The following is a 56,602-nucleotide window of genomic DNA, read 5'->3' as shown; positions in this document are numbered from 1 at the left end:
AATCGCTGGGGTAGTTAAGGAAGTTTTCCGTGTCGATAGTGGCGGCGAGTTCTTTTGCCCACGCCCGGTCTTCAAGCTCGATCGCACTGGCCATGGCAAGCAGTCGCTGCTGCTCGAGAGCTTGGCCTTTCGCGGATTTTAGCAAGTCGTCCTGGAGTATTGTTCTGGCGGCGGTATGATTGTCTTTCGATTGATAATTGCTCGCGATACGAAGCAGATAGCGTTGGGCGCGTTGGGTGTCATTTTCATCCGCTGCTATGGCTAGTGCTTGTTCTGGTGTGTCAGCAACATGCGTATCCAGGTTGATGGAGGCGCAGCCACTGAATAGGGTCATCAGTACGGCCAGTAGCGTAAACATGGGTAAAGAGTTGCTGTGTGTCATCATGGCAGGCTCGGTATCTCCGGATCATTGGGCTTGTGATGCCGCTCATTAGCTGGCAAGTTTACCAGCTCCCGGCCTATTTCACATGACGTGCCTGTCATGGGCAGGCTATAAGGCAGTGTTATCCATTCTCCGGAGTCATTTTATGCCCAGTTCTGAGCGAACGCCCGTTAGTGTCGGTGGACAGCTGTACGTTGTCGCAACGCCGATCGGAAACCTCGAAGATTTAACGGAGCGGGCTCGGCAAGTGTTGGCCAAAGCCGACTTAGTAGCGGCTGAGGACACCCGTCATAGTGGCAGGCTGCTGAATCATCTGGGGCTTAACAAGCAAATGTTGGCGCTTCATGATCACAATGAAAGGGCTCGGGTCAATCAGATCCTTGAGGCCTTGTCGCAAGGGCAAAGCGTGGCCTTGGTATCTGATGCCGGTACGCCTTTGATTTCTGATCCGGGGTATATTCTGGTTAGAGAGGCGCGCGCGGCGGGGTACCAGGTTTCTCCAGTTCCAGGCGCTTGTGCTTTGGTGGCCGCGCTTTCGGCAGCCGGTTTGCCAACCGACCAGTTTCTGTTCGCAGGATTTTTGCCGGCAAAGCGAGCTGGGCGGAAAGCTGCGCTGGAAAGTTTTAAGCGGCAGCCGGCTACCTTGGTATTTTATGAGTCCCCGCACCGAATCTGTGATTTTATGGAGGACCTCATCGAGGTTCTGGGCCCCGAACGAGAGTGTGTGCTGGGAAGAGAGCTGACGAAAACGTTCGAAACCTTCTATGCGGGAACGGCAGCTAAAGTGTTCGCCGATCTGCAGGCAGATCCGCACGGTTCAAAAGGTGAGTTTGTTGTGATGGTTCGTGGCTCCGACGAGGCACCGGGCGCAGAGGCCGCTGTTGACGCCGATAAATTGCTGGCGATGCTGGTCAAAGAGTTGCCGGTTAAGAAGGCGGCCAGGATTGTTTCGGATGTCTGTGGCTTGGGGAAGAATGAATTGTACCAGCGGGCGCTGGTGTTAAAGGGCGGTTAAAAGCACTTGCGCGCAGGCAGCGGCACGGGTATTGTCAGCCCCGAGCTCGCCAGACAGTCGCCGCCGGTTTTACCGGGGGAGGAAAGTCCGGGCTCCATAGGGCAAGGTGCCAGGTAACGCCTGGGCGGCGCAAGTCGACGGAAAGTGCAACAGAAAATACACCGCCTACGTGCCTTCGGGCGCCGGTAAGGTTGAAATGGTGCGGTAAGAGCGCACCGCGTGACTGGCAACAGTTCACGGCATGGTAAACCCCACCTGGAGCAAGACCAAATAGGAATCCGTTGGCGTGGCCCGCGCTGGATTCGGGTAGGTTGCTTGAGGTCTGTGGCGACGCAGGCTCTAGATGAATGACTGTCCACGACAGAACCCGGCTTATCGGCGAGCTCTCTTTTCCTATCAATATTTAATGTGCGTACTTCTCACAAGCCTGCGGTTATAGCCAAAAAATCTTATGCTTTAGATTAGGCTTTCAGAACGCCTTGCAGGTTCTTGTTTTTTCAATACTTCTCGTGCTCAGTTCAGTCTCTCCATAAATTTCCGTTTCGTAACCTCTTGTCATTAAAGGAAGTTTTGGCCTCGTGGCGGCCAAAGCGGCGCTTGCATTGTCTTTTGCGTGTTTCTATAGTGTGCGGAAGTGGGAAAAAGTGGTTTCTAGTGGTTTTTTGTGGAAATAGCACCCTTGGATACGGCGTAAATGAGCAACTTCCTTGGCAGTCATGCCATCAATATGGACGCGAAGGGTCGCTTAGCGATTCCGACAAAGCTGCGCGAAGAACTCGCGCAGCTTTGTGGTGGCCGTATTGTTCTGACTGCCAGCGCCAATACCGATGAGGAACGTTGCGTGCTGTTGTACCCGGAACCTGAATGGGAAATCCTGCGCCCCAAGATAGAAGCCCTTCCGAACATTAAGAAGCCGGTTCGGCGACTTCAGCGATTGATGCTGGGTAATGCAGCGCCGATGGAGTTGGACTCGGCGGGGCGTATTTTGGTGCCGCCTACGCTCAGAAGTTACGCCTATTTGGAAAAGAAATTGATGTTGATCGGTCAGGGTAATAAATGGGAGCTCTGGAGCGAAGAGCGTTGGATGGCCTGGCTGGATGAGTCTTCTGACGATGACGACGTGCCGCCTGAAATGGAGGCGCTGTCGCTATGACCAAGCCGGACTCTGATTCCGTTGACGGTTTCAAACATCGCTCTGTGTTGCTCGATGAAGCGGTCGATTACCTGGTTAACGACAGTGCAGGTTGTTATGTCGATGGTACATTCGGGCGCGGCGGCCACAGTCGGCTGATTTTGAGCCAACTTAACGAGCAGGGGGGCTTACTGGGCATTGATAAAGACCCTGAAGCGATCCGAGTGGCTGAAGCGTTGGCGGCCAGCGATCAACGCTTTGATTGGTTTCACGGATCTTTTTCGGAGCTCGATGAAGCACTGCGTGCCCGGCAGTGGTCGACGGTCAACGGTGTGTTGATGGATTTAGGCGTGTCTTCGCCGCAGCTGGATGATGCTGAGCGAGGTTTTTCCTTCATGAAGGATGGCCCGTTAGACATGCGGATGAATCCGCAGCAGGCGCCAAGTGCGGCGCAATGGTTGGCCAGTGCAGATGAAAAAGACATAGCAGATGTGATTTTCCGGTACGGCGAAGAGCGTTTCTCTCGCCGTATTGCGCGTTTGGTGGTTGAGCGACGTGCGGAAGAGCCGTTGGAAACAACCCGGCAGTTGGCCGAGTTAGTGGCCGAGGCTGTACCTAAAAAAGAGAAGCATAAACACCCGGCTACGCGGACCTTTCAGGCGATCCGAATTTTTATCAATCGGGAGCTGGAAGATCTGGAAATCGGGTTGAAGGTTGCTGCGGAGCGTCTGGCGCCCGGTGGCCGGTTGGTGGTGATCAGTTTTCACTCTCTGGAAGACCGGCTGGTAAAGCGGTTTATGAGAGATCTGGCCCAAGGGCCGAAGATTCCAAAAGGTGTGCCAGTGACGGCGGAGCAGATGCAGTCTTCTTACCGTCTGGTCGGTAAGGCCAATAAGGCCAGCGATCATGAAATAGACGAGAACGTTCGGGCTCGCAGTGCTGTCATGCGGGTGCTGGAGCGAACAACTCACTGAAGCGAATTCGCAAGGGAGCGAGACGCCATGGGCGCCGTAGCCATAGAGCAACCAACGAAAGCCGCAAAACTGAATAAAGAAAAAGTCAGAGAGGGTGTTGTCTCGGCTGTTCGGGTATCCCGAGAGGTTTTTGAAACGGCATGCAAAAAACAGGTGCTGGTATCTTTGATGCTGATACTGGCGCTTACCGTCTCGGCGATCGGGGTTGTGGTAAGTGCCCATGAAAACCGGGAGCTGTTCAATACATTGTCGACGCTGCAACAGCAGCGCGATGCACATGAGCGTGAATGGAGTCAGCTGTTGTTGGAACAAAGTGCGCTGAGCGCTCATGGTCGTGTTGAAAAGTTGGCAGCAGAACGTTTTGGCATGAAGGTTCCGGGGCGACAGGATATCGTTCTGGTGCCGTTGATGACGCCGATTGCGGCTAAATAAAACGATAACAGCAGCAAGGTGGCCAATTTGTCCGCTCAAAGCGAACAGACAAACAGCAGGGTGCAGCGACTGGTGGCAGGCTTGAAGGCCTGGCGCTTTTATTCTGTGCTGGGCGTTTTTCTGTTGGTGATGCTGGGCATTGGCTGGCGACTGACTGATCTGCTGGTTGTTGATAATGACTTTCTACGCCAGCAGGGTGATGTCCGCACCATTCGGACAGAATCCATTGACGCTCACCGTGGCGTGGTCACCGATCGCCACGGCGAGCCGCTGGCAGTGAGTACACCGGTTCAGACGGTTTGGGCAAACCCGTCAGAGATTGACCCCGAACATCCGAAACTGGCCGTGCTTGCTCGGGTGTTGGAATTGTCCGAAGGTGAGCTGCGCCAGCGCCTGCGTAGTTACGCCAGCCGTGAATTTATTTATTTGCGCCGCAAGGTTCAGCCCGCGATGGCTAAAGAGGCGTTAGCTTTGGGGCTCGGCGGCATTTATGCCCGCCAGGAATATCGCCGTTACTATCCTGCCGGTGAGGTGACCGCACACGTTGTCGGTTTTACCAACATAGACGAAGACGGCCAGGAAGGGATTGAACTGGCCTACAACCAGTGGCTGGAAGGCGAGCCCGGGGCAAAGCGCGTTCTTAAAGATCGTCGCGGTCACATCATCAAAGATTTGATGCTGGTGCGTGATGCCCGCCCCGGTAAAGGTCTTGAGTTGAGTATAGATCTCCGGCTCCAGTATCTCGCCTACCGTGAGCTGAAAGCCGTGGTTGGCGCCCACAACGCGCGTGGCGGCACGCTGGTCATGCTCGATGTCAGCACCGGTGAGGTGTTGGCAATGGTTAATCAGGGCTCGTATAACCCGAACGACCGCTCTCAGTTAGCGGTCGAGAATCTGCGAAACAAGGCGATCACTGATTTGTTCGAGCCTGGTTCCACCATCAAGCCGCTGACGATCGCAGCGGCTCTGGAGTCGGGCAAGTACAACGCCAATAGCACCATCGACACCTCGCCCGGCTATCGGCGCTTCGGGCGTTTCACCATTCGGGATCATCGCAATTACGGTGTGATGGATCTGACCAAAATCATCGTTAAATCCAGCAACGTTGGTGTGAGTAAGATCGCTAATGATCTGGGTGGCGATGTTCTGAGCAATCTGTTTTCGCGAATGGGGCTGGGGCAGGCAACCGGTGTTGGCTTTCCCGGAGAGGCCGTGGGTGTCTTACCTGCCCGCCCGAAATGGCGGCCGGTTGAAGAAGCAACTCTTTCCTACGGCTATGGCCTCAGCGTGAACGCACTGCAACTGGCTCAAGCTTATATGGTCTTGGCCAACGGCGGCATTCGGTATCCGGTTAGTCTGCTGAAACAAGAGCAGCCGCCGCAAGGACAGCGGGTTCTCAGCGAAAAAGTGACCTACGAAGTCCGGCAGATGCTGAAAGACGCCGTAGCGAAAGGCACGGGCGGCCGAGCCCAGCCCGGTCTGTACGCGGCTGGCGGTAAAACAGGTACGGTGCATCTGGTTGGTGCACATGGCTACGAAGACAGCATGTATAAGGCGATTTTCGCGGGTATGGCACCCATTGATGATCCGAAGATCGTAACAGTAGTGGCCGTAGATGCGCCTCAGTCAGGAGAGTATTACGGCGGTGAAGTGGCCGCGCCGGTGTTTGCCCGGGTTATGGGAGACGCGTTGCGTTTGCTGAACGTGAAACCCGAACTCGAAGTTTCCGGTGTGGCACCAGTGGCTGTCTCGTCAGGAGATAAGGGGTAGCTATGTGCATCACGTCGATCAGTAATCTGCTGCAAGGCATTGTGGATGTGCCTTCTGTCTTTGATGTCACGATTCATGGCCTGCAAACGGACAGCCGAAAGGTTACGTCCGGTGACGCATTCATTGCCTTGTCTGGCGCAACCACTCCGGCAGATGCCTACTTGGATCAGGCGATCTCGGCCGGCGCCACTGCGGTTTTGTTGGAAGCAAAAATTCCGCAAGAATGCCATGAGCGCCAGGGCGCACTGATTGTTCCGATTGTTGGTTTACGAAACCAAATGGGCCGCATCGCCACGCGCTTTTTTGAGCATCCCTCACGGCATTTACGGGTGGTGGGTGTAACGGGCACCAACGGGAAAACGTCGGTCACTCAATATATTTCGGCGCTGCTACAAGAGGCGGGTACGCCCTGCGGCGTGCTTGGGACTCTTGGGTACGGCATGCCCGGCCGTTTGCAGCCGGCAAGCCACACCACGCCGGATGTTGTTCAGGTAAATCGGGTACTGCACCAGATTCGTGGTGACGGTGGTCGCGCCGCGGTTATGGAAGTGTCTTCCCATGCGTTGGCGCAAGGGCGTATTGATAAAGTTGCCATGACCGGGGCGGTCTTTACCAACCTGACCCGGGATCACTTGGATTATCACGGCACCATGGAAGCCTATGGCGAGGCTAAAGCGCGCTTGTTCCGCCGCGAAGAGTTGCACTTCTCTGTGATTAATTTCGACGACCCGTTCGGGCGCCAGTTATACGAACAGACAGAAGGGTTGTGTGATCGGGTGCGTTACAGCCTGCATGAAGCCCAGACAGAGCTTTGGCTGAAAGAATTTACTCCGACTGCTTCGGGCTTTCGCGCCACGGTCGATGGCCTATGGGGCGAGTTTATATTGGAAGTGCCGTTGTTGGGGAGTTTCAACGCGAGCAATGTTCTGGCAGCCATGGCTACGGTGTTAACGCTGGGGGTTCCGGTGGATCGTGCCGTAGATGCCTGCTCCAGATTGGTACCGCCGGCGGGCCGGCTGGAAAAGTATACGGGGGCAGATGGCCGTTGTGTGGTGGTTGATTACGCACACACGCCAGATGCGCTGGCGAACGCGTTGGCGGCTCTGCGTCCCCACGCGGAAGGAAAACTGATCTGCGTATTCGGTTGCGGCGGCGATCGCGATCCGGGCAAGCGTCCCGAAATGGCGGCTGAAGCGCAAAAACGAGCGGATGTGATCATCGTAACGGATGACAACCCGAGGTCAGAGAGCCCGGGGCAAATCGCCAAAGACATCGAGAAAGGTTTCTCCGAAGGCACCGAATATCAGGTCATTCATGACCGGGCGGCAGCTATTGCTGAAGCTGTGGCCATTGCGGGGCCGAAAGACTTGGTATTGGTTGCCGGCAAAGGGCACGAAACCTGGCAGGAAGTGGCGGGCAAAAAGAATCCGTTCAGTGATGCCGAGCAGGTGCAGAAACAGTTGCGCCTTAATGGAGGTGTGGCATGATGCGCGCCTTTTCGCTGGCGGAAGCCCAGTCCTGGCTAGGTGCATCGCTTGCGGGTAAGCCGGTTGATGCAGGAACGCTGCAGTTTAACGGCGTGTCAACCGATACCCGTTCGGTTGGTGGCGGGCAGCTGTTCGTGGCTCTGCGCGGCGAACGCTTTGATGGCCATAAGTTCCTGGAACAGGCCCGTTCGCAAGGGGCCGTTGCAGCCGTGGTCGATACCGCCGACGAGTCGGTTCCGTTCCCACAGCTGGTGGTCGATGACACGGTTAATGCGCTTGCGGTGTTGGCAGCGGGTAATCGCAATGAAAGCAAGGCGCGCTTGGTGGCCATTACCGGCAGTAGTGGCAAGACAACCGTGCGCCAGCTAACCGCAGCCATCCTCGAACAGGTGGGCGAAGTGCTGGCGACTGAAGGTAACCTGAACAACCACATCGGTGTGCCATTAACGATGTTCCGGTTGGCGCCGGAACATCAGTACGGAGCGGTTGAACTGGGTGCCAGCGGCTTGGGAGAAATCGCCCATACGGTGGCCATTGTGCGCCCGCACGTAGTGATTCTGACCAATGCCGGTCAGGCGCACCTCGAAGGTTTTGGCAGTTATCAGAACATTATCAAAGCGAAAGGCGAGATCATTGATGGTGTCGCTGAGCAGGGTTTAGTTGTGCTCAACCGGGATGACCCTGCATATGATCAGTGGTTGGAGCGGGCCGGCGCGCGCCGGGTCGTGAGTGTGTCGCGGATGAGACACCCGCAAGCCGATTATCGGGCAGAAGCTCAGGTCGCGTCCGATCAAACCATGGTTGTTAAAGCGGAAGGTCCTGATGGTTGGGGCTGTGAATTCACCCTGCCGTTGGTGGGTGAACACAATGTCAGTAACGCCTTGTGCGCCATTGTCGCGTGTCGCGAATTGGGCGCAACCGATGAACAGCTTGTGCAAGGGCTAAGCGGCGTTCAAGCCGTCAAGGGGCGCTTGCTGGTGTTTGAGCCTGCGCCGGGTTTCACCATCATTGATGACAGTTACAACGCGAATCCGGCTTCCATGAAAGCTGCGATTGATGTGCTTGCTGGTTATCCGGGGCAGCGAGTAGCTGTATTGGGCGCGATGGCCGAACTGGGTGGGCAGGGCGATGACCTGCATGCCGAGATCGGGGCTCACGCCAAAGAAAAAGGTATTGAACGTTTGCTGCTGGTGGGGCCGGGTTGTGACGGCTACGCCAAAGGCTACGGGCAAGGTGCTGAACAATTCCAGACCCATGAGCAAGCTGTGAATGCCATCGTTGATGGCCGTCAGGGTGCCATGGTGGTGCTGGCTAAAGGTTCTCGAAGTTCCGCCATGGATCGTGTGGTGGAGGGAATGCAGACAAAGGTGAAAAACGCATGCTGCTCTGGTTAACAGAGGTTTTATCTCAATATTTTTCTGCGCTGACGGTGTTTCAGTACCTGACCGTGCGCGCTATTTTCGGAGTGCTGACGGCGCTCCTGATTTCCCTGATGATCGGCCCGCTGATGATCCGCAAACTCAGCCAGTATCAGATTGGGCAGGCGGTTCGGGATGACGGCCCTCAGACCCATCTGAGCAAGGCTGGTACGCCCACCATGGGTGGTGCCCTGATTCTTGTGGCTATCGCCATTTCAACGTTGTTGTGGGCAGACCTGAGTAACCGCTATGTCTGGACCGTGTTACTGGTTACCATTTTGTTCGGTGCAATCGGCTGGGTCGATGACTATCGCAAAGTGGTTGAGCGCAATCCCCGTGGTTTGCCCGGGCGCTGGAAGTACTTCTGGCAGTCGGTCATCGGCGCGGCTGCTGCGGTGGTTTTGTATGCAACCTCGACCCTGCCGCAGGAAACCTCCCTGTACCTGCCGTTTCTGAAAAACGTGTCCCTGACGTTGGGGCCTGTTCTGTTCATTCTGCTCACTTACTTTGTGATTGTCGGCAGCAGCAACGCTGTGAACCTGACCGATGGTCTGGATGGGCTGGCGATCATGCCCACGGTGATGGTTGCCGGTGCGCTTGCCATCTTCGCTTACGTGTCCGGGCACGCTGAATTCGCCAATTATCTGTTGATTCCACACCTCCCGGGTACCGGTGAACTCATCGTGTTCTGTTGCGCCCTGGTAGGCGCGGGCCTCGGGTTCTTGTGGTTTAACACCTATCCCGCCCAGGTGTTTATGGGGGACGTGGGCGCGCTGGCTCTGGGCGCGGCTTTGGGCGTGGTTGCCGTTATCGTCCGCCAGGAAATTGTTCTGTTCATTATGGGCGGTGTGTTCGTGATGGAAACCGTTTCGGTCATCCTGCAGGTGGCTTCGTTCCGCCTGACCGGACGCCGGATCTTCCGCATGGCACCGTTGCATCACCATTTTGAACTGAAAGGTTGGCCAGAGCCGCGAGTTATCGTGCGGTTCTGGGTGATTACTGTGGTTCTTGTACTGGTTGGCCTGGCCAGCCTGAAACTTCGATAGGAAATCTACGTCGCTATGAGTGTCATTGTTTCGGATCGTCGCACACTGATCGTAGGTCTCGGGAAAACCGGGCTCTCGTGTGTGCGTTATTTATCCGAGCAAGGCCGGTCGGTGACCGTGGCTGATAGTCGCGCTAACCCGCCTGGGCTGAACGAGCTGAAAGAGGGCTGGCCTGAAGTGACTGTGCACCTTGGAGCGTTCGACCCCGATCTGTTTGCTCAGTTCAGCGAGCTTGTCGTCAGCCCTGGTATCAGCATCACTGATCCGGCCATTGACGCGGCTGCCAAGAACGGCGCACTGGTTCGCGGTGATATTGATCTGTTTGCCGAGGCCGCTGATGCGCCTGTCGTTGCCATTACGGGATCTAACGGGAAAACCACCGTAACTACCTTACTGGGCGAAATGGCGAAAGCGGCCGGGCGAAACGTGCAAGTGGGTGGCAATATCGGCACCCCTGCTTTGGATTTGCTGGGGCAGGGTGCGGATCTGTATATCCTTGAGGTTTCGAGTTTCCAACTGGAAACCACGGACACTCTCAATGCTGTGGCGGCGACGGTGCTGAACGTCAGTGACGACCACATGGACCGTTACCCGGACAAAATGGCGTATTTTCAGGCCAAACAACGGGTGTATCGGGGCTGCAAGAACGCCATTGTTAATCTTGATGATGCGCTGAGCACGCCAATGGCGCGAGATAACCTGCGCTTTCTGTGCTTTGGCTTCAATCGGGTTAACCCCGATACCTTCAGTACGCGGGACGACGACCAAGGCACCTGGATTACCTTTGGCTTTGATAACGTGCTGCTCGCCAGCGAATTGAAGCTGATGGGGCGCCATAACATCAGCAATGTGATGGCTGCGTTGGCGCTTGGTCACGCTGCCGGACTGCCGATGCCGGTCATGCTGGATGTGGCTCGGGAGTTTCGTGGCTTGCCGCATCGCTGCGAGTTTGTCCGGAATCTGGACGGCGTTGATTACATCAACGACTCCAAAGGCACCAACGTGGGCGCAACCGTCGCTGCCATTGAAAGTTTGGCACCGGATCACGGCAAACTGGTTTTGATCGTCGGCGGTGAGGGGAAAGGTGCTGATTTTGCAACTTTGGCAGCCCCGGTTCAGCGCTTGTGTCGGGCGGTTGTGTTGATTGGCCGAGACGCAAACACCATTTCCGAAGTGCTTGGCCAAAGCGTTGAAAAGATTCCTGCAGAGTCGTTCAAGCAAGCGATTGCCAAAGCCCGGGACGTGGCTTGTGCGGGCGACCGGGTATTGTTGTCCCCGGCGTGTGCCAGTTTCGACATGTTCAAAGATTATAATGACCGTGGCGATCAGTTCCGCACGCTTGTGGAGGAGCTGTGATGCAAGTAGCAGCCCGCGTTCCGCAGCTCCAGACCAAGGCAATTGAGGTTCAGCCGCTGGCCGTTTTAGTGCTGACCTCTGTGGCTTTGCTGGTTATCGGCATGGTGATGATTTCATCCGCCTCGATGGACGTGGCGGCAGCCACAATGGGGAACAGCTACCACTACGTGGTACGACAAGTGATTTTCGCCATGCTGGGCTGCCTGGCTGCTTTGGTGGCCGTGAATATCCCGGTTTCCTGGTGGGAGCGCAGTGGCTGGCTGTTGTTGGGTATCGGTTTGTTGGTTCTGGTTCTGGTGCTGACCCCGCTGGGTCGCACCGTTAACGGGTCTACCCGCTGGATACCGGTGTTTTTCTTTAACGTGCAAGTGTCCGAAGTGGCCAAGCTGTGCTTGATCGCCTACCTCTCGGGTTACGTGGTGCGTCGCCGGGAAGCCTTGTTGAACGACTGGTCGGGCTTCTTCCGGCCATTGATTGTTTTGGGGCTGGCGGTTGGCCTGTTGATGATTGAGCCGGATTTTGGCGCCTCGGTGGTATTGAGCGCCGCCGCAGCCGGCGTGATCTTTCTCAGCGGCGTTCGGCTCACACGGTTCTTGCCGTTGATCGGGTTGATGGTGGTGGCAGGAACCATTCTGGTTGTTAGTGCCCCTTACCGCTTGAAGCGGGTGGTCAGCTATCTGGACCCGTGGAAAGACCAATTCGATAGTGGCTATCAGCTGACCCAGTCTTTGATTGCCTTCGGGCGTGGCGAGTGGACGGGCGTGGGGTTAGGTAACTCGGTTCAGAAACTGTTCTTTCTGCCGGAAGCCCACACCGATTTCATCTTCGCCATCATCGCTGAAGAGTTCGGGCTGATTGGGGCGCTGATTGTGGTGGCCCTGTTTACAGCTTTGGTGGTGAGCGGTTTCGTGATCGGCCGACGGGCCGAGCGAAGCGGTATGCCGTTTGGTGCTTGTTTCAGCTATGGCATTTCATTGCTGGTTGGTTTGCAGGCGGCCATCAACATGTGTGTAACAACCGGCCTTCTGCCAACCAAAGGGCTGACACTGCCCCTGGTCAGCTACGGTGGTTCCAGTTTGTTGGTGACTTGCGTGGGGCTGGGCATTATCGCCCGGGTCGAAATGGAACGTCTGGATAAAGAGAAAATGGCGGCAGACAAACCTGCCCGGAAAGTTAAAGGAGGCGCGGTTTATGACTAGTCCTCGTCGCTTCCTGATGATGGCCGGTGGCACCGGCGGCCACGTATTCCCGGCACTGGCCACGGCTCGGGCGTTGCAGGAGCAAGGCCATGAAGTGCATTGGCTGGGTGCCAAAGGTGGCATGGAAGAGCGATTGATTGGCGAAACCGAAATACCGTTGTCGTTGATTCGCATTAAGGGCCTGAGGGGTAAGGGCAAGCTGGCGTTAGTGCTGGCTCCGTTCCGCTTGATGCGAGCGCTTGGGGAAGCCTACACCCTGCTACGCAAAATCAACCCTGACTGCGTTGTCGGAATGGGTGGGTTTGTGACCGGGCCGGGTGGGGTAGCTGCCTGGTTGTTGCGCAAACCGCTGATTATCCACGAGCAGAATGCGATTGCTGGCATGACCAACCGCCTGTTAACGCGCTTCGCCAGCACCGTTTTGGAAGCCTTCCCCGGCAGTTTCGGTGATAAGACGGTAACGCGCTGTACCGGTAACCCGGTGCGTAAAGATCTGGTGACGCTGCCGGAACCGGCGCAAAGATTTGAAGGTCGAACCACGCCAACCCGAATTCTCGTGGTTGGCGGCAGCTTGGGCGCACAGGTGTTTAACCAGCAATTGCCGAAGGCGCTGGCAACCTTGCCTGAAAGCGAACGGCCGGAAGTGCGCCATCAGTGTGGTGAAAAAAATGCAGAGGCCGCGCGCGAAGCATACGCAGAGGCAGGTGTTAATGCCAGTGTTGAGCCGTTTATTCGCGACATGGCGGAAGCTTATGAGTGGGCAGATCTTGTCATCTGCCGAGCGGGCGCGCTGACCGTTTCTGAGTTGTGCGCAGCGGGTGTCGGCGCGTTACTGGTGCCTTTTCCGCACGCTGTTGATGATCATCAAACCCGCAATGGCCAACACATGGTGACGGCCGGTGCCGCCATACTGGTGCCACAGTCTCAACTGACGCCGGAAGTCTTGGCTGACACCCTGAAGGATTTGGCGGGTAACCGCGAACGTATTCTTAATATGGCACAGGCCGCCCGTTCGCTGGCGCGTCCTGATGCAACGGAGAGAGTTGTGAATTACTGTCTGGAGGCCGCCAATGGCTGATTCGAACAATACGCCTTTGGTGTATCAGGTTCCCGAAATGCGCCGTATTCGCGGTATCCACTTTATCGGAGTGGGCGGTGCAGGCATGAGCGGCATTGCCGAGGTTCTGAAGAACCAGGGCTATGAGGTATCCGGCTCGGACATCAAAGAGAGCCTGGTCACTGATCGCCTCCGTGTTATGGGCATTCAGGTCTACATTGGCCACCGTGAAGAAAACAGTGCGAACGCTGATGTTGTAGTGGTGTCGTCTGCCGTGTCCTCGGACAACCCGGAAGTGGTGTCAGCACGCAGCCGCAGAGTGCCGATCGTGCCTCGTGCCGAGATGCTGGCCGAGATTATGCGCTATCGCCACGGAATTGCGGTTGCCGGTACCCACGGCAAAACTACCACGACCAGCCTGATCGCGTCGGTCTTTGGTGAAGCGGGTTTGGATCCCACCTTCGTGATTGGCGGCAAGCTCAACAGTGCCGGTACCAACGCCAAGTTGGGCGGTTCCCGCTATCTGGTGGCGGAAGCCGATGAAAGTGATGCGTCTTTCCTGCACCTGACCCCAACGATTTCGGTGGTCACCAACATCGAAGCCGACCATATGGAAACCTATGGCGGCGATATTGAAAAGCTGAAGCAGACCTTCGTGGACTTCCTGCACAACCTGCCGTTCTACGGCATCGCGGTGATGTGTGTGGATGACCCCTATGTGCAGGAAATTATCCCGCGTATTTCCCGCGCCATTATCACCTACGGCATCGACAATCCGGATGCCGATTATCGCGCCGAGAACATTTCTTCCGACGGCCTCAAGACCCGTTTTGTGGTGCGTCGCCCTGGCGATCGCCCTGATCTGGATGTCGAGCTGAAAATGCCCGGCCGGCACAATGTGTTAAACGCACTGGCGGTGATCGCCGTTGCCACAGACGAAGGCGTAGACGATAAAGCGATTTGCCGCGGCTTGGCAGGTTTTGCTGGAGTGGGGCGCCGCTTTCAGGTGTACGGCGAATACCAGACATCGAAGGCCCAGGCCACTTTGGTGGATGACTACGGTCACCACCCGACAGAAGTGGAGGCGGTTATCAAGGCGGCTCGGGGAGCCTGGCCTGACCGCCGCATTGTCATGCTGTACCAGCCTCACCGGTTCACCCGTACTCGTGACCTGTACGAAGACTTTGTACGGGTGCTCTCTGAAGTCGATGGCCTGCTGTTGATGGATGTGTATTCCGCCGGCGAGGCTGCCATTCCGGGCGCTGATGGGCGGGCTTTGTGTCGCAGTATTCGCCAGCGCGGCAATGTCGAACCGGTATTTGTTGAAGACAACCAAGAGATTGAAAATCTTCTGGAAAAGATACTTCAAGACGGCGATTTGTTGATTACCCAAGGCGCCGGGGACATTGGCGGCGTGGCGGCACGCCTCGCCGCAGCAGGAGTAGCGAAAAGTGAGTGATATGAGCCATACCGACTCGGAAAATTATTTGGCATCGCCCGAGCTGGTCAAAGCCCTCGGCCGAGTGGCGGTTTTTATGGGAGGCAACTCGGCCGAGCGCGAGGTGTCTCTGAATAGTGGCGAAGCCGTATTGGCAGCCCTGCAATCAGCGGGAGTAGACGCATACGGCATCGACGTTCAGGGCTGTTTGCTGAGTACTGTGGAATCTCCGGAATTTGACCGGGTGTTTATCGCTCTGCATGGCCGGGGTGGTGAAGACGGCACCATACAGGCGATTTTGCAGCAGGCAGGCATTCCCTACACCGGCAGCGAAGTGTTGGCGTCTGCGCTGGCGATGGACAAGTTGCGCACCAAATACGTGTTCAAAGGCTGTGGGCTCCCGACCCCCGCGTTTCGCGCGATGCAATCCGCTGATGAAGCGGAAGATATCGTCGCCAGACTGGGTACGCCACTGAGTGTCAAGCCCGCGCACGAAGGCTCCAGTATCGGCATTCGCAAGGTACGTAGCGTCAGTGAGTTGGTTGAAGCCTACGAAGCGGCCGCGGCGATGGATGACCTGGTGCTGGTGGAGCAGTGGATTGAAGGCCCGGAGTTCACCGTCAGCCTGTTGCAAGACAAAGCGCTGCCCGCGATTGGTCTGAGCACCGATCACGATTTTTACGATTACGAAGCCAAGTATCTGGCGAACGACACGCGCTATCGCATTCCTTGCGGATTGTCGGTTGAAAAAGAGTTGCAGTTGCAGAAGTTGGCGCTGGATGCGTTTCGCGTGGTTGGCTGCCGAACCTGGGGGCGAGTGGACATCATGCAGGACGCGCAGGATGAGTTCTGGCTGCTTGAGGTTAACACGGTGCCGGGAATGACCGATCACAGCCTGGTACCTATGGCAGCGAAAGCGGCTGGCATCGGTTTTCCGGAACTGGTGGTGAGAATACTGGAAGACACTTTGGTGGAGGCACCGAATGCTTGAAACACTACTGATCCGGAGCCGGGCGGTACCGCCTGAGCAGCCCCGGCGACGGGGGGCAACCACCGTAGAGCTAGGGCAAGACCGGTTTGGAGTGTTGAAAGCGATTTTGGCGGCCGTGCCCTGGTTACAGGTTGGCTTGGGGGCAACCGTGGTGCTGCTGGCGGCGTTGGTGCCTTGGGGAACCGATCGCCTTTTAACGGCGATGGATCAACAGATTCTGGCCGTCGATGTTCAGGGGCAGTTTGTTGGTGACAGCCGGGTAGGCATTGAGCGCGCAGCGGGTGCCTGGATCGGTAAAAGCTATTTCTCAACCGATCTGGCTGACATCAAGGCGGTGTTGGAACAGCGGCCGTGGGTTGAGTCGGCCGCGGTTAAGCGTGTGTGGCCCGGGCGGTTGGTGATCGATATTCGCGAGAAAAAGCCGTTGGCTTATTGGAGTGACGGCCGTTTGGTGAGTCGTTCCGGGGAGTTATTTTCGCCGCCCAATCCGGAAGTGGCCGGCCGTCTGCCCAAGCTATCGGGTCCGGATGAGCGGGTGAGAGAGGTGATCACCATGGCCCGGAAAATGAGTGAGCAGCTCTACGGCTACGGGCTGGGCTTTGCGGGGCTGGCACTTGAAGCCCGGGGTGCCTGGACACTGACTCTGGCCAACGGCATTGAGGTGGTCTTGGGGCGCGACAAGGTCGAGCAGCGATTTGAGCGCTTTATAACGGTTTACGAGAACCGGTTGGCGTCCCGTGTGGACGAAGTCAGCCGGGTAGATGCCCGCTATACAAACGGCATAGCGGTGCAGTGGAAAGCGGATGCAGCAGTTGCTGCACCGAAGTCCTGATAACGATTATTACGAACTTGGGGTTTGGTGAATCACATGTCATCGGTTGAAACGGAAAACATGATTGTCGGCCTGGATATCGGAACCTCCAAGGTGGTTGCGATCGTCGGCAAACGCAAAATGGATGGAACCATTGAAGTCGTCGGAATTGGCTCGCACCCATCTCGCGGACTCAAGCGCGGAGTGGTGGTGAACATTGAAGTCACCGTGCAGGCCATTCAGCGGGCGGTGGAAGAAGCCGAGCTGATGGCAGGTTGCCGGATCCATTCGGTGTATGCGGGCATTGCCGGCAGCCACATCAAGAGTCTGAACTCCCACGGCATCGTTGCCATCCGGGACCGTGAAGTGACTCAGGCCGACATCGATCGGGTGATCGATGCCGCCCAGGCCGTCGCGATTCCTGCAGACCAGAAAGTACTGCACATTCTGCCGCAGGAATTTGTCATCGATAACCAGGAGGGCATCAAAGAGCCCATGGGTATGTCCGGCGTTCGCCTGGAAGCCAAGGTGCATTTGGTTACCTGCGCGGTCAACGCGGCCCAGAACATCGATAAGTGCGTGAAGCGCTGCGGGCTGGAAGTGGATGACATCATTCTCGAGCAGCTGGCCTCCAGTCACGCGATCCTGACCGAAGACGAGAAAGAGCTCGGTGTTTGCGTTGTGGATATGGGCGGCGGGACCACGGACATCGCCGTGTTTACCGGAGGTGCTATCCGCCACACCGCAGTTATCCCCATCGCCGGGGATCAGGTGACCAATGACATTGCCATGGCCCTGCGCACCCCGACACAGAACGCGGAAGAAATCAAAATCAAATACGCCTGCGCGCTGACCCAGCTTGCCGGCGCTGAAGACACCATCAAAGTGCCTAGTGTGGGTGATCGGGCCCCGCGGGATCTTTCCCGACAAGCGTTGGCGGAAGTTGTGGAGCCTCGCTACGAAGAACTGTTCACGTTGGTGCAGTCCGAATTACGCCGCTCCGGATTCGAAGACATGATTCCGGCGGGCATCGTTATCACAGGCGGTTCCTCCACCATGGAAGGGGTGGTTGAGCTGGCTGAAGAGATCTTCCACATGCCGGTAAGACTGGCCTGTCCGCAGGCGGTTTCCGGCATGACGGAGGTGGTCAACAATCCGATTTACGCCACCGGCGTTGGTTTGTTGATTCATGGTTTCCGGCAAATGGACCTTGGCCGGACACCTGTGCTCAAAGCTGAGGATGCTCCCTCATTGATTGAGCGCATGAAAGCCTGGTTTACCGGTCAGTTCTGACGGCAATCAGGAAGCAATGCACGAAGGTTTCTCGAAAATACAAAACCAATGAAATAACCGGTCTCGATAGATCGGACACAGCACGAAGGAGTAGGGGATATGTTTGAACTTGTCGATAATGTTCAACAAAGCGCAGTTATTAAGGTTGTCGGTGTTGGCGGTGGCGGTGGTAACGCCGTTCGCCACATGCTTAACAGCGACATTGAAGGCGTGGAGTTTATTTGCGCCAACACAGACGCCCAGGCACTGACAGACCTGGACGCACGTCAAATCATCCAGTTGGGTGGCAATATCACCAAAGGGCTGGGCGCCGGTGCAAACCCGGAAGTAGGGCGCCAGTCCGCGCTTGAAGACCGTGACCGTATCGCGGAGGCGCTGAGCGGCTCTGACATGGTGTTCATTACCGCGGGTATGGGGGGCGGTACTGGAACCGGAGCAGCTCCGATCGTTGCCGAAGTAGCCCGGGAAATGGGTATTCTGACAGTGGCGGTGGTTACCAAGCCGTTTCAGTTTGAAGGTGGCAAGCGCATGAGCGTCGCTGAATCCGGCCTGAAAGAGCTGGAAGAAAGCGTGGACTCGTTGATCACCATCCCGAACGAAAAACTGCTGGCGGTCATGGGTAAAAAGACCAGTCTTCTGGACGCATTCGCAGCAGCGAACGACGTTCTGCTGGGGGCTGTTCAGGGTATCGCTGATCTGATTACCCGTAACGGTATGATCAACGTCGACTTTGCTGACGTGAAGACAGTGATGTCCGAGATGGGCATGGCCATGATGGGTACCGCTCGTGCAACCGGTGAAAACCGAGCTCAGGAAGCTGCTGAAGCCGCCGTTCGTAGCCCGCTTCTTGAAGACGTTAACCTGCAGGGTGCCAAAGGTATTCTGGTTAATATTACTGCGGGCATGGACCTGAATCTGGGTGAGTTCACCGAAGTGGGTGATATTATCCGCGAATTTGCCTCCGAATCGGCCACAGTGGTTGTAGGTACTGTAATTGATCCGGAAATGACAGAAGAGCTGAAGGTTACAGTTGTAGCGACCGGGCTGGGTGGTGATCGCGAAAAGCCGACCAAAGTAGTGGATAACTCCCGCACTCTGGATGGCACAACCGATTACAACCAGTTGGATCGCCCGGCCATTCTGCGTCGTCGCGCGGTAACGCAAGGCAACGTAGCCCTGGACCAGAGCAAAGAAAGCGAAGAACAAGGCGTGGACTATCTCGATATTCCCGCATTCCTTCGTAGGCAGGCTGACTGATAGGCTGACTTGATACTGACAACTGGGCGAGCGTTCTGACGGGCGCAATGTTGTAAGCCTTTGTCAAAGATGAGCTGGTTGATCATAGCCATAAGCTATTGCACGAGTTAACTAAACTTGTGTTGGTTAAATGGTGCTCAGTCTTGAATTCTGATATTCTTCGGGCAGTTTTTTGCTCAGAATATCGCTCTTTTGTGACGGAATAATGACCGATGATTAGACAACGCACACTCAAAAACACCATCCGCGCGACCGGTGTTGGCCTGCACTCAGGGGAAAAGGTTTACCTGACCCTGAAGCCGGCCCCGGTCGATGCCGGAATTATTTTCCGGCGCACGGACCTCGACCCGGTAGTCGAAATTCGTGCCTGCGCGGAAAATGTGGGTGAGACCACGCTGTCCACGACGCTGGTAAAAGACGGTGTGCGTGTGGCAACAGTAGAGCACTTACTGTCTGCTATGGCTGGTCTCGGAATCGATAACTGTTACGTAGAGCTTAGCGCTGCTGAAGTCCCGATTATGGACGGCTCGGCTGGTCCGTTCGTGTTCCTGCTCCAGTCAGCAGGCATTGCCGAACAGGAAGCGGCCAAGCGTTTCATCCGTATCAAGCGGGAAGTAACAGTTGAAGAAGATGGCAAGAAAGCCACTTTCCTGCCGTTCGAAGGCTTCAAGGTCAGCTTTGGTATTGATTTCGATCACCCGGTATTCAAGGGCCGCGCCCAAACCGCAACGGTCGATTTCTCCAGTACGTCCTTCGTAAAGGAAGTGTCTCGTGCCCGTACTTTCGGATTTATGCGCGATATCGAAAAACTGCGAGCTATGAATCTGGCCCTCGGTGGTAGTGTCGATAATGCGATTGTGGTCGATGACTACAAAATCCTGAACGAAGACGGTTTGCGCTACGACGATGAATTCGTCAAGCACAAAGTGCTGGACGCGATCGGGGATCTTTATCTGCTCGGCAACAGTTTGATTGGTGAGTTCCGTGGTGTGAAATCTGGCCACGACTTGAACAACAAACTGCTGCGTAAGCTCAGGGCGGAAGAGGAATCGTGGGAAGTCGTCACTTTCGAAGACGAAGCGACTGCTCCGATTTCATACATGAAGCCAGTGCTGGCGGTCGAGGGCTAAGGCGGGAGGCCTTAATCTCGAACGTGGCTTGCGAGTTTTTCGAGAACCTCGCGTAGAGCTTTATCCTTCGTGTGCCCGGCTTCCTCTGCGAGGAGCCGGGCATTTTCTTTGCTGAGCGGTACCTTTTCGACCTTTTTGCGAACCTTGTAACGAGCGGGCGCAACTTTCACGCGAACCTTCCAGACAAACCGGAAGAGCTCGTTTTCCCTCAAAGCTTCCATAATTTCATGCTGCCGGAATCTGAGCCGGGTGGCCTTGCTGGCGGTATCCGTTGATAGCACCAGCTCTCCGTCCAGGCAGGCAACGAATCGAGTGCCCTCAGTAAGCTCCTCGGGAATAGCCGCCAGAACAATCTGTTCAGCTTCAAGGTGCATTCCGGCTTTCGCGACAAGTTGTTTAAGGGTTGTCCCGGAACTCGACGAAACTCTGCTGAAGATCGTTTTTTGATCGTTTTTTTTGCTCATTGCCGGGTTTTGCTCGACTCTGCGGTTTACGATTGGTTACACTTCTGCACGTTTTATGCGTAGCGTCTATAACACGGCCGTTTTACATTGTGACGGAAGGCAATGTCTACCGGATGCTACGACTTTTTTCAGTGCGTAGTTGTTGCTAAGGATAGCAGACCCGCTCGGAAACACTCCGGGTCGCAGCACTACACGGATATGGTTGCGACTCCCTATATGACACCGAACGACGATATGAATGTAATTTTCGTTGGCAAAAGCCATGGGCAGCCTCGAACGTTAAACCTCAACGCAGTTACGATAGCCAGCCTGATTTTCGGCGTGGTGGCGGTCGTGCTCGCAGCGGGTTGGGGCGGCTACCGTTTTGCCATGGAAGCAGTGGCTGCAGCGGAACCGACCGAGTCTGAGCTGGTAGCCGAGTGGCGGGCAAAGCTGCAAGAGCAAAAAGCCGAAATGGACCGGGTTCGACAGGATGTTGACCTGCAGATTGATGCGCTAACCCTTCGGTTGGGGCGTATTCAGGGCAGTCTGTTGCGGCTCGACGCTTTGGGTCAGCGCTTTGTTGAGTCTGGCATTGTCACCAGTGATGAGTTTAATTTTGATCAACCGGCTGCGGTGGGCGGCCCGGAAGAGGGTGGGCTGTCAGCCGACTCCTTCAGTGCGCCAGAGTTGACCGATATGATTGACCAGATAGAAGCGCAGATTGAAGATCGTGAAAAACAATTGCGCCTGCTGGAAAAAGTGGCCTCGCGTCAGAAGCTTGAAGACGAGCTTTACGTTCAGGGGCGACCAATCACTTGGGGCTGGTTATCGTCAAAGTACGGGTATCGGTCTGATCCTTTCACCGGAAAACGAACCTGGCACAGTGGTGTTGACCTTGCCGGTAAAGACGGCAGCGACATTATTGCCGTTGCCAGTGGCGTGGTCACCTACGCCGACGAGCGCTATGGCTATGGAAATCTGGTCGAGATTGACCACGGCGAGGGATTGGTAACCCGCTATGCCCACGCCAAAGCGATCAAGGTAAAAGTGGGTGAGATTGTCCAGAAGGGGCAACGTGTCGCGCTCATGGGCAGCACCGGTCGCTCTACCGGCCCGCACGTACATTTTGAAGTTATCCGCAACGGAAAACCCGAAAACCCCGAAAAATACATCCGCCGCGCAAGCCGCTGATTTCATTCCCGTGAAGCCCTCCTTTTGTCCTTCGCCTAAATAAGGTTAGAATGCCGGCTTCCTCCGTTTAACTGAAGAAGCCGTGGTCTATGTTCACAAAGCTCGCAACCAAGATGTTTGGCAGTAAGAACGCTCGAGAAATCAAGCGGATGCGCAAGGTTGTCTTGCGTGTCAACGAACTTGAAGAGCAGTTTAGTGCACTGTCGGATACCGAATTGCAGGGCAAGACGGCCGTGTTTCGCCGCCGCCTGGATGAGGGTGAAACCTTAGACGCCATACTTCCCGAGGCATTTGCCACCGTTCGCGAGGCCAGCCGTCGTGTCATGGGCATGCGCCATTACGACGTTCAGTTGGTGGGTAGTATGACGTTGCACGAAGGGCGCATCGCCGAAATGAAAACCGGTGAAGGTAAAACCCTGGTGGCGACCGCCGCGGTGTATCTGAATGCTCTGCCGGGTAAAGGCGTGCACGTTATTACCGTGAACGACTACCTCGCCCGACGGGATGCCGAGTGGATGGGCAAGCTATACCGTTTCTTGGGTATGGAAGTGGGCGTTGTGGTTGCTGGACAGGCACCGGAAGAAAAGAAAGCCGCCTACCAGGCTGACATCACCTACGGCACAAACAACGAATTCGGTTTTGATTACCTGCGCGACAACATGGCCTTCAGTATCGAAGACAAAGTGCAGCGCGGGTTGAACTTCGCCATTGTCGATGAAGTGGATTCCATTTTGATCGACGAGGCGCGCACGCCACTGATTATTTCGGGCGCGGCGGAAGATTCCTCGAAAATGTATCAGGCCATCAATACACTGATCCCGAGCCTGGAGAAGGGCGAAGTCAGTGAAGAAGGCGAGTCTACCGGCGATTTCACCATCGATGAAAAATCTCGTCAGGTGGAGCTGACCGAAACCGGTCACGAAAAAGTTGAAGAGCTTCTGCTGAGCCGTGGTTTGCTGCAGGAAGGCGAAAGCCTCTACTCGGCAGCTAACCTTGGCCTCCTGCACCATGTTCACTCCGGCCTGCGGGCGCACCATTTGTTCCAGAAAGATGTGGATTACATCGTTCAGGGTGGCCAGGTGGTGATCGTTGACGAGCACACAGGGCGTACTATGCCGGGCCGTCGCTGGAGCGAAGGGCTGCATCAGGCGATTGAAGCAAAAGAAGGTCTCAAGATTCAGGCTGAAAGTCAGACGCTGGCTTCAACCACCTTCCAGAACTACTTCCGTCTATACGAAAAGTTGGCCGGCATGACCGGTACCGCAGACACTGAAGCGTTCGAGTTCCGTCAAATTTACGGCCTGGACGTGGTGGTGATTCCGCCTAACAAGCCCATTCAGCGTATTGATTACAACGATCTGGTGTATCTGACGCAGGAAGAAAAATTCCACGCCATCATCGACGAGATCAAAGACGTCACCGCCGAAGGTCGGCCGATTCTGGTGGGTACGGCTTCCATTGAAGCGTCTGAATTGCTGTCGATGTTGCTGAAGAAATCGCGCATTGAGCACAAAATTCTGAACGCCAAACAGCACGAATCCGAAGCGCAGATTATTGCTCAGGCGGGCCGTCCGGGTGCGGTTACCATTGCCACCAATATGGCAGGCCGTGGTACTGATATCGTATTGGGCGGTAACTGGGAATTTGAAGCGGCCGGCATGGCGGATGCCTCGGAAGAAGAAATTGCCCGACTGAAGGCCGAGTGGACCGAGCGCCACAATCAGGTGCTGGAAGCTGGTGGCTTGCACATTATCGGTACCGAGCGTCACGAATCCCGCCGCATCGACAACCAGCTGCGCGGTCGTGCGGGTCGTCAGGGCGACCCGGGTTCGTCCCGTTTCTTCCTGTCGCTGGAAGACAACCTGATGCGGATCTTCGCGCCTGAGCGTGTGAAGAACCTGATGCAGGCGATGGGCATGAAAAAAGGCGAGGCCATCGAGCATCGCATGGTCACCAACGCCATCGAAAAGTCTCAGCGCAAAGTGGAAGGCCGCAACTTCGACATGCGTAAAACGCTGTTGGAGTACGATGACGTAGCCAACGATCAGCGTACCGTGATCTACGAGCAGCGTAACGAAGTCATGGCGTCTGAAGACGTATCCGAAATGGTCGATACCATTCGGGAAGACGTAGTGGATTCACTGATCAGCGAATTCATTCCGCCTCAGAGCATGCCCGAGCAGTGGGATGTGGCGGGGCTGGAAGCGCAGTTGCAGTCAGAAATGGCGATTGAACTGCCGATTCAGCGGTGGCTGGAAGAAGACAGCAAGCTGTTCGAAGACAATCTGCGCCACAAAATTCTGGACGCGATTGTCGCTGAGTACAAAGCGAAGGAAGAGATTGCCGGCGCTGAGTCCATGCGCAAGTTCGAGAAGCAGGTCTTCTTGCAAGTGTTGGATACGCTCTGGAAAGAGCATCTGTCGAATATGGATCACTTGCGTCGCGGTATTCATTTGCGCGGCTACGCCCAGAAAAACCCCAAGCAGGAATACAAGCGCGAAGCGTTCAACCTGTTTGAAAACATGCTGGACGGCATGAAACGCGACGTTGCGCGGGTACTGAGCCACGTGCGCGTGCAGAGTCGTGAAGAGATGGAAGAGGTAGAGCGTCGCCGCAAAGAAGAGCTAGAGCGGGAAATGGCCCGGGCCAACCTGCGACACGACGAAACCAGTGCCGCCGCACCTGCGCAGGGCGAAAGTGAGGACGGGCAGCAAGCAACGCCGGACACTTTTGTGCGCCAAGAGCGAAAAGTAGGCCGAAACGAGCCTTGCCCTTGCGGGTCTGGTAAGAAGTTCAAGCAATGCTGCGGTAAGGTGAGTTAAACCGACACCGAAACGCACGAACCAGAACCCGCAAACTGCCTGACCAAGAGCAGCTTGCGGGTTTTGTCGTTTTCAGATTGGCATTCACTCAAGGAGATAAACATGGCGGTAGGTCCCGGAACTTTGCCGGAGTTTCATCCGGTTGCAGGGGTTAAGATTGGTATTGCCAGTGCGGGCATCAAAACGCCCGGCCGAAAGGATGTTGTCGTGTTTGAGTTGGCACCGGATGCCCGAGTTGCCGGTATCTTTACCCAGAACCAGTTCTGCGCCGCCCCGGTTGTACTGAGCCGACGCCATTTGGCTGAAGCGGCACCCCGTTACCTGCTGATCAATACCGGAAATGCCAACGCCGGCACCGGAGCCGCCGGGCTGGCGGATGCGGAGCGCTGCTGTGCGGCCTTGGCAGAAAAGGCGGGTGTGGATACAAGCCGCGTATTGCCGTTCTCTACCGGAGTGATTGGCGAGCCCTTGCCCGTTGATAAGATCGTCGGGGCCTTGCCCGACGCGCTGGCCGGTGCCCGTGAGGATCGCTGGGCGGAAGCGGCCAGCGGCATTATGACCACCGACACGCGGCCCAAAGGTGCCTCCTGCCAGATGGATCTGGACGGCCATACGGTGACGATTTCGGGCATCAGCAAGGGGGCCGGCATGATTCGCCCGAACATGGCCACCATGCTGGGCTTTATTGCTACGGATGCCAAAATTGCGCCGGACGCTTTGCAGGCATTGGCCTCCGAACTGGGTGAGAAATCCTTCAACCGGATTACCATCGACAGCGATACGTCGACAAATGATGCCTGCATGCTCATTGCCAGCGGCCGCTACGATGGCCCGGAAATTACCGAAGACAGCCCGTTGTTCGCCCCGTTGAAAGAAGCATTGCGAAAGATCTATCTGGATCTGGCTCACGCTATCGTTCGTGACGGTGAAGGTGCCACCAAGTTTGTGACCATCGATGTGGCCGGCGCCGCGAATCAGCAAGAGGCGCTGGATGTGGCTTACACGGTGGCGCATTCGCCGCTGGTGAAGACTGCGCTTTACGCATCCGATCCGAACTGGGGCCGGATTTTGGCGGCGGTCGGTCGGGCCGGCGTTCCGGATCTTGATCTGCAGGCGCTGGAAATTTACCTCGGCGATGTGTGTCTGGTGCGTGATGGCGGCCGAGCTGATGACTATTCCGAAGAGCGTGGTCAGGCGGTGATGGATCAGGAAGAAATTACCATTGCGATTGACCTGAAGCGCGGAGAAGTGCGGGAGACGGTCTGGACCTGCGATTTTTCTCATGACTATGTGACCATCAATGCCGAATACCGAAGCTAATCGTCCGTCCGTGCCGAAATTAGTGCATGTGGCCGTTGCGGTGATCGTTCGGCGTGGTCGTGTATTGATTGCGCGCCGCCCGGATCACGTGCATCAGGGCGGTTTGCTGGAGTTTCCCGGAGGCAAAGTGGAGCCGGGAGAAAGCGTTCAGCAGGCATTGGTGCGCGAGATTGCCGAGGAAACCGGGCTGGCGGTGCCGTTGGGAAGTCTTGAGCCGGTCATTGGTGTTCGCCACGACTACGGCGACAAGCAGGTTTTTCTGGATGTCTGGCAAACCTCCGCCGCCGAAGGCGAACCCGAGGGGCGGGAGGGGCAGCCGATTGAATGGATGTCGCCTCATTTGTTGCAGGATGAAGATTTTCCGGCTGCCAACAGGCCGATCATCCGGGCTTTGAACCTACCCGGGAATCTACCGATAACCGGCGCAATGGCATCGTGGGAAAATGGTTTGGCGCGTTTTGTTACCGCGTTGCCCGCGTTGAAATCCGGATTGGTGGTGTTGCGGGCACCACAGTTGCCCGCTCAAGATTATCGGCAGTTAGCGAGAGCGGCGTTGGCGGAATGTGAAGGTTCCGGGGTGGGGGTCCTGCTGCACGGCCGTCCGGATTTGCTTTCTGAATTTCCCGAGGCCGCCGGCGTACACCTGCCTTGGCGCGAGGCTGAAAGGTTGTCTGAGCGCCCTGCGCCAGCTAATCGATTGTTGGGTGTGTCTTGCCATGGCGCGGAGCAATTACGTCATGCTGAGCGCCTGGGGGCGGATTACGCGGTCTTCGGCCCGGTCTTGCCAACGGCCAGCCACCCCGGTGAGCCGACCTTGGGTTGGCAGGAGTTTGAGCGCCAGGTATCGGCGGCCGTAATCCCGGTTTATGGGTTGGGTGGTTTAGCGCTGGAGCACCAAGTTCAGGCGCGGGCATGTGGCGGACAAGGTATTGCCGGCATCAGTTTTTGGTGGCCGCCCCATGAAAATCGATAAGCTGGAAATGAAAACAGAGGGAGCCAAGCGTGAGCAAACTGACCCATCTTGATGAAAAAGGCGAAGCGCGGATGGTCGATGTGACGGAAAAAGCCGTCACCGAACGGGAAGCGCGGGCTGAGGCAACGGTGCGTATGTTGCCGGAAACGCTCAGGATGATTATCGATGGCGAGCACCCGAAGGGTGATGTCTTGGCTACCGCCCGGATTGCGGGCATCATGGCCGCCAAGAAAACTCACGACTTGATTCCGCTTTGCCACGCGTTGAATCTGACCTCCACCAAGGTGCTGTTGTCGCCGGGTGCTGATGGGGCGTCGGTTCATATTGAAACCCGCTGTAAGCTGTCTGGCCAGACCGGTGTCGAGATGGAAGCACTGACCGCCGCCTCGGTAGCTGCGCTGACGCTCTACGATATGTGTAAGGCTGTGGATAAAGGGATGGTGGTCGATAACGTTCGGCTGCTGGAAAAAAAAGGCGGCCGTTCCGGTCATTGGTTGGCTGAGACTACGCCCAGCTAGTGGCCACGTGATAGAATGCCCGCCCCATTTGTCAGAACCACGAGGAATTACAGTGGCTGTTCGTTACATTGAGACCTGCCGTTTGCCTACCCCCTTTGGTGTCTTCGATATGCACGGCTTTGAAGAGATCGGCACCGGGAAGGAGCACGTGGCCCTGACCTTGGGTGATATCAGCACCGATGAACCCGTGTTGGCGAGAACGCATTCCGAGTGTCTGACCGGCGACGCACTTTATAGCATGCGTTGCGACTGCGGTTATCAGCTTGAAGAAGCCCTGCGCAGCATTGCCCGGGAAGGGCGTGGCTTGTTGATGTATTTGCGGCAGGAAGGTCGTGGCATTGGCCTGCTCAATAAAATACGGGCGTATCGCTTGCAGGACCAGGGCGCTGATACAGTCGAAGCCAATGAGCAGTTGGGTTTTGGTGCGGATTTGCGGGATTACAGCATGTGCCAGGACATGTTGAAGCACTTGGGCATTGGTCGCTTAAAGCTGATGACCAATAATCCGAGAAAGGTAAAGGCGCTTGAGTCGTATGGTGTGAACATTGTTGAGCGGGTGCCCCTGCATGTGGGCCGAAACCCCCACAACGAGCACTATCTCAACACCAAGCAAAGCAAGCTCGGCCATTGGCTCGAAACCCATCAGGACGACGACCCGGCCTGATTCCTCTTCTAAAAAAAGCGCTGGCGATCACCAGCGCTTTTTTCTTATTTGGCCGCGCTGAACGGCTGCCCAAGCAAGCGCTCCAGCCGCCCGGCGATCGAGTCTTTAATTCCTTCTGCATTAAGCCCGCACTCGGCCAACAGTTCTGATGGTTTGCCATGGTCAACGAAGCGGTCAGGCAGGCCTAATTGCATCACCGGCAGGGTCACTTCATTCGCACACAAGAACTCGGCGACGGCGCTGCCAGCACCGCCTGCAATCGCATTCTCTTCCAGTGTAACCAGCAAATCATGCTGCTCGGCAAGTTCCAGTACCAGAGCTTCATCCAGAGGTTTGACGAAACGCATGTCGGCAACCGTCGCATTCAGTTCTTCCGCTGCCTGTAATGCAGGTTCGAGCAAGGGGCCAAAGTTCAGGATGGCTACGCGGGCGCCTTCGCGAACACGACGACCTTTACCGATGGGTAGCGGCGTCAGCTCCTGCATGATTTCCGCACCGGGGCCGGTGCCCCGCGGGTAACGCACAGCGGCGGGGCCTTCGTACACTAACCCGGTATGCAGTAATTGGCGGGTTTCGTTTTCGTCAGACGGTGTCATGATGATCATGCCCGGGATACAGCGCAGATAGCTGATGTCGAAGGCACCTGCGTGGGTCGGGCCGTCTTCACCAACCAACCCTGCGCGGTCGATGGCGAACAGAACATCCAGATCCTGAATGGCCACGTCGTGGACCAGCTGATCGTAGCCGCGCTGCAAGAAAGTTGAATAAATCGCAACCACCGGTTTGGCACCATCACAGGCCAGCCCGGCGGCCAGTGTGACCGCATGCTGTTCGGCAATGGCTACGTCGAAATAGCGATCGGGGAAGCGCTCGGAGAAGGCCAGCAAATCCGAACCTTCGCACATGGCCGGGGTGATGCCGACAACGCGGTCGTCTTGCTCAGCTGCATCGCACAGCCATTGGCCAAAGACGTTTGCGTATTTGGGGCTGGCCGGTTTGGGGGCCACGGGCTCCGGTTTGTCGGCCGGTACCGGTTCAATCTTGTTGATGGCGTGGTAGCCAATCGGGTCGGCCTCGGCAGGGGCGAAGCCTTTTCCTTTGGTGGTCACAATGTGCAAAAACTGAGGGCCCTCAAGGTCCCGGATGTTTTCCAGAGTTTCGACCAGCAGTGGCAGGTCATGACCATCAATGGGGCCGATGTAGTTGAAGCCCAGTTCTTCGAACAGGGTGCCGGGGGCGATCATGCCCTTGAAGTGCTCTTCGGTCTTTTTCGCCAGCGCCATCAGGTTAGGTGTGCTTGCGAGCACTTTTTTGCTGCTGTCGCGAACCTGATTATAGGTGCGACTTGCCAGCAATTTGGCGAAATAATTGGAAAGGCCGCCCACATTCCGTGAAATCGACATGTCGTTGTCGTTCAGAATCACCAGCATATCGGCGCGCAAATGGCCCGCATGGTTCAGGGCTTCAAAGGCCATGCCCGCTGTCATCGCACCGTCACCAATTACGGCGATGCTCTTGCGGCCGGTATTCTGCATGCGGGCCGCAATGGCCATACCCAAGGCGGCACTGATCGAGGTGCTTGAGTGGCCAACGCCAAAGGTGTCGTATTCGCTTTCGGCGCGCTTGGGAAAGCCAGCAAGGCCGCCTTTGCGCCGAATGGTGCCCATTTGTTCCCTGCGACCGGTCAGAATCTTATGGGGGTAAGCCTGGTGGCCCACATCCCAGACCAGCCGGTCTTCCGGGGTGTTAAATACGTAATGCAGGGCAACGCTGAGTTCAAGAACACCGAGGCCGGCACCAAAGTGCCCGCCGGTTTGGCCTACCGTCCAAAGCAGGAACGACCGCAGTTCCCGGGCCAGTTGGGGCAGGTTCTCCGGTGGCAGTTCACGTAATTGAGCCGGAGCGTCGATACGGTCCAGCAGCGGTGTGTTTGGCCGCTGTGAGGGGATTTCCCTGAAGATATAAGTGTCCTGCATCAGCTCGGATCTTTCTCGAAAATATGAGTTCTCTGGCGGGCCATTATAGGGAACAGCGGTGGCTGTTTCATGCTTCCCGGGCCAGATGTTACAAAACGGCGCATTGCCGTGTGTTCATACGAGTATCAGTGGTTTCTTGTGACCACGTAGTCAGCCATAGCTCTCAGCGGCTCTGCTTCTGCTCCGAAGCTATCCAGCGCCCGATGGGCTTGACTTAGCAAGGCGGCAAGATGCTCGCGGGCACCGTCAAGGCCCAGCAGTGCCGGGTAGGTCGGTTTTGCTTTGGCAGCATCGGAGCCCTGGCGTTTGCCGATGATGGCTGTGTCGCCTTCGATGTCCAGCAGATCGTCTTGCACCTGAAAGGCCAATCCCAGAGTCCGGGCATAGTTGGCCAGAGCCTCCCTTTGCTCTTGGCTCACCGTTGCAGAGGTTGAGGCGCCCAGATCAACACTGGCCTCAATCAGCGCGCCGGTTTTGTGGCGGTGCATTGTTTCAAGCTGATCGAGATTCAGCTTAATGCCGACGGACTCCAGGTCGATGGCCTGGCCGCCAACCATGCCAGCATGGCCGCTGGCCTGAGCCAGTTTGGTGATCATCGCAATCCGCTGCGTGTCGGTTAATTCGGGCGCACTGGCCAACAAGCTGAAGGCCAATGCCTGCAGGGCGTCACCCGCCAGAATGGCGCTGGCTTCGTCGAAAGCGATGTGGGCTGTCGGACGCCCCCGGCGCAGGTCATCGTCGTCCATGGCCGGCAGATCGTCGTGCACCAGTGAGTAGGCATGGATTAGCTCGAGTGCACAGGCGGGAACCAAGGCGGTTTCCTCATCGCTGCCAACTGCTCGCGCCGCGGCCAGACAAAGTGCCGGGCGAATGCGTTTGCCGCCACCCAGCACGCTGTAGCGCATGGTCTCTTGCAGGCGTTCAGACGCGGAATCTTGCCGGATACTGCGATCAAGTTCAGCATCGATGCGTTGGCGACATTGCTCAATGTAGTCAATCGCCAGAGCGGTGCGATCAGTCATCAGTGGTTATCATCCGCGGCGAAAGGGCGTGTTTCCAGGGAGCCGTCACTGTTCTGAATCAGTTGCTCAACCCGTTGTTCGGCCGATTTCAGAGCGCTTTGGCACTCGCGAGTGAGCTTTATGCCACGCTCGAACGCCGCCAAGGACTGTTCCAAAGGCAATTCGCCCTGTTCAAGATCCCGAACCAGCTTTTCCAGCTCGTCCAAAGATTTTTCAAAGTCGGCTATCGATGTTTTGTCTTTGTCACCGGCCATGGGCGTCCTCCGCTCCAATGTGTCAGGAAATGCGCGGATTATAACAGAGTCCCTGAGCTATCGCTGCCAGCGAAACTCTCGCTTTTCGAGCTCCTGCGCGAAGGGGCCCCACGACTGCTCTGTTACCTGTATTTCGCCCAGAGCCGACAGCGTTACGATGGTGGTTGCTCGGGTGCCGTAGTGCTCGCCACTGATAAACGGCGACGAAAGGAAGCGTTCGGTATCCAACCCTACGCCAGTGTCTGGTAGCTGGTTGTCGGGGGCCGGCGTGGTATCTTGTAGCACGGAAATCAGTTGGCTGTGCAGTGCGTTAGTATCAGCGCGAGCTGTGTCTATGGATTGGCCGACGGCCGTGCGCAGACGCAAAAGCTTGGGCCAGGGCGTTTGGAGTAGATGGTTGCTGAGGCCGTAGATGCCTCTGAATACTTGTCTTCCCGGATGGGCATCCCGATTGCTGTAATACCAGCCGCTGTCGGGGGATAGTGAAACCAGATTAAAGCCTGAATAGCGCCCGGGATCCGAGGCTAGCGTGTCTTTCAATTCCGGATAGGGCAGGCTGAGTGCTTTCAGGGGCAATTCACCTCGGCTGCAACGGCCTGCTTCCGGGCTGCCCTCGCGGACATTGGTGACGGCGGTTACCCGGCCGTCAGGTGCCACCGCCAGCCAGGTGCCACCGGATTCCAAATCCTGGCCTGCCAGAACCTTCTGCCCGTTGTCAGAGGTCCACCAGTCCATTGCTGCAGTGGGGCGGCGGTAAAATTCGTCACGATTGGCGGCAACAACCAAGGGATATTGGCGGCTTTGACCAATGGCGAAAACGATGGTGCACATAGCAGGTAATCATCCTTACTCTTCGGGGCTGCAGGGATTGGCAACAATGCGTATCATACCAGCCTGAATACTTCCCCGGACCCTTAACGATTATGACCCTGATTGGCGTACTTGTTCTGTACCTGTTGCTGGGTGCTCTTGCTGGCACTATGGCTGGCCTGTTTGGTATTGGTGGCGGTCTGGTGATCGTGCCCGTGCTGATCTTCAGTTTCAACTTTATGGAATTCAGCCCGGAGATTGCCGCGCATTTGGCGATTGGCACCTCGCTGGCGACCATTTTGTTTACCTCGATCAGTTCTATTCGCACCCATCATCAACACGGAGCGGTGCGTTGGGATCTTTTTCGTCCTATGACGGTCGGAATCATTGGGGGTGCTCTGTTGGGCGCTTGGACGGCTGCTATGTTAAGCGGGCCGTTCCTTGAAACGATCATTGGTGTGTTCGCTATTTTGGTCGCACTGAAGATGATTCTGGAGGTGAATCCCAAGCCGGGTCGGGACGTGCCGGGCACGGCTGGGTTGGGCGTGGCTGGTGGCTTCATTGGCTGGGCTTCTGCGATTTTTGGTATTGGTGGTGGTACGATTTCCGTGCCATATCTGACTTGGTCGAATGTACGTATGCAGCAGGCCGTTGCTACGTCCGCCGCTTGCGGTTTTCCGATAGCTCTGGCGGGAGCGTTCGGGAACATCTGGACAGGTTGGCAGCACCCAGAATTGCCGGCCATGAGTTTCGGTTTTATTTACTTGCCGGCGCTCATTGGTATTGTCGCCACCAGCGTCGTCTTCGCCCGATTGGGGGCCAAATTGGCACACCGCCTTGATGGCCGTCTTCTGAAACGAATTTTTGCCATTGTGCTGATTATTGTCGGCCTACGATTCCTGCTGAGTTAAGAGTCTGTCCATGTTGCAATACCCACAGATTGACCCGGTCGCAATCGCGATCGGCCCCCTTAAAATTCATTGGTATGGGCTGACCTATCTGGTTGGCTTTGCGGCCGCCTGGTGGCTGGGGAATATCCGTAGCCGCAAGCCTTGGTCACCGTTGAAGGAAGAGCAGGTCGGTGATCTGGTCTTTTACATGGCTCTGGGCGTTATCCTCGGTGGCCGTTTCGGGTACGTTGTGTTCTACAACTTCGATGCATTCATTGCGGACCCGCTGTGGCTGTTGCGCGTCTGGGAAGGCGGAATGGCGTTCCACGGTGGCTTGCTCGGTGTCATAGTCGCTATGGTGTGGTACGGCCGCAAAACCGGTGCCGGGTTCTGGCGAATCGCCGATTTCGTAGCGCCGTTGGTGCCCGTAGGCTTAGGTGCAGGCCGTGTCGGTAATTTCATTAACGGTGAGCTTTGGGGCAAGCCGACGGATTTGCCGTGGGGCATGGTGTTCCCGCAGGCTCAAGACGCATTGGCCCGTCACCCCTCACAGTTGTATCAGGTTGCGCTGGAAGGTGTGGCGCTGTTTGTCATCCTCTGGTGGTTCTCGGCGAAAGAACGGCCGAAAATGGCAGTCTCTGGCCTCTTCTTGCTGTGCTATGGCGTGTTCCGCTTTGTGGTCGAATTTGTTCGTTTGCCAGACGCGCACTTGGGGTATCTGGCCTTTGATTGGGTCACCATGGGTCAGGTGTTGTCGATGCCCATGATTATTGCTGGCGCTGCTTTGATTGCCATTGCTTACCGGAGAGACAAATCATGAAAGCTTACCTCGACCTGATGCAGGACGTAGTGGATAACGGGTTCGATAAAGGCGATCGCACGGGCGTGGGAACCCGTTCGGTGTTTGGCCGGCAGATTCGTTTCAATCTGCAGGAAGGCTTTCCGCTCGTCACTACGAAGAAAGTGCACTTGCGCAGCATTATTTATGAGTTGTTGTGGTTCCTCAAAGGCTCCACCGACAACAATTGGCTGAAAGAGCGCAAGGTGTCTATCTGGAACGAGTGGGCGTTGGAGAATGGCGATCTTGGGCCTATCTATGGCAAGCAGTGGCGTAGCTGGCAGTGCCACGATGGTGGTGTGATTGATCAGATCAGCGAGGTGATTGATCAGATCCGTAATAAGCCAAACTCTCGCCGCTTGATTGTTTCGGCCTGGAACCCGGCTGAGTTGCCGGATGAGTCTATTGGTCCGCAGGATAATGTGCGGGAAGGGCGCATGGCGCTGGCGCCGTGTCACTGTTTGTTCCAGTTTTATGTGGTGGATGGCAGGCTTTCTTGTCAGCTTTATCAGCGCAGCGCGGATTTGTTCTTGGGTGTGCCGTTCAATATTGCGTCTTATGCGTTGCTGACGCATATGATTGCTCAGCAGTGTGATCTGGATGTGGGTGAGTTTGTGCATACGTTTGGCGATTGTCATTTGTATCAGAATCACCTGACGGATGAGATTGTGTTTGAGCAGTTGAAGCGTGAGCCTCGAGCTTTGCCGAAGCTGGTGATTAAGCGTAAGCCTGATTCGATTTTTGATTACGAGTTGGAAGATTTCGAGTTTGAGGGGTATGACCCGTATCCGGGGATTAAGGCTCCTATTGCTATTTGACCTTTGCTTTCGTACTTGGGTGGTGGCAGATAGGCGGGGCAAGCTCTCCAAAAACCGCTCCTTCGGCACGTCCATGTGACGCTTCTGCTTCGCCATCCATGGCTACGCACATTTTTGGAGAGCTTGCCCCGCCTATCTGCTTAAGCATCTCAGTAAGCGCAGGGGGTCTTGGCCCTCAGGCATTTGGTCTGTGAGAAAGCAGCTCCCAGAGTATCGCTGCAAAGAGTGGACGGGGTTTTCAAAACTGTGCGGAGCCATGGATGGCGGAGCTCAAGCGCCACATGGATGTGCTCGAGCGTGTTTTGAAAACCCCGTCCACTCTTTGCTAACTCCGAACACTTTAGGAACTAACCAAAATGAGAAAAGCTCTAATCGTAGCCATGGCCCGAAACCGGGTTATCGGCCGGAACAACGCGCTGCCTTGGTACTTGCCGGGGGATTTGCGTTATTTCAAAGAAGCTACCATGGGTAAGCCCATTATCATGGGGCGGAAAACCTGGGATTCCATTGGTCGGCCGTTGCCGGGACGGATGAACGTGGTTATTTCCCGAAACCCGGAGTGGGAAGCGCCGGCAGGCACGGTGTCAGCCACATCATTGGATGCAGCACTGGTGAAAGCTGAAGCTCAGGCTGAGCTGGATGGTGGTGAAGAGGTGATGATTATTGGCGGTGGGCAGATCTACGCAGAAGCCCTGCCAATGGTCGATCGGATTTATATTACCCAAGTGCACGCCGAAGTGGACGGGGATGCTTACTTTCCGGAAGTGAACTGGGATGAGTGGGAAGAGATCGGACGCGAAGACTTCTCCGCGTCTGACAATAATCCGTACGACTACAGCTTTGTAGTCTATCAGCGTAACCGGTCGAGCTGACCGGTTACGCCAATCGGCTTATGAGCGCGGAGCGCGCTTGGGGCCGGATTTTCCGCCGGGCTTGCCGCCGCCAGGACGACCGCGACCGCCGTCTTTGCGGTAGCCGCCGGGCTTACCGTCTTTGCGGAAGTTGCCTTTACCGTGACCGCCTTTGCGGAAGTTGCCTTTGCCGGAAGGGCCGCCTCTGCGACGCGGAGGTGCAGATGACACTTCAGGCAGAGCTTCAGGCTGCTCGAGCGGCAGTGAGTCTGGCTGAGACGCTTCCATCCAGCATGCCAGTGCGCCGGCGACAGCAGTGATGTCCATGTCGTTGCGTTCGGCGATTTCGTCCAGCAGAGCAATGGCTTTGGCAGCGCGTGGATCGTCGGTGAAGCCCAGCAGTTGGGCTTCGAATTGCTCAACACGCATCTGCTGCAGCGCAGCCGGTGACGGCAGCTGGTACGGTTCCATGGGCGAGTTGGTGGCGCGCTCAAGGGTGCGCAACCAGCTACGCTCGCGCGGGGTGACCAGCAAGATGGCTTTACCGGTACGGCCAGCACGACCCGTACGCCCAACGCGGTGAATATAGGCTTCGGTGTCGTAGGGCACGTCGTAGTTGATCACGTGGGTGATTCTGGGGACGTCCAGACCACGGGCCGCTACGTCGGTGGCAATGATGATGTCTTTCTTGCCGCGTTTTAGATCTTCAACGGTTTGCTCACGCTGACGCTGGTTCAAATCGCCGCTCAAAGGCGCAACGGCGTGGCCGCGGGCGGACAGTTTTTCTGCGAGCAGTGTGGTTTCCGCTTTGGTGCGGACAAAGATGATCGACGCGTCGAACGGTTCTACTTCCAGGATGCGGGTCAGGGCGTCGAGCTTACGCTCGGCGTAAACCGGCAGTACAAACTGGGCAATACGCTCAACGGTGCGGGTTTCACTTTCAATGCGAACTTCCGTGGCGTTCTTCAGGTAGGTCTGGGCAACTTTCTTGATCTGCGGCGGCATGGTGGCCGAGAACAAAGCGCGCTGACAGTTCGGCGGTGTTTTGGACAGGATCGCCTCAACGTCGTCGATAAAGCCCATACGCAGCATTTCGTCGGCTTCATCGAGAACCAGAGCTCGCAGGTTTTCCAGTCTCAGAGTGCCTTTGCGCAGGTGATCCAGCATACGGCCGGGCGTACCCACGATAACCTGGGCGCCGCGCTTCAGGCCGCGAATTTGTGGCGCAAAGTCCTGGCCGCCGTAAATGGGCAGTACGTGGAACTGACGGAACTTGCTGGCGTAGGTGGTGAACGCCTCGGCAACTTGGATGGCCAGTTCCCGGGTAGGTGCCAGCACAAGAATCTGGGGTTGGGCAATGCTCGGGTCGATACGGCTCAGCAAGGGCAGGGCGAATGCTGCGGTTTTTCCGGTGCCGGTCTGGGCAACACCCAACAAATGGTTGCCGGCCATAAGGGCGGGAATGGATTGTGCCTGGATGGGCGATGGTGTTTCGTAGCCAACGGAGGATACGGCTTCCAGGACAGCTGGATCCAGCCCCAGTTCGGCAAAAGACAATTCTGACATGAATGTACTCGGTATTCGGAGGATATGACATTGCAAACGCAATGCATGATTTTCAAGGATTATAGTCGTTTTGTGGCGCTATTGACATATTTTATGCCGTAGGTCAGGTAGGTAGTTGCCGGGGCGGCTGTCTTGCCAGCTGTCGGGAACTTGGGCAATCTCTATTGTTTTCAGGCTAATGGTGGGAGAAAGGGTATGAAGTTTGATGAGCTTTTAGAGGGCGTACGCCAAGGCCAGGAGGTGGTGATACCCGCGAGTTGGGGGCAAGGGCGAGCGAGTTTTGGCGGCGTGGTTGCGGCACTGACCTATGAGGTAGTGGCCTCCAACGTGGCGCCCGGGCGATCCGTTCGTGCGATGCAGGTCTCTTTTGTCGGGCCGGTAGAAGCGGATGTTCCTGCGGTGTTTGAGGTAGAAGTGCTTCGTGAAGGAAAGGCCGCGTCACAAGTAACCGGGCGCATGGTTCAAAATGGCGAGCCTCGTTTGGTGTGTTTGGCGAGCTTTGGTGGTGATCGGGATTCGGTGGTTCAGGTGGCTCCGTTGGTCGGCCCCACAGCGAAACCGGTGGATGAATGTCAGGAGCTGCCTTACATTAAAGGCGTAACCCCGGAGTTTACCCAGCATATCGAAATGCGCTGGGCGTTCGGAAACATGCCGTTTTCCGGTAAAGGCGGGCGCGAGATGGGTGGCTGGATGCAGTTCAGGGACGTGCCGGAAGCGATGACGGATGCTCACATCATTGCATTGGCGGACGCATGGCCCCCGGCTATTCTACCCCACTTGAAAGTGCCGGCTCCGGCGAGCTCACTGAGCTGGAATCTGGAAATGATTCATCCAAGACCTGTGATCGCCCCCGGTGATTGGTTGTTGTACCGGGCTACGGTGGACCAAGCGGGTTCGGGCTACGGGCACACCCATGCGGGTATCTGGACGGCCAGTGGAGAGTTGATCGCACTGAGCCGGCAAGCGGTGACCGTGTTTGGTTGATGGGTGAATGGCTGCGTTCAGGCAGCCATTTCGTGTTTCAGGGCGTCGATAATGACTCTGGCAAATGAGTTGGGCGAGTCTTCCTGCAGGAAGTGCCCTCCCGGGAGCGTCATGTGCGGCTGCCCATACGCGCCCGGTATACGTCGCTGCATTTGGCGATCAACACCCCGGGTGATGGGGTCGCCGCTGCTGAAGCAGGTAATGAAGGGTTTACGCCACTTCTCGAGCTTGCGCCAGGCTTCGCGATTAGCCGCACTGACCTCGTCGGTATGCGAAGTGGGGATCAGCGCCGGGAAAGCTCGGGCACCGGCTTTGTGGTCGTCCCTTGGGAAGGGTGCTTCGTACGCAGCTAGCTCGTGCTTCGTCAATGTTCGTTCTGTGCCGAGTTGCACCATTTTGCTGACAGGAAACCAGGGGCTGTGGCTGGCGAAGGCTTTCCAGACTTTAAACGTTGTTGAAACCCGGGTGTCGCCGGTTGGCAGCATACCGTTTCCAACAATAATGCGGTTGAATCGGTCCGGATGGTCCGCCGCCAGTCGTAAGCCGAGCAAGGAACCCCAGTTTTGGCAAACCAGTGTGGCTCCCCGAATGTCCAAAGTTTCCAGCCAGCTGGACAGCCAGCGAAGATGATTGTCGTAGGAATAGTCACTGAAGGCGGCCGGCTTGTCGGATTTTCCAAAACCGATCAGGTCGGGAGCCAGAACCCGGTGCCCCGCCGCGGCGACAACCGGAATCATATGCCGATATAGATACGACCACGTGGGCTCGCCGTGCAACATGATCACGGGTGTTCCGTTTACCGGCCCCTCGTCCACGAAATGCATTCGCAGGCCGGGTTCGACCTCTTGATAATTCGGAAGAAACGGGTAATCCGGTAGGCCTTCGAAGCGTGCTTCGTCGGTTCTCAGGATACGCATGCCATCGACTATCCTAACTGATTGGGTGCGCGACTGTCGGATGACAATCTTAGGCATCCAGAATAGAACAGATGAAACGTTTGTTTGTTTGAGTTGCGTAACAGAGCGTTGTGAGTTTGAATCCGGGGTTGTCTTGTTGCGCCGTTTTGGTGCTCGGGGTTGTCAATCCGGGTCATCGTTCGGGTCGATCATGGGGCGCCGGTTGGATCGTTTGTCGTCCCAATCAAGTTCTTTTGGGTCATACCAGCCGATAGCATCCAATACTTTTTCCCGAGTGCGGGCCGAGAGGGTTGGCCAGAGCTCCTGGAAATCGTTCAATCCGATCTCGCGATAGCGCTGCTGTTTGCTGGTTAGTCGGCTGATGATTTTTGGAAGCTGCAGAGCTTCTCCCAACTGCCCGGGCACGAGCACCTCCTGGCCCATCACTTTACGGCGATGCATGCGGGCAGCGAGCACTCGTCGCAATTCGATGGCTGCGTCGAGTGCCGTCTCAATGCTGAAGTTTTCAGAAGGCAGTGGCATAACGAATTCAATGGTTGGTCAATAACCATCAACTATAACGCGAAGTTGGCTACAGTGGCCACGCTGTCGTGGTAGTCTTAGCTTCCCTTTGTACTCCTGTTTGTAGGTCTGAACTGATATGTACGCCAAGCTTGAAACACGAACTTTTCTGGCGATGCTGGTGGGCGTTTCGTTAGCATTCGTTCTGCTGATGAAGCCGTTCTTTGGCCCTATTTTTTGGGCTGTTGCAATTGCATTGATCTTTCACCCTGTGCAGCAGATCCTTCATAGGCGATTGGGTGACCGGCCCAATACCAATGCGTTGATCACGCTCTTTGTCTGTTTGGTGATCGTCGTTATCCCGGTTTTGATCCTCGGCACAGCGATGATCGGAGAAGGCGTCGGCATCTATCAGAAAATACAGGACGGCGAGATTCGCCCGGGCGAATACATTGATCAGGTCAATAAATCATTCCCGGCTATCCAGTCGCTTCTGGCGCAATTCGATATCAACGTTGCTGAGCTTAGGGACCGGGCGGTGAATGCCTTTTTGGGAGGCAGCCAGTTTCTGGCCAAACAGGCATTAGGGTTGGGGCAGAACACGTTCCAGTTCTTCCTCGGGCTTGCGTTGATGATTTATCTGGCGTTCTTTCTGCTTCGGGACGGCAGCAAGCTGGTTGAATTGATGATCAAGGCATTGCCGCTGGGCGATGAGCGAGAGCGTTTGCTGTTTGCGAAGTTTGCCGAGGTGACCCGGGCAACGGTTAAGGGCAACCTGTTGATCGCCATCGTTCAGGGCGCGCTGGGTGGAATTATTTTTGCGGCGCTCGGCATTACCGGTGCCTTGCTGTGGGGCGTGGTGATGGCGGTCGTGTCGTTGTTGCCTGCGGTTGGCGCTGCGATTGTCTGGGTGCCGGCGGCTATTTATCTGGCGGCGGTCGGCGATCTTGTCTCCGCGGTCGTGCTCACGGTGTTTGGTGTGGTGGTGATTGGTTTGGCTGATAATCTATTGCGGCCGATTTTGGTGGGGCGCGACACCAAATTGCCGGATTATCTGGTGCTGCTGTCAACGCTGGGCGGCATTGCCATGTTTGGTATTAACGGCTTTGTTATGGGGCCTTTGGTTGCGGCTTTGTTCATGGCGTTTTGGGGCATTTTTATCCGTGAGTTCAGTGAAGGGGCGGAAGAAGAGACGCAACAACGGAACAGCGAACACGGTTCTGAGGTGTAAAATATGTTACGGTTTTTGAAGTCGTAACTAGACTGTGCGCTACAACATAATAACGAAACAGGTACCTCAAGGTATCAGGAGTAAGGTAGGTGAGAACCATGAAAAAAGTTGCACGCCATTTCGGAAAATCGACGCTGCTGGTTGGAGCAATCACGATGGCGGGGCTGGCTTCGGCCGCTCAGGCTAACGACACGGTTGCCCTCAAACATGCGCTATATGGGGCTGGTTATAACATCACAAATGTTAGTCCGACCATGGACGACAACACGCGCGCAGAGTTGGTTCGCTTTCAGGAAGAACAAGGGTTGAAAGCCAACGGCATGGTCACTGAGGAAACGAAAAAGGTGCTGGGAATGGTTCCTGTCCGGCAGGCCGCCTCAACAAGTGTCAGCAGCGCCGCTCCGGCATCGGCCAAAACCGCTGAGCCAGCGAAAGCCGTTGCTGAACCGGCTACCAAGAAAGCTGAGAAAGCTGAAGAAGAGGAAGACGACGATACTTGGTCGCTCTGGTGAGCTGCCCGTCTGATCTAAAAAAGCCCGGCTCTTAATGATCCGGGCTTTTTTGTTGGCGGGGCGGGTCAGTCCAGTTTGGATGTGTCTCTGACTGCACCTTTGTCGGCACTGGTTGCCAGCAGGGCGTAGGCCTTAAGTGCGGACGAAACCTTGCGTTCTCTGGGCTGCTCCGGCTTCCAACCTTTGGCGTCACGCTTGCGGCGACGTTCGCTTAGTTCGTCATTGCTCAGCTGAACGTTGATCGAGCGGTTCGGGATGTCGATCAGAATCGTGTCACCGTCTTCAATCAGACCAATGGCACCGCCGGCCGCCGCTTCGGGAGAGGCGTGGCCGATAGACAAGCCAGAGGTACCGCCCGAGAACCGGCCATCGGTCAACAACGCACACTCTTTACCCAGCCCTTTGGATTTCAGATAGCTGGTGGGGTAGAGCATTTCCTGCATGCCGGGGCCACCGCGAGGGCCTTCGTAGCGAATGATCACCACATCGCCAGACTTGACTTCATCGTTGAGAATGCCGGCGACGGCGGAGTCCTGACTTTCAAACACCTTGGCCTTACCTTCGAAGACAAAAATGCTTTCATCAACACCGGCCGTTTTCACCACGCAGCCGTCCAGGGCGATGTTGCCGTAAAGCACGGCAAGGCCGCCTTCGGATGAGTAGGCGTTTTCAACTGAGCGGATGCAGCCGTTTTCGCGGTCACCGTCGAGGCTTGGCCAGCGAGTGCTCTGGCTGAACGCGGTCTGGGTCGGGATACCCGCTGGGCCGGCTTTGTAGAATTCGATCACTTCAGGCGTGGGCGACTGCATGACGTCCCATGTTTGCAGGGCTTCTTTCATGGTCTTGCTGTGAACGGTTGGCAAATTGGTGTTGATCAACCCGCCACGGTCCAGTTCGCCCAAAATCCCCATGATGCCACCGGCGCGGTGAACGTCTTCCATGTGGTATTTCGGAGAGTTTGGCGCCACTTTACACAGCTGAGGCACCTCCCGGGACAAGCGGTCGATGTCTGCCAGATCGAAGTTCACCTCGCCTTCCTGAGCGGCAGCAAGCAGGTGCAGAATGGTGTTGGTTGAACCACCCATGGCGATATCCATAACCATGGCGTTCTTGAACGCTTCCAGTGAGGCGATGCTGCGCGGCAGAACACTGTCGTCATCCTGCTCGTAGTAACGCCGGGTGTTTTCAACAATCTGGCGGCCGGCCTTCAGGAACAGTTGTTCGCGGTCTGCGTGGGTGGCCAGCATCGAGCCGTTACCTGGCAGCGCCAAGCCAATGGCTTCGGCCAGACAGTTCATGGAATTGGCGGTAAACATGCCGGAGCAGGAGCCGCAAGTCGGGCAGGCACTGCGCTCGTATTCGGCCACTTTCTCGTCGCTGGCGGTCGGGTCGGCGGCGATCACCATGGCATCGACCAGATCAAGCTTGTTTTCGGACAGCTTGGTCTTACCGGCTTCCATCGGTCCGCCGGAAACAAAAATAGCGGGAATGTTCAGACGCAGGGCGGCCATCAGCATGCCCGGAGTGATTTTGTCGCAGTTGGAAATACACACCAGCGCATCGGCGCAATGCGCGTTGGCCATGTACTCGACCGAGTCGGCGATGATTTCACGGGACGGCAGGGAGTACAGCATGCCGTCGTGCCCCATGGCGATACCGTCATCAACCGCGATGGTGTTGAATTCTTTGGCAACACCGCCGGCTTCTTCAATTTCGCGGCAGACCAGCTGGCCCAGATCTTTCAGGTGAACATGACCCGGTACAAACTGGGTGAACGAGTTAACAACGGCAATGATGGGTTTGCCGAAATCCTCATTTTTCATACCGGTTGCACGCCATAGGGCGCGAGCTCCAGCCATGTTCCGGCCGGCTGTCGATGTGTGCGAACGATACTGGGGCATGATGTGCTTTCTCTCCCGATTGATCTTGTTAAGGCTATAGTTAAAGCAGTCGATACCAGAGGATACCAGATTCGGCGCGTTCGCATGGCTGTTTTGGCCGTGTGTGATTACAATGTGTAACAACGGTATTCATTATTTCGAGAGTTTGTTTATGGGAAGCCAGGAACGGCTAACGCTTCGTCGATTGAAAGACTTCAACCCCCTTGGCCGGCTGACAGACGGGCAGTTGGTGGTATTGGCCAACCGCGCCGAGCGCCGCGCCTTTAAACGGGGGGCGAAAATCCTCGAACGTGGCGTGCGGGACGGGTTGGATTACTTTTTGATTTCCGGCTCGGTGCAGTTGGCGTCTCATGATGGCCGGCATTCGGAAATTCAGGCCGGGACAGACAAGGCGGTTAACCCGATTGCCCGGCTTCAGCCCAGAATGTATGACGTCAAGGCATTGGAACCGTGTGAGTTTCTGGTGGTTGAGCAGGAAACCCTCAATCAGCTATTGCGCGATGCACCTGTGACGCAGGATGGCATTGCGTCAACACTCGATGAAGTCGGGCAAAGCGAAGAGCACCAGTTGTTGATGGAGTTCTATGCGGAGCTGCGGTCGAATCAGTTACAACTGCCGAGTGTGCCGGACGTCGCCTGGAAAGTTCGCCGGCTTGTTGAGCGCGAAGAAACCGGTGCAACCGAGGTGGCTGGCGCTGTGTCGGCTGATCCGGCGATGGCGGCGAAACTGGTTCGGGCCTGTAACAGTCCGTTGTACCGAGGCTTCAGCGACGTTCGAAGTGTGCAGGAAACAGTGGTTCGCTTGGGCATGAGAACCACGCGGCAGTTGGTGACAGTGTTTGCCATGCGCGAGGTGTTCAAGTCTCAGCAACCCGTGTTGAAGAAAGAGATGGAAGCCTTGTGGCAGCATTCGCGCGAGGTGGCTGCCTTGTGTTGGGTGTTGGCCGACCACGCCACTGGCGTGAACCCGGAAGAGGCGATGCTGGCCGGGCTGTTGCACGATGTTGGCGTGGTGCCGGTGCTGGTGCAGGCTGAGAAGCATGTCAATCTGTTTGCAGACGAAAAGAACCTGCAGCATGCGATCACGGAGCTGCGGGCCGATGTCAGTTGTGCGGTTCTGGAGAACTGGTCGTTCCCTAAAAATTTCATCGAAGCGGCCCGCTATGCCGAAGATTGGAGCTATGAGTGCCGCGAACCTTCGCCGCAGCTTGTGGATATTGTGATTGTCGCGCAAATGCACGCCCTGATTGGTTCCAGTAAGAGCTCCGGCCTGCCGGCTTTTGATCAGGCACCCGCCTGGCGTCGTCTGGGTGAGCTGGAGCTCAACGCATCCCGCAGTCTGCAAGTGCTCAGTGAAGCGCGCGATCGGGTAAATGAAGCTCAGAAGCTTTTGTCTGGCCGTTAAATTAACACGCAATCGGGGTCTGCTTTGCAGTGATTGAAACCCATATGAATGTGCCTATATTTCCGCTGAATTCCGTTGTTTTGCCGCAAGGGCGCATTCCGTTGCAGCTGTTTGAGCCTCGATACATCGACATGTTGAGCCGATGCCTGAAAGAAGATCGCGGATTCGTCATTGTGCTCTTGCAGGACGGCCCCGAAACTTCACGAACGGCGGCCTTTTACGACATCGGCACCTACGTGCGCATCATCGACTTCCAGCAGCTGGACAACGGATTGTTAGGCATTACGGTGGAAGGCGAGAGCAAGGTGACGGTGGTTCGCACCTGGCGACAAGCAGACGGTTTGAATCTGGGTGACGTGGAGTTCTTGATGGCGGAGGCCGAGAGCGATGTGCCCGAACGTTACCATGAGTTGCCGTCGGTACTCAGGGCTTTGTTCAGGCACCCCGCAATACAGAACCTCGACATGAAAGTGGACTTCGACGACGCGCGCCATGTCGGGTGGCGCCTTACCGAATTGTTGCCGCTGGACACTCCTGAAAAACAACGTTTGGCCGAGCTGCAGGATCCGCTGGAGCGTCTCGACCGGCTGCAACGATTGCTGGAAGCGCTTGACGGTGAAGGTTAAAGCTTCGGTGCGTAGCTCTGCATGGCGAGAGCCCACTGCTCGCTGATGTAAAAAACGCTAAACACCAGCCAGATGACGAGAGCAATCCAAGATACGGCCTCAGCCTTGATCGGAACCCGGTCATAGCGGCTATAGCTTGCTCTGATAATTCCGGTAATCGCCAGGCCCAGAAAAAATCCCCCCACAACATCCGTGAACCAGTGTACTCCGAGGTAGAGCCGGCTGACGGCTATTGGAATCATTGGTAACGATAGCAGGACATAGCTTTGCCAGCGCTGCTTCTGGGCGTTTTCGCCGGCGATAAAGCTGGCCGCCAGCGTCACCAGAACCGTCGCGCCGGCCGTGTGGCCGCTTGGAAAAGCGCCAGACTCAGGGGGGCTGAGCACGTGGTCCGGGCGGCTTATGCCAATGCCGGCCTTGAGCAGCCAGACACTGACAATGGTTAGCAGCGCTGCGACGACAATGTGGATGGCGGCCGCGTAGTAACCTCGGAAAACAAGGCATGCTGTGGCCAAAACGGCCGCTGCGACTAAAACGGGCGGATCGCCGGCCAGCGTAAAAGCGATCATTGGCAGGTCTAGTAGCGGCTGCCGGAGCAATTGAAACCATTCACTGACCAGCTGATTCAGCAAGAACAAGTGGCCGCTCAGTGTGACCAGCTGGGCGAGAACCAGGAAGAGTGCCAAGGCCGTGGTGGCCATCATCAGAGACGGCAGCGGAAATTCGCCGCGACGAGCAGGGCGGGCGCTCGTGTATAAACGCCAGAACCGGTGGGTGGCGTCGTAGGCGGCCATTCGTGCTTCCAGCCAGTGATAAAGGCGGCTGCCTTCACCAAGGCCTAGTCGCATCCGAAGGGCAACGAGATAGACGACCAGCAATGCCGCGCCACTGATGCCAAGAACCAAATAAAAATGGGGCGGTGGTTTGATACCGGTCGCGAGTGCTGCACCAACAAGATAGCCGGGCAGGATGTAAGTCAATGCCCATCCAACCGCGGACAGCAGATTAAATACAATGAACCGTTGCCAGGGCATGTAGAAGGCGCCGGCAATCAAGGGAATGATCGGGCGTATCGGGCCGACAAAACGCCCGATAATGACGCTTTTCCCGCCGTGAGCGTGGAAAAACGTTTCCCCGCGGGCTAACAGTTTCGGGTAGCGGCTCAAAGGCCAAACCGAATGCAAACGCCCCTTAAGCAAACGGCCGATGGCAAAGCTCAGCACATCGCCCGCCACAGCGCCTACACCCGCCCACACCAAGGCTTCCGCCAGGGGCATGCCAGATTTGCCGGCTAAAGCTGCAAACGCAAACAGCATGGCCACGCCGGGTACAATAATGCCCGCGACAGCGAGAGATTCAATAAAGGCCGTTGCCGCCAGAGCCAGCGCCAGCCACCCCGGGTTGGCGGCAACCCATGCGGTTGCCTCGTTAAGCCAGGTTTCAGTCATGCTTTAACAGGTTCTCCGGGGCTAAACCAGGCCGAGTTGGCACCTCTTGTACGGGCTTCTTCCATGGCACTTGTCGCGCGGGAGCGCAATGAATAAGTGCTGGTGTCGCCATTCCCGCGGGTGGTGCAGCCCAGGCTAACGGATACTTTGCCAACTTCCGGCCAGTCGTGCTCAACGAGGTTGCGGCGAATGCGTTCGGCGATCACCCGCACGCCTTCCTCTGGTGTGAACGGCAGGATCAGGAAGAACTCGGATTCGTTGACGGTGTAGAGGGTATCGCCGGTTCGAATGGTTTCGAACAGATGCTCGGTCATATTCTTGAGTAAAGTCTGCAGCCCGGTTTTGCTGTGCAAATCCCGAACTTCTTCTGCGTGGTTCAGGCCGATGCTGACAACAGACAGCGGGTGTCCGGTGGCAATGGCGCGGCTGATTTCTTTTTGCAGGGTTTCATCAAGAAAACGGGCGTTGTGAGCGCCGGTAACGGGATCGGTCGTGGAAAGGTTTTGCGCAGACTGAGCCATGTAGTCGTAACCCCAGATATAGAAGCCCACCACTGCCAGCATGAGAGCCAACCCCGAGCTGGAAATCAGCGCGTCAGCGAGCGGTTGCCTGAACCACAAGGATATCGACACGGTTGCGACTAATAGCGCCGACAGCGCGAGTCCTTGTCGCAGCGGCAAGATCGTCAGGTTAAGCACCAGTAGCGGCATGGCCCAGTGGCTGATACCCGGCGCGTCAAGCGTTAAGCAAGAAACGAATAGTCCAATGTTCAGAAGACTGAGAATGACCAGGTGCCCCGGGGCCGACAGCTGCTGGCGGCGGGACACCAAGGTATAGACCAGGCCTGCGAACAGCAGTGTCGCCATCATCAATGCGAGATAAAACAGCTGGTAAAAGCCATAGCGCAGATTCTGAAATGCCAGCGCACTGATAAAAATGGCCGACAACGTGTAAGCCGTGCTGTGTGACCAGGTTCGTAGCCGGGTTTCGGTCATTGGGCGGCTCCCTTGGTTTCTGCAAGGTCACTGGGCACCGGATTGCTGTAGGTCTGCGTGCGGTTGCCACCTTGCTGTTGGGCGCGCCGCAGGGCATTGGACGCACTGATTTGCAAGCTGTCGGCATCGTCGCCAATGTTGAGGCCGGCAACGCCAGCGCTGACGGTCAGCTTCAGGCCGTGAGAGGCCATCAACGTGCAGAGGCCATTGCGGATGCGGTCTGCGGTATCTGCCGCTTCCGCCGTATTGGTGCCCGGCAGTATTGCCAGAAACTGTAAATCAGCCATGCGGTAATAGGTGTCGAAATCCCGAAGCTGAGAGTGCAGATAACGCCCGATACGGGGCAGAATCGCACTGATGTCGGCATCTGGCGCGGTGTCGCTCAGGTGAGTGTCCAGCCCGATCGCCATGGCCGAAAGGTGCGTACCTTCCCGTTCGCTGCGCTGTATTTCTTTGTGTAGATCCGCCGACAAGTACTCTCGGCTAGCCGCTTGAGTCAGCTGGTCGGTGCGCCGTAATGGCTTGAGTTGACGGTCTTTGTATTTTTGCAAAAAGATCAGGATGGCCCCGAGCAGTGTCGAGAGCACAAAGGCGCTGATCATCTGGTGCCGGTCGGGTAGTGTGATAAGCCATTGGGTGCTGGACATTATTAAGATAGCGCCAACGATGGTGATAATGGTTGCCAGATAGGCCGGAACAAAACCGAAAGTGATCAGGGGCAGGGCGTACAACCAGTGGCTCAACGCCCAGGGGCCGCGCCATAGTGCGGTAAACAGGGCTAAGTTCAGGGTAACAAAAAACAGGATGCGCAGCTGTGGCCACGGCATAGATTGTCTGCGGCGGTTGCCGTGCATGCCGGTCAGAAACAAACCCGCGGTGGACGCCGCCGCGGCTGCCGCTAGTGGTTCTCGCAAAGCGGCAAAGCCCATCGCGGTCAGCGCCAGAACGACAAAGCCTATCCTCGAGAGTTTGCTGGGCAGAAATTTTTCAGCCAACTGGGGCATGGTGACAGTCCTATACCGGCACATCCGTTGAATATTAAATCTTGTGCAGCGGTATAATAGTCGTTTGGGGTGCGGACTTGAAACGGGAAAGGTAAAGTAACCCACCGGTTTTAGATTCAGCTTGCAAATAAAAAGGTAAATCAATGAACGTTGCAGCGTACATGACGCAGCTGGGCCAGCAGGCTCGGGCCGCCGCGCGAGAAGTTGCCAGATCGTCAACGGACGTGAGAAATCACGCGCTTTCAGCCACCGCAGACGCACTTGATCGGGCCCGGTCGGAGCTTGCGCAGGCCAATCAGAAAGATCTGGAGAACGGGCGGGCCAACGGGTTGGATGCTGCGATGCTGGACCGGTTAGAGCTGACCTCAGCCCGCATCGACACAATGATCGAAGGGTTGAAGCAAGTGGCGACCTTGCCCGACCCGGTGGGTGAGATTACGGATATGAACTATCGTCCGTCGGGTATTCAGGTGGGTAAAATGCGAGTGCCTCTGGGGGTGATCGGCATTATTTACGAGTCGCGCCCGAACGTGACCGTTGAAGCCGCCAGCCTGTGTCTGAAATCCGGCAATGCGACCATTCTTCGCGGCGGCTCTGAAGCCATCCACTCCAATCAAGCCGTGGCCGCGTGTATTGCTCAGGGGTTGGCGGCGGCAGGCTTGCCTGAAACCGCCGTCCAAGTCGTTGAAACCACAGATCGGGATGCCGTGGGCGAATTGATTACCATGCCGCAGTATATCGATGTCATTGTACCTCGGGGCGGGAAGGGCCTGATTGAACGTATCTCCCGGGATGCCAAAGTGCCGGTGATCAAACACCTCGATGGCGTGTGCCACGTCTACATCGACAGCCACGCTGATCCCGAAAAGGCTCTGAAAGTTGCCATCAATGCCAAGACCCATCGCTACGGCACCTGCAACACCATGGAAACCCTGCTGGTGGACGTGGAAATTGCCGAAGACCTGTTGCCGTTGCTGGCGGCAGAATTTAAAGCGAAAAGCGTGGAACTGCGGGGCTGTGAGCAAACGCAAAAGATTCTCCCGGGCATAGTTGCCGCGAGTGAAGAGGATTGGCACGAAGAGTACCTTGCGCCGATTCTCGCAGTGCGGGTTGTAACGGGGTTGGACGGGGCTATAGACCACATCAACTGCTACAGTTCTCAGCATACCGAAAGCATCATTACCGAAAACTACACAAGAGCCCGCCGTTTCCTGACCGAAGTAGACTCCAGTTCGGTGATGGTCAACGCCTCGACACGGTTTGCTGACGGGTTCGAATATGGGCTGGGCGCCGAGATCGGTATTTCCACCGACAAGATCCATGCCCGTGGCCCGGTTGGGCTGCATGGTTTGACGTCTCAGAAATACGTAGTCTTTGGTGATGGTCACATCCGGGCCTGATTGATGTACGTTATCTACGGCGGCACCTTCGACCCGATCCACCACGGACACCTGCGTTTAGCGCTCGAGGTAGCTGAAGTGCTGCAGGTGCCGCAGGTGAATCTGGTGCCCTGCCACATTCCACCTCATCGTGGTGATACCGGTGCAAGCTCCGCTCAGCGGCTCGAGATGATCGCTCTTGCGATAGAGGGTGAAGCAAAATTGCGTGTGGATGATCGGGAATTGCGGCGCGCCGGGGCATCGTATACTGCCGATACGTTGCGACAACTGCGACAGGACATTGGCCCCGACGAGCCTTTGGTGATGCTGGTCGGCACCGATGCCTTCGCCAGTTTTGATCGGTGGCGTGAGTGGCAGGACATTCCCGCCCTGGCGCACATCATTGTGGTTAAACGCCCCGGGTCGGATTTACCCGAGGGTAGTGTGGCCAAACGCTTGCTTGAAGAACATCGTGCCGCCACGGCAAAAGATCTGTGCCAGGCGCCTGCGGGCAAGATTCTTGAGTTTGATGCACCGTTAATTGAGATATCCGCAACCGGGATCCGTCAGCGAATTTCATGCGGGCATTCACCACGTTACCTGTTGCCCGATTCTGTCTTGCAGAGAATTCATGAGCACGGCCTGTACGGTGCCTGCCCCGACAGAAACTTTTAGTGCTACAATCGCGCTTGAATATCACTAATCGGGCGGCCATCTGGGCCAGCGCCCGGAACACAGGGTAATTATGCAGGCAGAACAACTGAAAGATCTGGTCGTAAACGCGCTGGAAGACATCAAAGCGCAAGACATCAGCGTGGTTGATGTTCGTGATCGTACCAGCGTTACTGATTTTATGGTTCTCGCATCGGGTACCTCCAGCCGACACGTGAAATCATTGGCTGATTCCGTGGTTATCGAAGCCAAAGAGCAAGGCATGCGGGCGAATAACGTAGAAGGTGCGCCGGGCAGTGACTGGATTCTTGTCGATCTGGGCGATGTGGTTGTGCACTTGATGATGCCAGCGGCCCGGGAATTCTACGATCTGGAACGCTTCTGGCGTGATGCTCCGGACGCTGGTGCGGCAGGCAGCGAATAATCATGCGCCTGCGATTGATCTGCGTGGGGCAGAAGATGCCCGACTGGGTCACTGCTGGGTATAACGATTATGCGCGCCGGATGCCACCGGAGCTGCCCCTCGAGTTGACTGAAGTTGCCATGCCTCACCGCGGCAAAAACCCTGATATCCCAAGACTTATGCAGCGTGAAAGCGATTCGATCCTTTCCGCTGTAGGGCAGCGGGATCGGGTGGTTGCGTTGGAAGTGGGCGGGCGGCCGTGGTCAACGGAAAAACTTGCCAGCCAGCTGGAGCGCTGGCAGCAAGATGGCCAGGACGTGTCTTTTCTGGTGGGTGGCCCGGATGGCCTCGCCGACGCTTGCCGGCAGCGGGCCGATCAACAATGGTCACTTTCCCCCCTTACCTTACCTCACCCTTTGGTGCGTATTCTGCTGGCTGAGCAGCTGTACCGTGCCTGGTCGATCACACGTAATCATCCATACCACCGGGCCTAGGGCGAGCTATGGCTTGGGGTGAATTCAAAGACACCGCGGCAGAGCGCCGGTTATTCCAACGCCGTGCGTTGGTGATGTTGCTGTTCGTCGTGTTGTTGATGACCGGGCTTTTGGCCCGCATGTATCAGTTGCAGGTTGTTGAGCACGACGTTTACAACACGCTGTCTGATAAAAACCGCGTGCAGGTGCAATCAGTGCCGCCACCTCGTGGTTTGGTGTATGACCGAAACGGCGAGCTGATGGCGGAAAACCGTCCGGTCTTCAGTCTGACCATTGTGCCCGAGCGGGCCGCTCCTATTGACGAAACTCTGGCGCGTTTGGGCGGCATCATTGAAATCGCAGAAGAAGACCTCGAACGCTTCAGGAAACGCTTGAACGAGCCACGGCGACCTTTTCAGGAAATTCCCCTGTTTTATGACCTTGGTGAAGCGGATATTGCCACGATGGCGGTACACCGGCATGAGTTTCCGGGCGTGGAAGTCACCGCAGAGCTGGTTCGTTATTACCCTCACAGCGACCTCACAGCTCATGCTCTAGGGTTCGTTGGCCGTATCAATCGCGAAGAACTGAACCGGATCGATCCGGTCAACTACGCAGGCACCAACTACATTGGCAAATCCGGGATTGAACGTTTTTACGAAGAAGTCTTGCATGGCCGGGTTGGCTACCAACACGTTGAGACAAACGCCCGTGGTCGGATTTTGCGTGTATTAGAGCGCGAAAATCCGGTACCCGGTGCAGATCTGGAGTTACATCTCGATCTGCGTCTGCAGCGCAAAGCCCATGAGTTGCTGGAGGGACGAAGGGGTGCCGTTGTGGCGATAGAGCCAGCGACCGGTGGTATTTTAGCCTTGGCGAGTGTGCCCGGTTTTGATGCGAATAAATTTGTCACAGGCATCAGTGTAGCGGACTACCGTGCGCTCAGTGAAAGTAACGACAAGCCGTTATTCAATCGAGCGTTGCGCGGCCAGTATCCGCCGGCCTCAACTATCAAACCGATGATGGCGGTGGCGGCGCTGGATAGTGGGGTGACAACCCGTGACCGGAAGATCTGGGACCCGGGTTATTTCCAGTTGCGTGAAGGAGGTCGACGGTACCGTGACTGGAAGCGTTCCGGGCATGGCTGGGTGGATCTTAAGCATGCAATGGCCCAGTCCTGCGATGTGTACTTCTACGATGTGGCCGCCGATATGGGGGTCGACATCATGCACCAATATCTTTCAGCGTTTGGTTTTGGTGAAGACGCAACTCTAGACGTCTCAGGCGCCTTGAACGGTTTGTTGCCATCTGACGGCTGGAAGCGCGCCATGCGCAATCAGCCGTGGTATCCCGGGGACTCCGTCAACATGGGGATTGGTCAAGGCTTCTTCCTGGCTACACCGTTGCAGCTTGCGACGGCCACTGCGTTGATCGCCAATCGTGGCGAGTGGGTTGAGCCCCGCCTGCTGAAAGATATTCGCGGCGAGCGGTCAGCGGCTGATTTTTTGCCTGCAGAAACCCACACCCCCCTGATTCTGAAAGATCCGGAAAATTGGGAGTACGTGGTCGATACCATGGAGGAAGTGATGCACGGAGCCCGTGGTACCGCTCGACGAGCCGCAAGTGGAGCCAGTTACCGAATGGCGGGCAAAACAGGTACCGCACAGGTGTTTAGCCTCGGAAAAGACCAAGAATACGACGCGGAAGAGATTAAGGAACGGCTTCGGGATCATGCGCTGTTCGTCGGTTTTGCACCAGCGGACGACCCCAAGATTGCCGTCGCCATCATTGTCGAAAACGGCGGTGGCGGCAGCAGCGTTGCCGCACCCGTTGCCCGTGGGTTGTTTGATGCCTGGCTGGAAGAGTTCCCCGCGGCAGAGGCAAGCCAGATGTTGGGCCAGGTGGCCCCGAACGGGAGTGAACACTAATGGGGCTGGGGAACGATTTGTTAGGCGCCAAGACGGATGCGGGACTGGGGCGGTCGCGGAGCATTTGGGACGTGTTGCACCTCGACCCGATTTTGCTATTCCTAATCGTGACGCTTGTCGGCGGCGGTCTGTTTGTACTTTACAGCGGGGCCGACCGAAATATTGACGTTGTCAAAGCGCAGGGCATCCGGTTGGCGGTGGCGTTTGGCGTAATGCTGGTGTTTGCTCAGTTGGACCCGGCGGTGTTCAGGCGTTGGTCGCCTTGGTTGTATGCGCTAGGGCTGGCCGGTTTAGTGGCGGTGTTGCTGGTGGGTGTGGGCGCTAAAGGTGCGCAGCGCTGGTTGGCGATACCGGGCCTGCCGCGGTTCCAGCCTTCCGAGTTAATGAAACTGGTGGTCCCGATGATGGCGGCCTGGTACCTCTCTCGGTACTTCCTGCCGCCGACCCTTGGCCGGGTGATGGTCGGGCTGTTTATTGTATTGCTTCCGATGTTCCTGATTGTTCAGCAGCCCGACTTGGGTACGTCGTTGTTGGTGGGCGCAGCCGGTATTTTTGTTGTGTTTTTTGCCGGTATGAGCTGGAAACTCATAGCCGCGTTTTTTGGTGCGGTGTCAGTTTCTGCACCGTTGATGTGGTTTTTCGTGATGCGGGAATACCAAAAGCAACGAGTTCTCACCTTGTTGGACCCGCAAAGTGACCCGCTCGGCGCGGGTTGGAACATTATTCAGTCCAAAACGGCGATCGGCTCTGGAGGGATGGACGGCAAGGGGTGGCTGCAGGGGACCCAGTCCCATCTGGAGTTCTTGCCGGAAAGCCACACCGATTTCATCGTGGCTGTGCTGGCCGAGGAATTCGGTTTTGTTGGCATGATGCTGCTAATGGCGGTGTATTTTCTGATCATTCTGCGCTGCCTGTACATCGCGGTGTCGGCTCAGGATTCCTATGCGCGCCTGCTGGCAGGGGCGTTGACCATGACATTTTTTATCTACATCTTCGTCAACGTAGGGATGGTTAGCGGGTTGTTGCCGGTGGTCGGTGTGCCCTTGCCGCTAATCAGTTATGGTGGAACCTCCGGGGTTACCTTGATGGCAGCGTTCGGGGTGCTCATGTCGATTCACACCCATCGCCGGATGATTACCGCCTGACGCTGGCGAATCATGGCTGGCCGGTAATGGTTAAGGCCCGTGGGAACCCGTTACAATATTGCAGGTCAGTAAGCTCTGACAAACCAAACAATGAGTTGCGTGCAATTATGACGAATATTTTTAACATAGGCTTTTGGGTGGTAATGGTTGCCGTTGTTTTAACGGGCTGCTCCAGCACACCAGAAGTCGACCATTCGTCACGATACACCCTAAAACAAGACCGGGCGCCTGACGGGGATTACGACGTCAGTGGCTTGGCCGACGCCGAGCCTCGTTACGAAGCACCCCGCCGCGCGGGCAACAAGTCCCCCTATAAGGTATGGGGCAAAAGTTATCACGTAGTTGATTCCAACGACGGATACGTGAAGCAGGGAACCGCCAGCTGGTACGGGCAGAAGTTTCATGGCCACAAAACCTCCAATGGCGAAGTGTTTGACATGTACACCATGTCGGCGGCCCATAAATCGCTGCGTATTCCGAGCTATGCCCGCGTGACCAACCTGGACAACGGTCGCTCGGTGGTTGTTCGGGTCAACGACCGGGGGCCGTTTCACGGTGACCGGCTGATCGACTTGTCGTACGCGGCGGCCAAAAAGCTGGGTTACCAATCTCGCGGCACGGCACGGGTGGAAGTGGAGGCTATTACGGTTAAACCTGACGGCTCCATGTTTCTGGCCGGGAAGCCGTACAGTCCTAATGGTGAAACCGTGATGGCGAAACCAGCTCCGGAATCGGTTGCACCCCAAAAGCCGGCGGTTGAAAGCACCCGTAAGGCGTTGTTTGTTCAGCTCGGGGCGTTTGGTAGCCTGGAGCCTGCAAACGCAATGCTCGCCCGCGCTCAACGAGAGCTTGAAGATCCGGTTCGGGTGCGGCAAGTTTCAACGAGTAACGGGCGCTTCCACCGGGTGCAAGTGGGCCCGTTTGGTAATGAGAACGATGCCCGGTATGCCCAGAACCTGATCGAGGCAAAAGGTTTCGGCAACTCCATTGTCCTGACGGACACACACTGAGCCCTTTGAGTTCAGATCACACATAAGACAAACCTCTGACAGCGAATGAAACGACCCATGGCTTTCAAAATGTTTACTCGAATCTTTCTTCTGGCTCTGTCTTTGACAGTGTTCTCCGCGCAGACGGCCGCGCAATCGGTGCTGATCCCGTCGGCACCTAAAATAGCCGGCAGCTCGTGGGTGCTGATGGATCCGCTCAGTGGCCGTGTGATCATGGAACACAACAGCAACGAACGTCTGCCGCCGGCGAGTCTGACCAAAATGATGACGGCCTACATCGTTGAGCGTGAGCTCGATGAGGGGCGCATCTCCATGCAGGACAGCGTACCGATCAGTGTGAATGCCTGGCGCACCGAAGGCTCACGTACTTTTCTGCGTGAAGGTACCACTGCGACCGTTCACGATTTGCTGAAAGGTGTCATCATCCAGTCCGGTAACGACGCCTCGGTGGCTTTGGCGGAATTCATCGCCGGTAGCGAAGAAGCCTTTGTGGATATCATGAACCAGCAAGCTCAGTTGCTTGGAATGAAGAATACCAACTTCCGGAATGCCACCGGTTTGCCGGCACCGGATCACTTCTCTACGGCGTATGATCTGGCGATTCTGGCCCGGGCTATTATTCAGGATTACCCCGAAAACTACCCGATCTATGCCGAGAAACATTTTACTTACAACAACATCCGTCAGCCGAACCGCAATGCGTTGCTGTGGCGTGACGACAGTGTGGACGGGCTGAAAACCGGCCACACCGAAGAAGCGGGTTACTGCCTTGTTGCGTCAGCGAAGCGAAATGATACCCGCTTGATTGCCTCGGTGATGGGCACCAGCAGCTCGGCGGCCCGGGCGCAGGAAGTCCAGAAAATGCTGAACTACGGTTTCCGCTATTATGAAACCGAGCGCTTGTTCCGTGCCGGCCAGGAG

The 56,602-nt window shown here is 56.4% G+C and carries 53 protein-coding genes and 1 other RNA gene (2 of these 54 only partly in view); 41 read left to right on the top strand and 13 right to left on the bottom strand.

Annotation, left to right across the window (positions count from 1 at the left end; genetic code table 11):
• Positions 1-385, bottom strand: the 5' portion of a protein-coding gene (locus MWU64_RS07790) for a penicillin-binding protein activator (protein WP_247063188.1). The gene continues 1,457 nt to the left of window position 1, outside the view; 385 of the gene's 1,842 nt are visible here — the first part of the coding sequence; it begins with the start codon at positions 383-385; its stop codon lies off the left edge, out of view.
• Between the two features lie 142 nt (positions 386-527).
• On the opposite strand from MWU64_RS07790, the gene rsmI reads away from it, so the two are divergent.
• The 18 genes from rsmI to lpxC all read left to right on the top strand — a co-directional run bounded on the left by rsmI (position 528) and on the right by lpxC (position 20,188).
• A complete protein-coding gene (gene rsmI / locus MWU64_RS07785; protein WP_247063186.1) occupies positions 528-1,397 on the top strand; it encodes a 16S rRNA (cytidine(1402)-2'-O)-methyltransferase in 870 nt (289 codons plus the stop codon).
• A 41-nt stretch (positions 1,398-1,438) separates the two neighbouring features.
• Positions 1,439-1,788, top strand: an RNA gene (rnpB, locus tag MWU64_RS07780) — RNase P RNA component class A.
• A 303-nt stretch (positions 1,789-2,091) separates the two neighbouring features.
• On the top strand, positions 2,092-2,550 hold the full coding sequence (gene mraZ, locus MWU64_RS07775) for a division/cell wall cluster transcriptional repressor MraZ (RefSeq protein ID WP_247063184.1): 459 nt from the start codon (positions 2,092-2,094) through the stop codon (positions 2,548-2,550).
• Positions 2,547-3,503 (top strand): 16S rRNA (cytosine(1402)-N(4))-methyltransferase RsmH, encoded by a 957-nt coding sequence (gene rsmH, locus MWU64_RS07770; protein ID WP_247063182.1) that lies wholly within the window; start codon positions 2,547-2,549, stop codon positions 3,501-3,503. The genes mraZ and rsmH overlap by 4 nt, the downstream gene beginning before the upstream one ends.
• A gap of 27 nt (positions 3,504-3,530) precedes the next feature.
• Positions 3,531-3,935: a cell division protein FtsL gene (gene ftsL / locus MWU64_RS07765; protein ID WP_247063174.1), complete on the top strand. Its 405-nt coding sequence runs from the start codon at positions 3,531-3,533 to the stop codon at positions 3,933-3,935.
• Between the two features lie 27 nt (positions 3,936-3,962).
• Positions 3,963-5,705 carry a penicillin-binding transpeptidase domain-containing protein gene (locus tag MWU64_RS07760; protein ID WP_247063173.1) on the top strand — a complete coding sequence of 581 codons (1,743 nt, stop codon included), beginning with the start codon at positions 3,963-3,965 and terminating at the stop codon, positions 5,703-5,705.
• Positions 5,706-5,707: 2 nt separating this feature from the next.
• Positions 5,708-7,192: a UDP-N-acetylmuramoyl-L-alanyl-D-glutamate--2,6-diaminopimelate ligase gene (locus tag MWU64_RS07755; RefSeq protein ID WP_247063171.1), complete on the top strand. Its 1,485-nt coding sequence runs from the start codon at positions 5,708-5,710 to the stop codon at positions 7,190-7,192.
• Positions 7,189-8,586 (top strand): UDP-N-acetylmuramoyl-tripeptide--D-alanyl-D-alanine ligase, encoded by a 1,398-nt coding sequence (gene murF, locus MWU64_RS07750; RefSeq protein ID WP_247063169.1) that lies wholly within the window; start codon positions 7,189-7,191, stop codon positions 8,584-8,586. The genes MWU64_RS07755 and murF overlap by 4 nt, the downstream gene beginning before the upstream one ends.
• The gene (gene mraY / locus MWU64_RS07745; RefSeq protein WP_247063167.1) at positions 8,571-9,656 is read left to right on the top strand and encodes a phospho-N-acetylmuramoyl-pentapeptide-transferase; all 1,086 of its coding nucleotides are present in this window, start codon (positions 8,571-8,573) and stop codon (positions 9,654-9,656) included. The genes murF and mraY overlap by 16 nt, the downstream gene beginning before the upstream one ends.
• 15 nt (positions 9,657-9,671) lie before the next feature.
• Positions 9,672-11,012 (top strand): UDP-N-acetylmuramoyl-L-alanine--D-glutamate ligase, encoded by a 1,341-nt coding sequence (gene murD, locus MWU64_RS07740; RefSeq protein WP_247063165.1) that lies wholly within the window; start codon positions 9,672-9,674, stop codon positions 11,010-11,012.
• A complete protein-coding gene (gene ftsW / locus MWU64_RS07735) occupies positions 11,012-12,211 on the top strand; it encodes a putative lipid II flippase FtsW (RefSeq protein WP_247063156.1) in 1,200 nt (399 codons plus the stop codon). Before murD ends, ftsW begins: the two co-directional genes overlap by 1 nt.
• Positions 12,204-13,289, top strand: a complete 1,086-nt coding sequence (gene murG, locus MWU64_RS07730; RefSeq protein WP_247063150.1) for an undecaprenyldiphospho-muramoylpentapeptide beta-N-acetylglucosaminyltransferase — start codon at positions 12,204-12,206, stop codon at positions 13,287-13,289. Before ftsW ends, murG begins: the two co-directional genes overlap by 8 nt.
• Positions 13,282-14,727, top strand: a complete 1,446-nt coding sequence (murC, locus tag MWU64_RS07725) for a UDP-N-acetylmuramate--L-alanine ligase (protein WP_247063148.1) — start codon at positions 13,282-13,284, stop codon at positions 14,725-14,727. Before murG ends, murC begins: the two co-directional genes overlap by 8 nt.
• Position 14,728: 1 nt before the next feature.
• Entirely contained in the window at positions 14,729-15,697 is a 969-nt protein-coding gene (locus MWU64_RS07720) for a D-alanine--D-alanine ligase (RefSeq protein ID WP_247063240.1), read from the top strand.
• Positions 15,690-16,529: a cell division protein FtsQ/DivIB gene (locus MWU64_RS07715; protein ID WP_247063146.1), complete on the top strand. Its 840-nt coding sequence runs from the start codon at positions 15,690-15,692 to the stop codon at positions 16,527-16,529. Before MWU64_RS07720 ends, MWU64_RS07715 begins: the two co-directional genes overlap by 8 nt.
• 36 nt (positions 16,530-16,565) lie before the next feature.
• Complete coding sequence (ftsA, locus tag MWU64_RS07710; RefSeq protein ID WP_247063144.1) at positions 16,566-17,801, top strand: cell division protein FtsA; 1,236 nt, start codon at positions 16,566-16,568, stop codon at positions 17,799-17,801.
• Positions 17,802-17,900: 99 nt separating this feature from the next.
• The gene (gene ftsZ, locus MWU64_RS07705; protein WP_247063143.1) at positions 17,901-19,058 is read left to right on the top strand and encodes a cell division protein FtsZ; all 1,158 of its coding nucleotides are present in this window, start codon (positions 17,901-17,903) and stop codon (positions 19,056-19,058) included.
• A 212-nt stretch (positions 19,059-19,270) separates the two neighbouring features.
• Positions 19,271-20,188 (top strand): UDP-3-O-acyl-N-acetylglucosamine deacetylase, encoded by a 918-nt coding sequence (gene lpxC, locus MWU64_RS07700; RefSeq protein WP_247063142.1) that lies wholly within the window; start codon positions 19,271-19,273, stop codon positions 20,186-20,188.
• Positions 20,189-20,199: 11 nt separating this feature from the next.
• Here the strand turns inward: lpxC and MWU64_RS07695 are convergent, their stop codons facing one another.
• Positions 20,200-20,652 (bottom strand): DciA family protein, encoded by a 453-nt coding sequence (locus MWU64_RS07695; RefSeq protein WP_247063141.1) that lies wholly within the window; start codon positions 20,650-20,652, stop codon positions 20,200-20,202.
• A gap of 216 nt (positions 20,653-20,868) precedes the next feature.
• Between MWU64_RS07695 and MWU64_RS07690 the strand changes: the two genes are divergently transcribed.
• The 6 genes from MWU64_RS07690 (at position 20,869) to ribA (ending at position 28,122) form a co-directional block, all read left to right on the top strand.
• On the top strand, positions 20,869-21,825 hold the full coding sequence (locus MWU64_RS07690; protein ID WP_247063140.1) for a M23 family metallopeptidase: 957 nt from the start codon (positions 20,869-20,871) through the stop codon (positions 21,823-21,825).
• An 89-nt stretch (positions 21,826-21,914) separates the two neighbouring features.
• Positions 21,915-24,647, top strand: coding sequence for a preprotein translocase subunit SecA (gene secA / locus MWU64_RS07685; protein WP_247063139.1), 2,733 nt, complete (start codon positions 21,915-21,917; stop codon positions 24,645-24,647).
• 102 nt (positions 24,648-24,749) lie between these two features.
• Entirely contained in the window at positions 24,750-25,967 is a 1,218-nt protein-coding gene (gene argJ / locus MWU64_RS07680; protein ID WP_247063134.1) for a bifunctional glutamate N-acetyltransferase/amino-acid acetyltransferase ArgJ, read from the top strand.
• Positions 25,948-26,940, top strand: a complete 993-nt coding sequence (locus MWU64_RS07675; protein WP_247063133.1) for a Nudix family hydrolase — start codon at positions 25,948-25,950, stop codon at positions 26,938-26,940. Before argJ ends, MWU64_RS07675 begins: the two co-directional genes overlap by 20 nt.
• Before the next feature lie 29 nt (positions 26,941-26,969).
• Positions 26,970-27,458, top strand: coding sequence for a cyclic pyranopterin monophosphate synthase MoaC (gene moaC / locus MWU64_RS07670; protein WP_247063131.1), 489 nt, complete (start codon positions 26,970-26,972; stop codon positions 27,456-27,458).
• A gap of 52 nt (positions 27,459-27,510) precedes the next feature.
• The gene (gene ribA / locus MWU64_RS07665; RefSeq protein ID WP_247063129.1) at positions 27,511-28,122 is read left to right on the top strand and encodes a GTP cyclohydrolase II; all 612 of its coding nucleotides are present in this window, start codon (positions 27,511-27,513) and stop codon (positions 28,120-28,122) included.
• Positions 28,123-28,166: 44 nt separating this feature from the next.
• Here ribA and dxs read toward each other — a convergent pair whose 3' ends face one another.
• From dxs to MWU64_RS07645, 4 genes are all read right to left on the bottom strand, one after another.
• On the bottom strand, positions 28,167-30,098 hold the full coding sequence (dxs, locus tag MWU64_RS07660) for a 1-deoxy-D-xylulose-5-phosphate synthase (RefSeq protein WP_247063127.1): 1,932 nt from the start codon (positions 30,096-30,098) through the stop codon (positions 28,167-28,169).
• 125 nt (positions 30,099-30,223) lie between these two features.
• Complete coding sequence (gene ispA / locus MWU64_RS07655) at positions 30,224-31,120, bottom strand: (2E,6E)-farnesyl diphosphate synthase (protein WP_247063123.1); 897 nt, start codon at positions 31,118-31,120, stop codon at positions 30,224-30,226.
• A complete protein-coding gene (locus MWU64_RS07650) occupies positions 31,120-31,374 on the bottom strand; it encodes an exodeoxyribonuclease VII small subunit (RefSeq protein ID WP_247063121.1) in 255 nt (84 codons plus the stop codon). The genes ispA and MWU64_RS07650 overlap by 1 nt, the downstream gene beginning before the upstream one ends.
• A gap of 57 nt (positions 31,375-31,431) precedes the next feature.
• Positions 31,432-32,205 carry an NRDE family protein gene (locus MWU64_RS07645; RefSeq protein WP_247063119.1) on the bottom strand — a complete coding sequence of 258 codons (774 nt, stop codon included), beginning with the start codon at positions 32,203-32,205 and terminating at the stop codon, positions 31,432-31,434.
• A 92-nt stretch (positions 32,206-32,297) separates the two neighbouring features.
• Between MWU64_RS07645 and MWU64_RS07640 the strand changes: the two genes are divergently transcribed.
• The 4 genes from MWU64_RS07640 to MWU64_RS07625 all read left to right on the top strand — a co-directional run bounded on the left by MWU64_RS07640 (position 32,298) and on the right by MWU64_RS07625 (position 35,602).
• On the top strand, positions 32,298-33,095 hold the full coding sequence (locus MWU64_RS07640) for a sulfite exporter TauE/SafE family protein (protein ID WP_247063117.1): 798 nt from the start codon (positions 32,298-32,300) through the stop codon (positions 33,093-33,095).
• A gap of 10 nt (positions 33,096-33,105) precedes the next feature.
• A complete protein-coding gene (lgt, locus tag MWU64_RS07635) occupies positions 33,106-33,894 on the top strand; it encodes a prolipoprotein diacylglyceryl transferase (RefSeq protein ID WP_247063108.1) in 789 nt (262 codons plus the stop codon).
• On the top strand, positions 33,891-34,730 hold the full coding sequence (locus tag MWU64_RS07630; protein ID WP_247063106.1) for a thymidylate synthase: 840 nt from the start codon (positions 33,891-33,893) through the stop codon (positions 34,728-34,730). The genes lgt and MWU64_RS07630 overlap by 4 nt, the downstream gene beginning before the upstream one ends.
• Before the next feature lie 356 nt (positions 34,731-35,086).
• Positions 35,087-35,602 carry a dihydrofolate reductase gene (locus tag MWU64_RS07625; RefSeq protein ID WP_247063104.1) on the top strand — a complete coding sequence of 172 codons (516 nt, stop codon included), beginning with the start codon at positions 35,087-35,089 and terminating at the stop codon, positions 35,600-35,602.
• A gap of 18 nt (positions 35,603-35,620) precedes the next feature.
• Here the strand turns inward: MWU64_RS07625 and MWU64_RS07620 are convergent, their stop codons facing one another.
• The gene (locus MWU64_RS07620) at positions 35,621-37,147 is read right to left on the bottom strand and encodes a DEAD/DEAH box helicase (protein ID WP_247063102.1); all 1,527 of its coding nucleotides are present in this window, start codon (positions 37,145-37,147) and stop codon (positions 35,621-35,623) included.
• A gap of 195 nt (positions 37,148-37,342) precedes the next feature.
• Between MWU64_RS07620 and MWU64_RS07615 the strand changes: the two genes are divergently transcribed.
• Positions 37,343-38,131 (top strand): thioesterase family protein, encoded by a 789-nt coding sequence (locus tag MWU64_RS07615; protein ID WP_247063095.1) that lies wholly within the window; start codon positions 37,343-37,345, stop codon positions 38,129-38,131.
• A 17-nt stretch (positions 38,132-38,148) separates the two neighbouring features.
• Here MWU64_RS07615 and MWU64_RS07610 read toward each other — a convergent pair whose 3' ends face one another.
• A complete protein-coding gene (locus tag MWU64_RS07610) occupies positions 38,149-39,048 on the bottom strand; it encodes a haloalkane dehalogenase (protein ID WP_247063093.1) in 900 nt (299 codons plus the stop codon).
• 162 nt (positions 39,049-39,210) lie between these two features.
• Positions 39,211-39,570: a hypothetical protein gene (locus MWU64_RS07605; RefSeq protein WP_247063091.1), complete on the bottom strand. Its 360-nt coding sequence runs from the start codon at positions 39,568-39,570 to the stop codon at positions 39,211-39,213.
• 118 nt (positions 39,571-39,688) lie between these two features.
• On the opposite strand from MWU64_RS07605, the gene MWU64_RS07600 reads away from it, so the two are divergent.
• Both MWU64_RS07600 and MWU64_RS07595 read left to right on the top strand, forming a co-directional pair.
• Positions 39,689-40,780 carry an AI-2E family transporter gene (locus MWU64_RS07600; RefSeq protein WP_247063089.1) on the top strand — a complete coding sequence of 364 codons (1,092 nt, stop codon included), beginning with the start codon at positions 39,689-39,691 and terminating at the stop codon, positions 40,778-40,780.
• Between the two features lie 98 nt (positions 40,781-40,878).
• On the top strand, positions 40,879-41,292 hold the full coding sequence (locus MWU64_RS07595) for a peptidoglycan-binding domain-containing protein (RefSeq protein WP_247063087.1): 414 nt from the start codon (positions 40,879-40,881) through the stop codon (positions 41,290-41,292).
• A 65-nt stretch (positions 41,293-41,357) separates the two neighbouring features.
• Here the strand turns inward: MWU64_RS07595 and ilvD are convergent, their stop codons facing one another.
• Positions 41,358-43,193 (bottom strand): dihydroxy-acid dehydratase, encoded by a 1,836-nt coding sequence (ilvD, locus tag MWU64_RS07590; protein ID WP_247063085.1) that lies wholly within the window; start codon positions 43,191-43,193, stop codon positions 41,358-41,360.
• 151 nt (positions 43,194-43,344) lie between these two features.
• Between ilvD and MWU64_RS07585 the strand changes: the two genes are divergently transcribed.
• Both MWU64_RS07585 and MWU64_RS07580 read left to right on the top strand, forming a co-directional pair.
• On the top strand, positions 43,345-44,598 hold the full coding sequence (locus tag MWU64_RS07585) for an HDOD domain-containing protein (protein ID WP_247063083.1): 1,254 nt from the start codon (positions 43,345-43,347) through the stop codon (positions 44,596-44,598).
• Between the two features lie 44 nt (positions 44,599-44,642).
• Complete coding sequence (locus tag MWU64_RS07580) at positions 44,643-45,224, top strand: LON peptidase substrate-binding domain-containing protein (RefSeq protein WP_281496301.1); 582 nt, start codon at positions 44,643-44,645, stop codon at positions 45,222-45,224.
• Here the strand turns inward: MWU64_RS07580 and MWU64_RS07575 are convergent.
• The 3 genes from MWU64_RS07575 to MWU64_RS07565 are packed head-to-tail and all read right to left on the bottom strand — an operon-like array spanning position 45,221 to position 48,671.
• The gene (locus tag MWU64_RS07575; RefSeq protein WP_247063076.1) at positions 45,221-46,672 is read right to left on the bottom strand and encodes a bifunctional DedA family/phosphatase PAP2 family protein; all 1,452 of its coding nucleotides are present in this window, start codon (positions 46,670-46,672) and stop codon (positions 45,221-45,223) included. The two genes, MWU64_RS07580 and MWU64_RS07575, sit on opposite strands and share 4 nt — an antisense overlap.
• Positions 46,669-47,667 carry a GGDEF domain-containing protein gene (locus tag MWU64_RS07570; RefSeq protein ID WP_247063074.1) on the bottom strand — a complete coding sequence of 333 codons (999 nt, stop codon included), beginning with the start codon at positions 47,665-47,667 and terminating at the stop codon, positions 46,669-46,671. The genes MWU64_RS07575 and MWU64_RS07570 overlap by 4 nt, the downstream gene beginning before the upstream one ends.
• The gene (locus MWU64_RS07565) at positions 47,664-48,671 is read right to left on the bottom strand and encodes a GGDEF domain-containing protein (protein ID WP_247063072.1); all 1,008 of its coding nucleotides are present in this window, start codon (positions 48,669-48,671) and stop codon (positions 47,664-47,666) included. The genes MWU64_RS07570 and MWU64_RS07565 overlap by 4 nt, the downstream gene beginning before the upstream one ends.
• Before the next feature lie 143 nt (positions 48,672-48,814).
• On the opposite strand from MWU64_RS07565, the gene MWU64_RS07560 reads away from it, so the two are divergent.
• The 8 genes from MWU64_RS07560 to MWU64_RS07525 all read left to right on the top strand — a co-directional run.
• The gene (locus MWU64_RS07560; protein ID WP_247063070.1) at positions 48,815-50,071 is read left to right on the top strand and encodes a glutamate-5-semialdehyde dehydrogenase; all 1,257 of its coding nucleotides are present in this window, start codon (positions 48,815-48,817) and stop codon (positions 50,069-50,071) included.
• 3 nt (positions 50,072-50,074) lie between these two features.
• Positions 50,075-50,725: a nicotinate-nucleotide adenylyltransferase gene (gene nadD, locus MWU64_RS07555; RefSeq protein WP_247063068.1), complete on the top strand. Its 651-nt coding sequence runs from the start codon at positions 50,075-50,077 to the stop codon at positions 50,723-50,725.
• 70 nt (positions 50,726-50,795) lie between these two features.
• On the top strand, positions 50,796-51,146 hold the full coding sequence (gene rsfS, locus MWU64_RS07550) for a ribosome silencing factor (RefSeq protein WP_247063066.1): 351 nt from the start codon (positions 50,796-50,798) through the stop codon (positions 51,144-51,146).
• 2 nt (positions 51,147-51,148) lie between these two features.
• Complete coding sequence (gene rlmH, locus MWU64_RS07545) at positions 51,149-51,619, top strand: 23S rRNA (pseudouridine(1915)-N(3))-methyltransferase RlmH (protein WP_247063062.1); 471 nt, start codon at positions 51,149-51,151, stop codon at positions 51,617-51,619.
• Between the two features lie 8 nt (positions 51,620-51,627).
• A complete protein-coding gene (gene mrdA / locus MWU64_RS07540) occupies positions 51,628-53,526 on the top strand; it encodes a penicillin-binding protein 2 (RefSeq protein WP_247063061.1) in 1,899 nt (632 codons plus the stop codon).
• On the top strand, positions 53,526-54,671 hold the full coding sequence (gene rodA, locus MWU64_RS07535) for a rod shape-determining protein RodA (protein ID WP_247063059.1): 1,146 nt from the start codon (positions 53,526-53,528) through the stop codon (positions 54,669-54,671). Before mrdA ends, rodA begins: the two co-directional genes overlap by 1 nt.
• Positions 54,672-54,778: 107 nt before the next feature.
• Complete coding sequence (locus tag MWU64_RS07530; protein WP_247063057.1) at positions 54,779-55,681, top strand: septal ring lytic transglycosylase RlpA family protein; 903 nt, start codon at positions 54,779-54,781, stop codon at positions 55,679-55,681.
• 69 nt (positions 55,682-55,750) lie between these two features.
• On the top strand, positions 55,751-56,602 hold the 5' portion of the coding sequence (locus MWU64_RS07525; RefSeq protein ID WP_247063238.1) for a D-alanyl-D-alanine carboxypeptidase family protein. It continues 300 nt past the right edge of the window; 852 of the gene's 1,152 nt are visible here — the first part of the coding sequence; it begins with the start codon at positions 55,751-55,753; its stop codon lies beyond the right edge, outside the window.

The organism is Marinobacter sp. S0848L (assembly GCF_023016065.1).
Classification (GTDB): domain Bacteria; phylum Pseudomonadota; class Gammaproteobacteria; order Pseudomonadales; family Oleiphilaceae; genus Marinobacter.
Note: the sequence above shows the minus strand (reverse complement) of the source record. Positions and strands in the feature narration are given on the sequence as shown.

Coding starts and splice junctions, on each gene's coding strand:
- rsmI (WP_247063186.1), top strand. CDS start 528: ATGCCCAGTTCTGAGCGAACGCCCGTTAGTGTCGGTGGACAGCTGTAC.
- mraZ (WP_247063184.1), top strand. CDS start 2,092: ATGAGCAACTTCCTTGGCAGTCATGCCATCAATATGGACGCGAAGGGT.
- rsmH (WP_247063182.1), top strand. CDS start 2,547: ATGACCAAGCCGGACTCTGATTCCGTTGACGGTTTCAAACATCGCTCT.
- ftsL (WP_247063174.1), top strand. CDS start 3,531: ATGGGCGCCGTAGCCATAGAGCAACCAACGAAAGCCGCAAAACTGAAT.
- MWU64_RS07755 (WP_247063171.1), top strand. CDS start 5,708: ATGTGCATCACGTCGATCAGTAATCTGCTGCAAGGCATTGTGGATGTG.
- murF (WP_247063169.1), top strand. CDS start 7,189: ATGATGCGCGCCTTTTCGCTGGCGGAAGCCCAGTCCTGGCTAGGTGCA.
- mraY (WP_247063167.1), top strand. CDS start 8,571: ATGCTGCTCTGGTTAACAGAGGTTTTATCTCAATATTTTTCTGCGCTG.
- murD (WP_247063165.1), top strand. CDS start 9,672: ATGAGTGTCATTGTTTCGGATCGTCGCACACTGATCGTAGGTCTCGGG.
- ftsW (WP_247063156.1), top strand. CDS start 11,012: ATGCAAGTAGCAGCCCGCGTTCCGCAGCTCCAGACCAAGGCAATTGAG.
- murG (WP_247063150.1), top strand. CDS start 12,204: ATGACTAGTCCTCGTCGCTTCCTGATGATGGCCGGTGGCACCGGCGGC.
- murC (WP_247063148.1), top strand. CDS start 13,282: ATGGCTGATTCGAACAATACGCCTTTGGTGTATCAGGTTCCCGAAATG.
- MWU64_RS07720 (WP_247063240.1), top strand. CDS start 14,729: ATGAGCCATACCGACTCGGAAAATTATTTGGCATCGCCCGAGCTGGTC.
- MWU64_RS07715 (WP_247063146.1), top strand. CDS start 15,690: ATGCTTGAAACACTACTGATCCGGAGCCGGGCGGTACCGCCTGAGCAG.
- ftsA (WP_247063144.1), top strand. CDS start 16,566: ATGTCATCGGTTGAAACGGAAAACATGATTGTCGGCCTGGATATCGGA.
- ftsZ (WP_247063143.1), top strand. CDS start 17,901: ATGTTTGAACTTGTCGATAATGTTCAACAAAGCGCAGTTATTAAGGTT.
- lpxC (WP_247063142.1), top strand. CDS start 19,271: ATGATTAGACAACGCACACTCAAAAACACCATCCGCGCGACCGGTGTT.
- MWU64_RS07695 (WP_247063141.1), bottom strand. CDS start 20,652: ATGAGCAAAAAAAACGATCAAAAAACGATCTTCAGCAGAGTTTCGTCG.
- MWU64_RS07690 (WP_247063140.1), top strand. CDS start 20,869: ATGACACCGAACGACGATATGAATGTAATTTTCGTTGGCAAAAGCCAT.
- secA (WP_247063139.1), top strand. CDS start 21,915: ATGTTCACAAAGCTCGCAACCAAGATGTTTGGCAGTAAGAACGCTCGA.
- argJ (WP_247063134.1), top strand. CDS start 24,750: ATGGCGGTAGGTCCCGGAACTTTGCCGGAGTTTCATCCGGTTGCAGGG.
- MWU64_RS07675 (WP_247063133.1), top strand. CDS start 25,948: ATGCCGAATACCGAAGCTAATCGTCCGTCCGTGCCGAAATTAGTGCAT.
- dxs (WP_247063127.1), bottom strand. CDS start 30,098: ATGCAGGACACTTATATCTTCAGGGAAATCCCCTCACAGCGGCCAAAC.
- ispA (WP_247063123.1), bottom strand. CDS start 31,120: ATGACTGATCGCACCGCTCTGGCGATTGACTACATTGAGCAATGTCGC.
- MWU64_RS07650 (WP_247063121.1), bottom strand. CDS start 31,374: ATGGCCGGTGACAAAGACAAAACATCGATAGCCGACTTTGAAAAATCT.
- MWU64_RS07645 (WP_247063119.1), bottom strand. CDS start 32,205: ATGTGCACCATCGTTTTCGCCATTGGTCAAAGCCGCCAATATCCCTTG.
- MWU64_RS07640 (WP_247063117.1), top strand. CDS start 32,298: ATGACCCTGATTGGCGTACTTGTTCTGTACCTGTTGCTGGGTGCTCTT.
- lgt (WP_247063108.1), top strand. CDS start 33,106: ATGTTGCAATACCCACAGATTGACCCGGTCGCAATCGCGATCGGCCCC.
- MWU64_RS07630 (WP_247063106.1), top strand. CDS start 33,891: ATGAAAGCTTACCTCGACCTGATGCAGGACGTAGTGGATAACGGGTTC.
- MWU64_RS07625 (WP_247063104.1), top strand. CDS start 35,087: ATGAGAAAAGCTCTAATCGTAGCCATGGCCCGAAACCGGGTTATCGGC.
- MWU64_RS07620 (WP_247063102.1), bottom strand. CDS start 37,147: ATGTCAGAATTGTCTTTTGCCGAACTGGGGCTGGATCCAGCTGTCCTG.
- MWU64_RS07615 (WP_247063095.1), top strand. CDS start 37,343: ATGAAGTTTGATGAGCTTTTAGAGGGCGTACGCCAAGGCCAGGAGGTG.
- MWU64_RS07610 (WP_247063093.1), bottom strand. CDS start 39,048: ATGCGTATCCTGAGAACCGACGAAGCACGCTTCGAAGGCCTACCGGAT.
- MWU64_RS07605 (WP_247063091.1), bottom strand. CDS start 39,570: ATGCCACTGCCTTCTGAAAACTTCAGCATTGAGACGGCACTCGACGCA.
- MWU64_RS07600 (WP_247063089.1), top strand. CDS start 39,689: ATGTACGCCAAGCTTGAAACACGAACTTTTCTGGCGATGCTGGTGGGC.
- MWU64_RS07595 (WP_247063087.1), top strand. CDS start 40,879: ATGAAAAAAGTTGCACGCCATTTCGGAAAATCGACGCTGCTGGTTGGA.
- ilvD (WP_247063085.1), bottom strand. CDS start 43,193: ATGCCCCAGTATCGTTCGCACACATCGACAGCCGGCCGGAACATGGCT.
- MWU64_RS07585 (WP_247063083.1), top strand. CDS start 43,345: ATGGGAAGCCAGGAACGGCTAACGCTTCGTCGATTGAAAGACTTCAAC.
- MWU64_RS07580 (WP_281496301.1), top strand. CDS start 44,643: ATGAATGTGCCTATATTTCCGCTGAATTCCGTTGTTTTGCCGCAAGGG.
- MWU64_RS07575 (WP_247063076.1), bottom strand. CDS start 46,672: ATGACTGAAACCTGGCTTAACGAGGCAACCGCATGGGTTGCCGCCAAC.
- MWU64_RS07570 (WP_247063074.1), bottom strand. CDS start 47,667: ATGACCGAAACCCGGCTACGAACCTGGTCACACAGCACGGCTTACACG.
- MWU64_RS07565 (WP_247063072.1), bottom strand. CDS start 48,671: ATGCCCCAGTTGGCTGAAAAATTTCTGCCCAGCAAACTCTCGAGGATA.
- MWU64_RS07560 (WP_247063070.1), top strand. CDS start 48,815: ATGAACGTTGCAGCGTACATGACGCAGCTGGGCCAGCAGGCTCGGGCC.
- nadD (WP_247063068.1), top strand. CDS start 50,075: ATGTACGTTATCTACGGCGGCACCTTCGACCCGATCCACCACGGACAC.
- rsfS (WP_247063066.1), top strand. CDS start 50,796: ATGCAGGCAGAACAACTGAAAGATCTGGTCGTAAACGCGCTGGAAGAC.
- rlmH (WP_247063062.1), top strand. CDS start 51,149: ATGCGCCTGCGATTGATCTGCGTGGGGCAGAAGATGCCCGACTGGGTC.
- mrdA (WP_247063061.1), top strand. CDS start 51,628: ATGGCTTGGGGTGAATTCAAAGACACCGCGGCAGAGCGCCGGTTATTC.
- rodA (WP_247063059.1), top strand. CDS start 53,526: ATGGGGCTGGGGAACGATTTGTTAGGCGCCAAGACGGATGCGGGACTG.
- MWU64_RS07530 (WP_247063057.1), top strand. CDS start 54,779: ATGACGAATATTTTTAACATAGGCTTTTGGGTGGTAATGGTTGCCGTT.